A 57,671-nucleotide genomic window follows, 5' to 3' on the forward strand; every position below is an offset into this window, starting at 1 on the left:
AAGGACCGCCAGGGTATCCTGCGTTCCATCGACCGTTGCACCGTGAAGAAAGTGGTGCAGGCCGGGCCGGAATTCGTCATCGAAGAAGTGGACAACCTCGACGCCGATGCCCAGGCCTTGTTGATGCCCGGCAGCCCATCCGACGCGGGCACTTATATCGCGGGCAAGGACCTGCCGCTGGAGCAGACGATCGCCAATATGTCCGGGATCCTGGCCGGCCTGGGCATGAAGATCGAGATCGCCTCGTGGCGCAATATCGTGCCCAACGTCTGGTCCCTGCATATCCGTGATGCGCACTCGCCGATGTGCTTTACCAACGGCAAAGGCGCGACCAAGGAAGGCGCCCTGGCGTCGGCGTTGGGCGAGTTTATCGAGCGGCTCAACTGCAACTTCTTCTACAACGATCAGTTCTGGGGCGAGGAATTGGCCAACGCGCCGTTCGTGCATTACCCCGATGAGCGTTGGTTCCAGCCGGGGCGCAAGGATGAACTGCCGCCGGAAATCCTCGACGCCTACTGCCTGAAGATCTACAACCGCGACGGTGAGCTGCGCGGTTCCCACCTGTTCGACACCAATTCCGGTAACGAAGAACGTGGCATTGTCTCGCTGCCGTTTGTGCGCCAGTCCGATGGCGAGGTGGTGTATTTCCCGTCCAACCTGATCGAAAACCTCTACCTGAGCAATGGCATGAGTGCCGGCAATACCTTGGCCGAAGCCCAGGTGCAGTGCCTGTCGGAAATCTTCGAGCGCGCGGTCAAGCGTGAAATCATCGAAGGCGAGTTCGCGCTGCCGGACGTGCCGGCCGAGGTGCTGGCGAAGTACCCCGGTATCCTGGCCGGTATCGAAGGCCTGGAAGCCCAGGGCTTCCCGGTGCTGGTCAAGGATGCGTCGCTGGGCGGTGAGTTCCCGGTGATGTGCGTGACCTTGATGAACCCGCGTACCGGAGGCGTATTCGCCTCATTCGGCGCGCACCCGAGTATGGAAGTGGCCCTGGAGCGCAGCCTCACCGAACTGCTGCAAGGCCGCAGCTTCGAAGGCTTGAACGATTTGCCGCAGCCAACCTTTGAAGGCCATGCAGTCACCGAGCCGAACAACTTTGTCGAACACTTCATTGACTCCAGCGGTGTGGTGTCGTGGCGCTTCTTCAGTGCCCAGTCGGATTACGAATTCGTCGAGTGGGACTTCTCGGGCCAGGGTGAAAACTCCAACGCCGAAGAGGCCGCGACGCTGTTCGGCATCCTCGACAACATGGGCAAGGAGTCGTACATGGCGGTGTACGAGCACCTTGGCGCCACGGCCTGCCGCATCCTGGTGCCGGACTACTCGGAAATCTACCCGGTGGACGACCTGATCTGGGACAACACCAACAAGGCCCTGTTTTTCCGCGCCGACATCCTCAACCTGCACAGCCTCAGCGATGCCGAGCTCAAGGCCCTGGCCGAGCGCCTGGTGGAGAGCGAGCTGGACGACTACACCGATATCACCACCTTGATCGGCATCGAGTTCGACGACAACACCGCTTGGGGCCAGTTGACCATCCTGGAATTGAAGCTGCTGATCTACCTCGCGTTGCAGCAGTACGAAGACGCCAAGGAACTGGTGGAAATGTTCCTGCAGTACAACGACAACACCGTCGAGCGCGGCCTGTTCTACCAGGCGGTGAACGCGGTGCTGGAGATGGAACTGGACGAAGACCTGGAACTGGCGGACTACGAGGCCAACTTCCGACGGATGTTCGGTAACGAGCGGATGGACGCCGTGATCGGCTCGGTGAATGGCAGCGTGCGTTTCTATGGCTTGACGCCGACCAGCACCAAGCTGGAAGGGCTGGACCGGCATCTACGCTTGATCGAGAGCTACAAGAAACTGCACGGCGCGCGGGCCAATATCACCTCGGCCTGACGCGCTGACCTGTGTGGGAGGCGCCACTACCTCTTCGAGATAGTGTTATCGCGCATGCCTATGCCGTTCAGTTAAGTGCACATCGCCTTCTGTAGGAGCGAGCTTGCTCGCGAAAAACGTCAACGATAACGCGTGTTTCCTGAATCAACGCGGCGCCTGTGAGTTTTTCGCGAGCAAGCTCGCTCCTACAAAAAAAGCCTTAACTGAACGGCATTGGGGCTTGCCCCTCCCACCTGGGATTCATGGGGGCTGGAGGATTTATATCCGGGCCAAGGCTTGCGCCAGGTCCGCCCGCAGATCCTCGACATCCTCAACCCCCACCGACAACCGCACCAACCCATCGCCAATACCCAATTGCGCGCGCGTGGCGGCGGGGATGCTTGCGTGGGTCATGATTGCCGGGTGTTCGATCAGGCTTTCCACGCCCCCCAGGCTTTCGGCCAAAGCGAAGATTCTGACGTTTTCCAGGAAGCGCCGGGCGCCGGCCAGGTCGCTGTTCAAATCCAGCGAAATCATCCCGCCAAACCCGCGCATCTGTCGACGCGCCAGTGCATGCTGGGGATGGGACGCCAGGCCGGGATAGTGAACCCGCGACACTTGCGGTTGTTGTTCCAGCCAGGTCGCCAATTCCAGTGCATTGCTGCAATGGCGCTCCATGCGCAAGGCCAGGGTTTTCACGCCGCGCAGGGTCAGGAAGGCATCGAAGGGCCCGGCAATCGCGCCGACCGAGTTTTGCAGGAAGCCCAGGCGTTCGGCCAGTTCCGGGTTGTCGCCAACGATGGCGATGCCGCCGATCACGTCGGAGTGGCCATTGAGGTACTTGGTGGTGGAGTGCACCACGATGTCGAAACCCAGCTCCAGCGGGCGCTGGATCCACGGGCTGGCGAATGTGTTGTCGGCCACGCAGAGGATGCCGCGGTCACGGCAGATGTGCGCAATGGCGCTGAGGTCGGTCAGGCGCAGCAACGGGTTGCTCGGGGTTTCAACCCATACCATGCGCGTGTCGTCTTGCAACGACGCTTCAAACGCCGCGCCATCGCTCAGGTCGACAAAGCTGAAACGGTGCCCCGCACTGCGCTGGCGCACCTTGTCGAACAGACGAAATGTGCCGCCGTACAGGTCGTTGCCGGAGACGATATGGGCGCCTGCATCGAGTAATTCCAATACGGTGGAAATCGCCGCCAGCCCCGAGGCGAAGGCAAACGCCTGGCTGCCGCCTTCGAGGTCGGCCACGCAGCGTTCCAGGGCAAAGCGCGTGGGGTTATGGGAGCGGCCGTAGTCGAACCCCTTGTGTACGCCGGGGCTGTCTTGCAGGTAGGTGGAGTTGGCGTAGATCGGCGGCATCAGCGCGCCCGTGGTCGGGTCGGGTGATTGCCCGGCGTGGATCACACGGGTGGCAAACGCGCTTCTATCGGGCTGACTCATGCAAGGGACCTCCGTAGGTGATTGAGCAGGTCGACGCGGGTGATCAGGCCGTGGAAGCCCGAGGCGTCGGCGATGATGGCGACCAGGCCGCGATCCAGTTCCGCCTGCAATTCGGCCAGGCTGGCGCTGGGGGCCAGGGTTTGCACTTTATCGGTCATGGCGCTGGCGACGATCATCGAGAAATCCGCGGCGTCATGGTGCAGGCCCAGCAGGATGTCGGATTCGTCGATCACCCCCACCAATGTCTGTCCGTCCACCAGCACCGGCAGTTGCGAGACATCGGCCAGGCGCATGCGCTGGAAGGCGGTGAGCAAGGTGTCGTCGGGGCTCACGCTGATCACGCGGCCATCTTCGAAGCGGCGGGCGATCAGGTCGCGCAGGTCGCCGTAGTGCTTGTATTGCAGCAGGCCCGCATCCTTCATCCATTGGTCGTTGTAGACCTTTGACAGGTAGCGAGTGCCGGTGTCGCAGACGAACGTGACCACGCGCTTGGGTTCGGTCTGCGCACGGCAATAGCGCAGCGCGGCGGCGAACAGGGTACCGGTGGAGGAACCGCCGAGAATGCCCTCGGCCTTGAGCAGTTGGCGGGCGTGGTCGAAGCTTTCTTCATCGCTGATGGAATAGGCTTGGCGCACGCTGGAGAGGTCGGCGATCGACGGAATGAAATCCTCGCCAATGCCTTCCACCGCCCACGAGCCTGGCGTTTCCAGGCGGCCGCTGCGGCTGTATTCCGCCATTACCGAGCCCACCGGGTCGGCCAGCACCATGGCCAGGTCGGGTTGTACGCGCTTGAAAAAACGGGTCAGGCCGGTGAGGGTGCCGGCCGAGCCGACCCCCACCACAATCGCGTCCACGTCGTGCTGGGTTTGCGCCCAGATTTCCGGGGCAGTGCTGGTTTCGTGAGCCAGGGGGTTGGCCGGGTTGTTGAACTGGTCGGCGAAGAACGCGTCGGGAATGCCCTTGGCCAGGCGCGCGGCCACGTCCTGGTAATACTCGGGGTGGCCCTTGCCCACATCGGAGCGGGTGATATGCACTTCGGCGCCCATGGCCTTGAGGTGCAGCACTTTTTCCGTGGACATCTTGTCGGGCACCACCAGCACTACCCGGTAGCCCTTGGCCCGGCCCACCAGCGCCAGGCCCAGGCCGGTGTTGCCGGCGGTGGCTTCGATAATGGTGCCGCCAGGGCGCAGGCGGCCGTCGCGTTCGGCGGCGTCGATCATGGCCAGGCCGATGCGGTCCTTGATGGAACCACCGGGGTTTTGCGATTCGAGCTTGAGAAACAGGGTGCAGGGGCCGGTATCGAAACGGCTGACGCGTACCAACGGCGTGTTGCCGATCAGTTCGAGGACGGCGGGGCGGGAAGGCGTAGGCATGTCGTCACCTGGTTACGGGATGGGCGTAGGGTGGGGGACAGCAAAAGGCAAAGCATGGCTTGGAACATAGGCCGGTATCGGGCGGCTCGCAACCGAGCGGTCGGCTGAGTGTCTTTTTTTGGCGCATGGGCGACGCTCGGGTGCGCCATCAATGAGCAGGCCCGAGCACCTGGATGGGCAGGCAAGCCCGCTCATCAAGGCGTTTCGGCCTTTGGCCTGGGGTTTGCTTTAAGACAGGTCAACTTGGATACAAGATGGAAATCCCTATGCAGAGCGTTATCGGCTGGACCCTTGGCGAATGGCACGCGGCCTATTGCAGCGGGGCGATGACCCCCGACCGGTTGTTGAGCCTGGCGGCGCAATACAGCGCGGATGACAGCGCCTGGATTGCCCGCGCACAACCTGAGCAATTGGCCATGCAACTGGCGCAATTGAACGACAGGCTGGACGCGGTGGGCGGCGATATCGACAAGTTGCCGCTGTACGGCGTGCCATTCGCCATCAAGGACAACATTGACGCGGCGGGCTGGGACACCACGGCAGCCTGCCCGGAATTCGCCTACAGCCCAACGTCGGACGCGACCGTAGTCGCCAAACTGCGAGCGGCAGGTGCGATTCTGATGGGCAAGACCAACCTGGATCAATTCGCCACTGGCCTGGTGGGCACGCGCTCGCCGTATGGTGCGGTGGGTAACAGTTTCAATGCCGATTACGTCAGCGGCGGTTCCAGCTCCGGCTCGGCGTCGGTGGTTGCCCGCGGGCTGGTGGCGTTTGCGCTGGGCACCGACACCGCAGGCTCGGGCCGAGTACCGGCAGGGTTCAACAATATCGTCGGGTTGAAACCGACCAAGGGCCGGTTTTCGAATACCGGCCTGGTGTCGGCCTGTCGCACGTTGGATTGCATCTCGGTGTTTGCCCTGACCGTGGAGGATGCCGCCGCGGTGGCGCAGGTCGCACAGGGCTATGACGCCAGCGACGCATACTCGCGTAGCAACCCCAACACGGCGCCGGTGAGCGTGGGAGCCTCGATCAAGCTGGCGATACCGGCGAGCCTGGAGTTCTTCGGCGATACGCAGAACCAGGCGGTGTTCGAGCAGGCAGTCGAGCACTTCAAGGCGTTGGGCGCGGTGATCAGCGAGATGGATTTCAGTGCGTTCAAGGCCCTGGCCGACCAGTTGTATTCGGGGCCCTGGGTCGCAGAACGCACGGTGGCCCTGGAAGGCATGCTCGAACACCAGCCGCAGGCCATCAACCCGGTGGTGCGCGGCATTGTCGAAAATGGCCTCCAGTACAGCGCCTGCGATGCCTACAAGGCCGAATACCTGCGGGCCGAACTCAGTCGCCGCATCAACGACACCTTGGCGGGGTTCGACGCCTTGCTGGTGCCGACCTCGCCGACGATTCGCACGCGCGCCGACATGGTGCTGGAGCCGGTGCGCTACAACGCGCAATTCGGCTACTACACCAACTTCACCAACCTGGCGGACCTGTCGGCGCTGGCGCTGCCGGCGGGCCTGCGAGCGGACGGTCTACCGTGCGGCATTACCCTGCTCGCACCGGCCTGGCATGACAGCGCCCTGGCGCACCTGGGCCAGCGCTGGCAGGCCAGCCTTGAGTTGCCGCTCGGCGCAACCGAACGCCACCTGCCGGCACCCGCTGCTGCCCAACAGGCCCCCGGCACCGTGCGCGTGGCGGTGGTGGGCGCCCACCTGAGCGGCATGCCGTTGAACTTCCAACTGACCACACGCAACGCCGTGCTGGTGGAGCAAACCCTCACGGCCAGCACTTATCGTTTGTATGCGCTGCCCGGCACCGTGCCGCCCAAGCCGGGGCTGGCCAGGGCGGACGGTGGGCGATCGATCATCGTCGAGCTGTGGGACATGCCTATCGCCCGTTTTGGCGAGTTCGTCGCCGAAATTCCCGCACCGCTGGGGATCGGCACCCTGATGCTGGCGGATGGACGCAGCGTCAAAGGCTTTATCTGCGAACCCTGGGCCCTGGCGGATGCGCTGGATGTCACTGAGTTTGGCGGCTGGCGCGCCTATGTCACCAGCAAGGGGTAAGCATGCCGCTTTCAACGCTGAAAAAACCGCGCGAGCGCCCGGACAGCCTGGCCGAGCAGATCTATGCGCAACTCAAGGCGGATATCTTCGACTTTCGCCTGTTGCCTGGCGACCGTTTCAGCGAGGGCGAAGTGGCCGAGCGCATGAGTGTCAGCCGTACACCCGTGCGTCAGGCGCTGTACCGCCTGGAACGGGAAGGCTACCTGGCGGTGTACTTCCGCAGCGGCTGGCAGGTGAAGCCGTTCGACTTCACCTATTTCGAAGAGCTGTATGACGTGCGGATCGTGCTGGAACTGGCTGCTGTCAGCCGTTTATGCGCGATGGAGCAACCGAACCCGATCTTGCAAGGGCTGCAGGCGACCTGGCTGGTGGAGGAATGTGAGCGCCTGCAGGACAGTCAGGCGGTGTCGGCGCTGGATGAACACTTTCACTGCGCCCTGGTGCAAGCCACCGGCAACCGTGAGATGGCACACATGCACTACGCCCTTACGGAAAAGATCCGCATCATCCGGCGCCTCGACTTTACCCAGGCTTCACGCATTGCGGCGACGTACGAGGAGCATGGGCAAATACTCACCGCGATCCTGCAACGGCGTGTCGATCAGGCGCAGCACTTGCTCAAGCGGCATATCGAACTGAGCAAGCAGGCAGTGCGCGAGATCACCTTGCATCGGTTGCAGATGGCCAAGCCGCGCACGCCTTGAGCAAGCCCGTAGGCGCGAGCTTGCTCGCTCCTACACAGGCATCATTGTGCCAGGGCGGAGAGCGGCTGCACCCGTGCAATCAGCGCCGCGCTGGCCCGCTGCATGGGTGCGCGCAATTCGCTGCCGATCAAGCCCTGCAATGCCAACGCCGCTTTCACCGGGGCCGGGTTGGGCTCCATGAACAACGTCTGGATCAGCGGCAGCAGCTGGAAAAACGTCTGCCGCGCTTCGGCCAACTGGTTATCCCGCACCTGCTGCCACAGCGCCACAAACTGTTCGGTATGCACGTGGGCCGACGCCGCGATGGCACCGCTGGCACCCAGGCACAGCGCGTTGAAGAGCTGGATATCCTCGCCACACAGCACATCCACTTCGCCACTGGCCAGCAGTGCCAGGGTATTGCCGAGGTTGCCGCCACAGTCCTTGACCGCCTTGATGCGCTCATGGGCGACGATGTTCAGCAGGGTGGCCTGCTCGAAGGTCACGCCGGTGCGATAGGGGATGTCATAGAGAATGATCGGCACACTGGACGCATCAGCCACCGTACGAAAAAACGCTTCGAGGCCGGCCTGGGAAGGGCGGATATAGCTGGGCGCCGGCACCAGTAAACCGGCCACGGGGCGCTTGAGGACTTGGTCCTGGAACTGCAGCAATTCAATCTGGTTATTGCCCGCCAGGCCCATCACCACACGGTGCGCCGGCACCCACTGCAACACGGCATCGAGCACGGCCAGTTGTTCCTGGCGGCTCAGCGACGCGGCTTCACCGGTGGTGGTGCAGACCATGATCCCGGCCACGTGCTTTTCCAGCAAATGCTCAACCAAACGGCGCAGGCCGATAAAGTCGAGGGCGCCGTCGTGAAACGGCGTGACCACGGGAACCCAGATACCTTGAAACGCTGACATGCTCTTTCTCCTGATGGTTGACCGATTAAGTCACCGCCAGAAGGGCAGAGGGAATTGTGCAAGGGGAGGGTGTCCGTCGCGCTCAATGTCCTGTCAGCTCATCTGACGGGACAGCGCGCCCCGGTCACATGAGCGACTGTTTCTTCGATTTGAGGGCGTGTGCAGCGCAACCTTGCGCCTTGGCGATCAAGCCAATGACGGAAAAGTTAACCAGCAACGTTGCGCACATGAGCGGACACACCCTGAAGAAGGCCTCCATCTTCAGGGTGTGTGAGCAAATGTGTCAACCTGATTGAAGGTGTTTTTCACCTTGTGGACGGTTACTCGAATTTATCGATGCGTGTATCGGAGTAGAAAAACTCATTCTTGTCCGTGCTCGACTCCAGGAAGTACGCATAGTCCGTCAGGTAGAACAGGTGATTAACCCGGTTGTATTTGTCGTTGTCGTTGCGGCACGACAGGGCCTTGGCGCTGCCCAGCAGGTTGGGGTTGAGTTCACTGGCCGGCAATTGGCGCTCGACCACGCAGCGCGTGATGGTCTGTTTGTCGTAGTTGCCAATCACACTGTTGAGGGTCGAACGGGTGCTTTGGTAGACCAAGGTGTCGCCCACCGGCAGGGCTTTCCAGTTGCCGGTGAAACTCAGCTGGGTCGTCGTCGTGCTTTCGGCCATGCTGCCGCCGAAGGTGCTCTTGGACACCAGGTCGATCAGGTTTCGCCAGCTTACCGATTGGGACTCGTAGCCTTCGCCACGCAGGGCGATCGACAGCTGGCCGCTGGCGGCGTCGCGGCTGATGAACTGCTCACTGGTCGAGTTACTGGTCTTGCCTTTCATGGTCGACGTGCCCGTGAAGTGCACGTACTTCAGGCTGCGGGTCGGTTTGTCCTGGTCAAATTGCGCCAGTGCCGCCAGCACCGGTGGCTGTACCGAGCCCAAGGCGATGGTCGCCGGGGCCTTCAGGCGCGGCTTGAACAGTGGCAGCGCGGCGATCTTCTCGGGGGTGGCGCAGACGCTGTTGAACAGCAATTCATAGTCGGTATCGCTGCCGACAATGTTGCGTGGCGTCGGGAAACTGTCGACCCGGCCGTCACTGACTCGATTGCGTGCATCCAGGTCATAGCCGGCCAGTTCCTTGTAGGTGCCGTTAGCGCAGGACACGGCAAAGTGCTCGCGCTTTTGCGCGTAAGGCGCGTCGTAGGGCAGGTCGTTGAGCACCGTTGGGTTATCGAACGCCGCCCAGAAGCGGACTTCGCCCTCCACGGTCTTGATGCTCGCGGCGTCAATCAGTACCCAATTGCCACGTTCATCCGTCTTGACCAGGCGCCAGTCTGGCTTGGGGGTCTGGGCGCACGCGCGCACGAAGGTCGGGTTGGCGGCCAGCTTCGCGTGCAGGTCGGCTGACAATTTGCGGGCTTCGGTGTAGCGCCCGGCCTTGAGTGGGTAGACCCGCTGCGAACCGTCGAGGTACAGCAAGGACAGTTGCGGCGAAGAACACGCGGCCTCGAACTGCATGGTGCGGCGTGCACCCGGCGTCGACAGCGGCATCAGCAGCTCGAAACTGAGCAGATCGCCTTCGCGCACGATGCTGCTTTCCACCAGCGGCTGGGCGAGGGTGTCGGCGAGCATCTGGTCGACTTTGCTGGCCTGGGTGGCGCAGCCGGACAGGGTGGCAAGGCCGCCCACTAACAAAAGGGTAGAGAAAAAGCGCACAGGAGCCTCTTTGAGTCCATTCAGGGATGTAAGGATGACGGCAAGTGGCGCCGAATCTTTAGCGTGCAGGGTGTGGCGGGGGCAAAGTCTAGTCAGCGTGGCGCGCTCTGTACAACGCCTGTGCAGCGGCCTTTGGGCCGTAGAGTGCCCCAAGGCGCTGCCGGGTGTGTTCAGCGATTGGCGATCGCGGCCTCAATCGTGGCGATGTCGATCTTGGTCATGCTCATCATCGCCTCAAAGGCGCGCTTGGCCGTTGCCGGGTCCGAATGGGTCACGGCGGCCGACAGCACGCGCGGGGTGATCTGCCACGACAACCCCCACTTGTCCTTGCACCACCCGCAGGCACTCGGCTGGCCGCCGTTGTCGATAATGGCCTGCCACAGGCGATCGGTTTCGGCCTGGTCATCGGTGGCCACCTGAAACGAAAATGCCTCGGTGTGCGGGAACGCCGGGCCGCCGTTCAGGCCGATACACGGGATGCCCATGACGGTGAAATCGACGGTCAGGACGTCGCCCTGTTTACCCGCAGGGTAATCGCCAGGCGCGCGGTGGACGGCATTGACCCGGCTGTCCGGGAAGGTCTTGGCATAGAAATTCGCAGCCTCCTCGGCGGTGCCGTTGTACCAGAGGCAGAGGGTGTTTTTATGCGTCATCTCAGGGCTCCACGGTGGATGGGTGTGTGGAGTCTAGACAATGGGCTGAGGCGCGGCAGTCGCGCTTGTCGGCCCGGCACAGCCCTTACAGCTGGCGTTCGATCGCGGCCTTATCAATCACCGACCAGACGTGGGCGATCTTGCCGTCGACGTATTCATAAAAGACATTTTCGGAGAACGCGACCTTCCGACCGTTGATCGGCAAGCCGAAGAACTCACCCTTGGGCGTGACGTTGAAATTCAACCGGCTGGCGAGGGTGGGCGGGTCGGCGACCAGCAGCTGGATGTGGAAGACCAGGTCGGGAATTTCGCGAAAGTCCCGTTCGAGCATGGCGCGGTAACCGGCGACGCCCACGAGGCGGCCATTGTAGGTCACGTCCTGGTGCAGCAGATTGGGCAAGCGTTCCCAGTCCTGCTGGTTGAGGCAGTGGATGTATTCGCGATAAAGACTGGCCAGCGCATTTCTGTCCATCTCATTCATTTCGAACCCTCCGTCAAGCCCGTCGCGCCATCAACAACACCGTTGCCGCTGCCGACAACAACCCCGCACAGCAGCGATTGAAGACACGCTTGCCCCGCGGCTCGGCAAACCAGCGGCGCATATGCAGGCCCATATAGGCATAGACGCTGATCGCGATCCATTCCAGCGCCAGGAACAGCGCGCCCAGTACAGCGAACTGCGGCGTGATCGGCTGGCCCGGTACCACGAACTGGGGGAGGAAGGCGGTGAAGATCAGGATGGCTTTGGGGTTGCCTGCCGCCACCAGGAATTCCTGACGCGCCAGTGCCCACAGGCTGACCTTGGGAGTTGCTGACTCCGCGTGCGCCTGTGGATTCGCACCCCACAGTTGAAACGCCAGATAAAACAGATACGCCGCGCCCAGAATCTTGATCCCGTAGAACAACAACTCAGAAGTTTGCAACACTACCGCGAGGCCGGCTGAGGCAAGGGCGATCATACCGGCGAAGGCGAGCAAGCGGCCAATGCCTGCCAGGCAGGATGTGCGGTAGCCGTAGCGCGTGGAGTTGCTTACGGACAACAGGTTATTCGGGCCAGGCGCCATGTTCAGGGCGAAGCAGGCGGGGAGGAAGAGGGCGAGGGTGGCGAGGTCCATGGCGGCTCCGGGTTTGAGCGGACGGGGAGGGGCGAGGATAAGGGGATTGGGGGCGGTTGGACAATGTGTGTACGGCCAGCACGCCTGGCTTTTTTGCGGGATGGATCATCGGTCAGCCCCCCCTTCAAGCTCTGTAAAAAGCTTGGGCAATATTGGGGGGGGAAGACTTCAACAACATTTGACGTTAGCAAACACCTCGAGAAGAAAGCATGTTTGGAACGGAGCGGCCGGCTTTTCTTCAAGTCGTCTTGAATCCCGTCCGAGAGCATCGTGCCCTTTTTGAAGCATTGTCTGATGCCCAGGTAGAACAAAGTCCGCTATCGGTCTGCGGTGAATGGTTCGACGCAGCAGCCATCTGATCAGCTCGCACTGCGCTGATACGCAACTGTGGATGGGAAGACCGGTTCGCCTGGTCGATGGCACGACGATACCTGTGTACTGCGACTAACCAGGGGCCATTTCTCGCAGCAACGCGGCTCGCGATGAAATGGCAACAGACCCTAGAGCTGAAAGCGCGAGATGTTCTCTCGCAATGTCACGCTGGTGCGTGCTAGTCCTTCGCTTTCCTGCTGAGCGCTGCGGAAGGCGGCAGCGGATTGCTCGGCGCTTTCGCTGACGGTCACGATGCCCCGGCTGATCTGCTCGGCAACGGTACTCTGCTGCTCGGCGGCCGCGGCGATTTGGTGGTTCATGCCGTTGATCCGCTCGATCATGGTTACGATCGTGCTTACCGCGTCACCGGCCTCGGAAACGCCGGACACCGACTGCGCACTGGAGCGCTTGCAGCGTTGCATATGCTGCGAGGTCTCGTCGGCAATTTTCTGCAGACTGGCGATCAGCCCCTCAATCTCTGAGGTGGCCTTCTGGGTACGCTGTGCCAGGCTGCGGACCTCGTCGGCTACCACCGCGAAGCCGCGTCCAGCCTCGCCAGCACGTGCAGCTTCGATGGCTGCGTTGAGGGCCAGCAGGTTGGTCTGGTCGGCTACCGACTTGATCACCTCAAGCACGCCGCCGATATTGCCGGTTTCATTCTTCAGCCGGCCCATGGCAATGTTGGACTGTTCGATTGTCTCGGCCAGCTCGCCGATCATGTTGACGGCATCTTTGGCCTTCTGCTGGCTGTACAGGGCCGCGCTATCGGCATCGCTGGCGGCACTGGCGGCGGATTCGGCATTGCGCGCGACATCCTGCACGGTGGCGGCCATTTGGTGAACGGCGGTGACGATCTGCTCGACCTCGCACTGTGCCATGGCCACGCTTTCGGCGTTTCTCAGGCTCGATTGGCTAAGTTCCTGGCTGGATTCGGCCACGCTCTGTGAGGACAGGTTTATGCCCTTGGTCATGTCCCGCAGGTTCTCCTGCATGCTCAGCAGGGCGGCCATGATGCTGGCTTGTGGTGGCTCAATCGTGCGCTCGCTAGCGCGCAAATCGCCCTGGGCAACTCGTTGGGCGAGCTGGTTGAGTTCACTCGGTTCGGCACCCAGCGCGCGTAGCAGGTTGCGGCTGATGACGTAGCCCAGTACCGCTGCTAGTAAGACGGCCAGCGCAGTAATGGCGAGCAGCAGGTTGCGTTGTGACAGATAGTCTGCGTCATTTTCGCTGACCTGCAGGTCTGCCTTCTGGTTGGTGTAGCGCAGGAATTCGCCAATTGCCTGGGTCAGCTCGGCCAGTAAGGGTGTGCACTGCTCGCTGACCATGCGCAGGGCCTCGTCGTTTTCACCCTTGAACAGGTGTTCGGCAATGGTGTGTGCTACCGGTTTGTAGCGGCTCTCGACCTTCTCGATGGTTGAGAACAGTTCACGTGCCTTGGGCGACACATCATCATGGCTATCAATTGCCTGGCGTAGCGCGGCGAGGCTGCCGGCCACCATTTGTTCGTTGATGGCAATTGCGCCTCGCTGCTGTCCTCTCGCGGTGACATTGCTGTTCAAGGCGATGTTACGCAGGGCAATCGCGCGCTGGGCGGCGGCGTCGTTCAGTGTGTTGGCGAGGCGGGCGCGCGCATCAATGCCATTAACGTAGAGAAAAAAGTCCTTATTGCTGTTAGCCAGGGCGTACAGCGAGATAGCGGCGATCAGCAGCATAAACGCGAGCAGGCTGGCATAGCCGGCATAGAGACTGGTCCGTGTAGAGAGCCGGGGAGTGTGCGATGGCATGATGTACCTGCGTAGTGGGAGGAGCGGTTTAGGGACACCTGCAAGCGTATGTATTCGCCCTTGGTCCGCATCCTGCGCAGGTATTCTTTTGTCCGACGGCAACCAGTAGCGGTGTTATTTTCTGGCTAGTCGAAACTTGTACAGATTTTAGTGTTTGTACAAGTCTTGTACAACTATATTGGTGTGATGTCGTCATGGCATCACTCAATCCCGATGAACGGTCAGTAACCTCCGATTTCTGGCAGGCGCGGGAAGTAGAGGCCTGGCTATCGGGCTGATGACTGTTTGGCGGCGATACAGCCCAAGGCCATCTTTGGGTCGATAGAATCCTGCGAGCGCTGTAAAAATGCGTGGCGTAATTTCTGTACAGGTATTTTGTATGGGGATGAGCTAGGGCGCGCTAATTGTGAGCATGCGCTGCGCTAGGGGCTGTTGCTGTTTCATCGCGAGCCGCGTTGCTACGAGAAAGGGTTCCCGGTTATGGGGGCGAGTTCATTCTCGGATCTCCATGCGAGATGGCGGGGGAGGTTTGCCCAACGTGCGGCGAGGAGGTTATGCAAATGGCGAGCAATGGCGTTGACTGCCCCACTTGCGGGATATCCATGCCGGCTGGCCGAGCATGAGAGGGGCTGGCGGATTCATCGACATGAACGTCTGATTGGTCGATTTTGCCAGCGGGGTTTGAGCAGCGCCACAGCCGGCCATTTACAACAAAATAACGCCCGTCCGGGGTTGTAGGGTTCATGAGCCTAGCTCCAGGTGTGCGACCCTATTTTTCATCTTATACCTGTCGATATAGAGAGCAGCCGTTCAAGCTGTGGACACGTTTAGCCGCGTCCAACCCACCCTGTTTACAAATACCTGCTGACACGAAGGATCCTGTGCATGCTCCAATCCCTGCTCGACAAAATCTTCAGTCGTCCTCTGACTCAGGAAGGATTTGCCAAAAAATTTATCGAGTCAGCCCGCAAGGCTGGCTACAGCGAGGCCATGGACTTTCAGGCTAGCGAGTTTCGCATCCGTCATAACAATGGCTCGTACTTCAATCTTCATAACGCCTTTCGCGACTATCAAAATGGAGACAAGACCCAGAAGGCCGCAATTCTGAATGGGTACGTATCGACTCTGTTGGAGTCTGGCCAGAGAACCGGGACGGTCTTTGAAAACGTGAAAGCACAATTACGTCCGGTGATTCGAAATCTTGCCATGCTTGAGGAAGTTCGACTGGAGCACGCCAGAAATGGTGGCGACAAGCCGCACGATGTCGTTTATCAGTCCTTGGGCCGCGACTGTGTGATTATGCTTGCCGTCGACTCTCCCGAGTCCACCGCCACCCTTACGAGAGGCCCTGAAGCGCAGTGGGGTGTCACAATGGATGAGGCAGTGGCGATCTCCATTGAGAACTTGCGCGATGCTACGCACGAGGCCTTCGGTGAGATCATCCCTGGGCTCTACGCCGCGCAGTGGGCGGACGGATACGACAGCAGCAGAGTCTTGTTGCCAGATGTTCTACAGCGCGCACCCGTTAAAGGTCGACCGGTGTTCATGATCCCCAGCCGTGACGTCTTGATGGTCACGGGCGACAAGGACGAGCAAGGCATCCGTCAGATGGTCGAGCTTAGCTTCAAAGCGCTTGAGAGGGGCAGGGCAGTCTCCACCGACATTTATACCTATGACGGGCGCGATATCGTCCCATTTCACCCTGATGATGAAGGGGTCAATAACCGTCTGGCCACGCTGGAACATTTGCTGCTCCAGGGTAGCTACAGTAATCAGAAAGAGTTGCTCGATAAGGTCAATCTGGAAACGAGCGTCGATGTGTTTGTTGCCTCGTACCTTCTCTACGAGCTGTCTGACCAGAACGGCAAAACCGTATCGATGAGCGCTTGGACAAAAGGTGTGCCGACCCTATTGCCCAAGAGTGATCGCATCGTGTTGGTTGAACCCGTTGAGGGTGGGGAACCTACAGTCAAAACCGTTCTATGGAGCGAGTTTGAATCCGAGCTTGGCGATCTGCTGACTACAGAAGCTGGCTATCCACCTCGCTATCGGACACTAGGATTTCCTTCGGCAGAGCAGCTGAATCGCCTGACTGCCTTGTGATCGCGGCTCAACTAATCTGGCGCTGCGATGGAGGTATGAATGCCCGACACTTACAGCACGCATGATCATGCGAACCGCAATCAGACAGAAATCCTCGCCAGCAACCATTGCGCTTGCTTTGGTTGCTATGCGGTATTTCCTGCTTCTGATGTGACACGGTTTACTGAGACCACGGCATGGTGTCCAAAATGCGAGGCTTTCAGTACGGTCGTTGGCGATGCCTCCGAGCTGCCTTTGGATCGAGAGTTTCTGGAGGTAGTTCACGATCACTGGATCGGGCCTCAAGATTGGTTGGATGAGATAGCGGCGCAGACTCATGCGATCGCAACTGCTGTTTACAGGCAGACAAGCACAACGATGGATGAGGAACGAGTTCGTCCTTGGTGGAAGTTTTGGCGATGACACTCCCAATTATCCAGCGATTGCATGTGATCAGTAGGAGTGACCGCTTTTGGCCGATTTTTGCCTATGTCTAAGGGCAGCGGTCGGCCAGAAGCGGCCATTGCGACCATGCAGTACGATGCACTCCTACCGTTAGATCATTAGGGCTAATCCATGCAATTCCATGGTTTCGTGTTTGGGCATATCGAGGTCGAGATTCACGACCGTGCATACGATCTGCATAACTTCTATCAAGCCGGCGCCATCATTTACGAGATCGTGGATCGGTCGATTGTACTTAGCTTCACTCGACGGAGTGACTCATGGGTGCCGACTGAAGAAGCACGCAAGATTACTATCAGCTTCCATGAGGTTGACTACTTTTCAGCGAGTGGGCGGGATGAAAACCTGGCTGACAGTGACGGTAATGTTCTTCATTCGATTGGAGTGGTGGAGTCCGGTGCGGAGACACAAACCTTTTACCTCACAGATAACATCCAACCAGATCATCACCTTGTAATACGCTTCGAGTCTGGCCTGACATTACGAGTACAGGCCGCTAAAGCGCGGTGCGAAATCGTTTTCTGAGCGGCACATAACTATGGCCCTCGACGTCTGCTATGGGTCGAGCGGAGCCTGCTTGTCGATATCTGGTGCGAGGAAATGGGCAGGGCTTGATAAGCCCGCTATCGACCCACAGCTGCCGTCTAGATCAGTTGTGATCTTTGTTGGAGCGGGCTTACCCGCAAGGAGGCTGCTTGAGCAACGCACATACTCTTTGAGCGATGTCATCTGCGCCATCGGGAATGACCACTGAAATGCCTAAATAGTGTTCAAGGTGCAGGGTAAGCGTGTGTTCATCCACTAACAGATCCCAGTAGCGCTGGTCCGAGCCATCGAGCCTCTCTTTCCAGCAACCGCCCAGCCCTTGCTCAAGAACCCGGGCCACATACTCGAAAAGTTTCCAGTCAGCTTCTTCTGATACTTCAATTCTCACCATGCGTCACCTCACGACCAGCAGTCCCTCGATTCTGGTGGCTCCTGCGAATGGCCGCAATGGGTCGATTCTGTTGAAAAAGTCGGATTTTCAGTTCGCCTGAACTCAGGCACGGCTCCCCCCGGAGAACCTACTCACCACATTGAGTGGTTTCTCGGCCCTTCGTTGACCTTTGCTGCTCTGTTATTGGGTTAATTTGAGGTTTTTTGCTTCGTGCAGGCGCACCTATCCCGTGGCAGGTGGCCCTTGAGATGTGAGTTTGGCCAGTCGACGCAGGTTCTGTACCGCAGCCGCCAGCGTGAACTCATCGGTCGCGCCACTCATGCCACGTAGCCGCAAGCGATCCAATTTCAGGATGCGCTTGAGGTGGGCAAACAACATTTCGACCTTTTTACGTTCGTGGCGAGAGCGCTGATACGCCGGCGTTGCTGCAATGCGCCGAGCCACATCACGAGCGGCTTCATGGACGCTGCGAGCGATCTTGCGGAACGCCGTGTTCGGGCAGCACTTGGCTTTCATCGGACAGGAAACGCAGTCGGTCTGCCGGGATCGGAAGATGATGGTGTTGGCTTTGGTGACGTGCGAACGCTCATTCTTGAAGGCACGCCATTCGCTGCGCAAGGCATTGCCGGCTGGGCAGCGGTATTCCTCAGTCTCCTCATTCCAGTGGAAATCGTTGCTCGATAAACTGTCGTTCTTGCGCTCGGTTTTGTCCCATACCGGCACATGCGGCTCTATGTCTTTTTCCTCCACCATCCAGGCCAGCATCGGCGCGGTTCCGTAAGCGGTGTCGCCAATAAGGCGTTCCGGCTTGATGTCGAACTGCGCCTCGACCCGGTCGATCATGATCTTGGTGCTCTCGACCTCGGCCGTGCGATGAGCCGGTGTGGGTTCCACATCCACGATGACACCGTGCTCGGTATCGATCAGATAATTCGTGGAGTAAGCGTAGAACGCTGGGCCACCTGGAGCTGCGGTCCAGCGGGCTTGAGGATCAGTCAGCGATAGGCGCTTCGGTAGCGTTTCGGCCAGAGCCTCTTCATCGAGTGCCTCAAGATACTCACGCACGGCGCGGGTGCTCAGGGCCGGATCGCTCCAGTTGACCTGTTCATCGCCCGGTACACCGCGCTGCCGGCTGGCATCCGCTTTGATAATGCTGGCGTCCACGGCAAAGCCTTCGCCTTTGACCAACCCTGCATCCATGCAGCGACGCAGTACTTCATTGAACAACCAGCGGAACAGATCACTGTCCCGAAAACGGCCGTGTCGATTTTTGGAAAACGTCGAGTGATTGGGTACTTCATCTTCAAGGCTCAACCGGCAGAACCAGCGATACGCCAGGTTCAAATGGGCCTCTTCGCACAACCGCCGCTCGGAGCGGATGCCATAGCAGTAGCCCACGACCAGCATGCGGATCATCAGTTCAGGATCAATTGAAGGGCGCCCAATCGGGCTATAGAAATCAGCGAGGTAATGGCGCAGGTCGCTCAGATCGAGACACCGATCAATGCTGCGCAGAAGGTGATTGGCTGGGATGTGATCTTCAAGGTTGAAGGAGTAAAACAGTCGCTCCTGCCCACTCGATAACTGTCCCATCATGCTGTGTGATCCCCCTCCGGCCAATGAAGAGATTTTGCCGGAGGTCGGCCAGGGGAGCTACTTTTTCAACAGAATCGGTCGTTTTCTGCCTGTTGCGACCGACTCAAAACGGCCAGAAGCAGTCACTATTGGCCCTGTTAAAGTACCTCTCTGAACACAACTCACGGACGGCTTCATGGAACGACTCCATCCTCGTGGCATCGATGCAGACGGTTATATCCTCACCGTGCCCAACGTCGAGATACAGCCACAGTTTCAAGATTTACTGGTGGACGTTTGCATGACGCTCACTCGCTCGGAACCTCTGCTGGACGGGATTTATATTTATGGCAGCGTCGCTAGAGGCGACGCCGTGCTGGGGGTTTCTGACCTTGACCTAACCCTTGTTCTGCAGAGCACTCCCACGTCGCAGGATCTCGAAATGTTCGAGTCGAAAAGGCGCACGCTGGAAAATCGGCATACCGAAGTCATCAAGATCGATTTCGACATCGGTAGTCGTTCTGAAGTATTGGCGGCAGGCAACCGATTGAGCTGGGGGTATTGGCTCAAGCATCACTGCCGTTGCTTATGGGGGAATGATCTGAGCAAGCGCTTCGACCGGCTCAAGCCGTCGCGTGATATCGCCATTGCCGTGAATGGTGACTTTGAATCCGAATTGACCCGGTATGCCGATCTTATCGATCAGGCGACCACACCGACGCAATCGCTACGCTTGCAACGGGAAGCCTCGCGCAAACTCATCCGGTCAACTCAAGTACTTCGCTCTGAAAAGGACCTGATGTGGCCGCAAACACTCGAAGAACATGTCGAGCTGTTTGTTCAGCATTACCCGTGTATGAGCATGCAGATCTCTTTTTTCTTGTCCCAGGCAAGGAGCCCGTATGCTAAGCCAAAGGAGTTTACGGCTCAGCTCCATTTTTTTTTGACCTGGATGGCTACAGAAACCGGTTAGGTCCATTTTTACCTACAAAAAATCAGCAATTACAAGTGGTTTCTCTGTGGCAAATATTGACTCGTAAATTGCTTCGTAGGGTGCCTCACGAGCCAACCAAGCGCCGGCGCTGTAGGCTCGAGCCTTACAGAAAAACGATAGGTGCCTCTCATCTCCGCGCTCGAAAAGTCTGAAATACTGCACCTCCATTTCAGAACAAAGGTTGTCGAAAAGCACTGGATCTAGCTTTGACAGCGTGACCATAATTTCGGCTGGATCTAGCCCGGCGTCACTCGCCGCCCATAGGACAATACGAGTAGCCACGTCCAATTTTTTGCTTGGAATGATCGCGTCCAATGCATGTTGAATATTTGGGTAGCTGGATGCCAAACGTGAAGGCATGTCTTTTTCCTGACCCGCTTTAGAGGGAATGTGAAAGACCTGAGGTTGTTTGTCTAATGCTCTTTAGATTCATCGGCACTGTTCACACAACCTGGACCCCATAGCTGCCGGTGACAGCCGCCAGAAAACGGTCAGAGGAAGTGGCCGATAGATGCCACGAACCTTCTAGCCTGTGTCCTCGCAGGAGTGTGAGCTTGCCTTCGTCCATAAGTATGTCAGTAGTTTGGTACAGTCACCATGCATCATATAATCGGCTTATATGCATCGAAAAAAACAGAGCATTTGGGTCCGCTAGACCCAGAAGACCGAATTACTTTCAGGTCTGACTGCTTTCATACGTTTGGATATTTTTCCCTTATAGCACCTGCTTTTGAACGATATGCACAAAGAGATGCAGGGATAGGCATTGAATCAATGAATGTAACGTTCCGCTTGAGAAATGACGATCTAGCTGACGTACTGGCAATTTTGAACGATCTCGAAACACAGCTCTGTCAGCAACCAAAGAGTTGGCAGGAGTATCTCGGTGAAATCCAACATCCAGGGCAAGAAAAGCGGCCAATCAAACCGCTGTTATTCAGACGTCGAGCCGTTCGGATTGTCGAAAGATTGCGAGCGTTAATGCTTAAAGCCCAAGCCCACGATAAATGCTTGGTATATGGAAATGGTATTTTCTACCGAACACTGTGCGGTATAAAAATGCCACCCGGTACCGTGTACTCCTAGAGCCGAGCCTACGGTTCAAGCGTTCTCTTCACTTGTCGAGGACGGGATAAACCCTATCCGTTAATCAAACGAAAGGGTCCAGCCAAGTGGCAACCGCTGGCCGGTTTTCGACCGTACGAAAGCCTGAAAACAGCCAGGAGCAACCGTCTAGGATATTTCATATAGCCCACCACCAGGCTTGCCTGTCACCACCAGAAAGTCCTGACGCGCCAGTGCCCATAACCCCACAGGGCGAAGCCGGCGGGGAGGAGGGCGACGGTGGCGAGGTCCATGGCGGCTCCGGGGCGGGGTGTCGATCATGCAAGGACGCGGCGCTGAGCTTGACCGATCAGGGGGCTTAACCAAGCGCCTGTTGCTTGGCAATCTCTTGGTTGCGCAGAATGAACCGTTGCAACTTGCCACTTGGGGTCTTGGGCAGATGGTCGACAAACTCCATTTCCCGCGGATAAGCATGTGCGGCTAGACGCTGGCGTACATGCAGGCGCAGCTCCTCCGCCAACTCAGGGCTTGGCAGGTAGGGTGTGTTCAGCACGACAAACGCCTTTATCAACTCGGTGCGTTGCGGATCGGGTTTGCCGATCACGGCCGCCTCGACCACCGCTGGGTGTTCGATCAGCGCGCTTTCCACATCGAACGGTCCGACGCGGTAGCCGGACGTGGTAATCAGGTCATCATTGCGGCCGACGAAGCTGATACTGCCGTCGTCATTGAGCTCCACAATATCGCCGCTCAGGTAATAGCGCCCTGCAAAGGCCTGGGTGGGCATGCCGAGGTAGCCGTCGAACCAGCACAACGGCGAGCGCTCGCGATCAACGGCCAGTACGCCCGGCTGGCCGGCTGGCAATTCCCGGTGTGCCTTATCCAACACGACGATGCGGTATCCGGGCACCGCATAACCCGCTGAGCCTTCGCGGACCGGGTGACGCAAGCCGTGGTGATTGCACAGCACCATGCCGATTTCCGTTTGCCCGTAGTGGTCGTGAATCACCACGCCAAGCTGTTCGGCAAACCACCGCACGACTTGCGGGTTGAGCGGTTCTCCGGCGCTGCTGACGGCCCGCAGGCGCCCACGAACGGCGTCGGCGAACTCGGCCCCCGCGGCGATCAGGAAGCGGTAGGCGGTGGGCGAACCGGCCAGGTTGTTGATTGCGTACTTGGCAATGATGTGACGGGTACTTTCCACCGTGAAGGGGCCGTCGTAGAACAGCGTTGCGTACCCACAAGCCAGCGGGCCGGTCACCGCGTAATACAAACCATAGGCCCAACCCGGGTCAGCCAGGTTCCAGAAGTGGTCGTCCGCACGCAAGTCAATCGCATCACGCATATAGCCCTTGAAGGCCAGAATCGCGCTTAACGGCACCTCCAGCGGTTTGGCCGGCCCCGTGGTGCCAGAGGTACACATCAACAGGAACGGCGCACTGGCATCCAGCAGCACCGGCGCGCAATCGTCAGCCTGGCGGTTCAGTGCGCTCCAGAAGTGGTGATCAGCGGGGTTCTGTGGGGCGCCACCGGTCACAACGATGCTGGGGCAGTCAGTGACGTCGTCCAGCTTCGGACGGTTGTGCGGGTCGGTCACGATCCAGCGGGCGTTCGAGCAGTTCAAGCGTTGTTCGATGGCCTTGGGGCCGAAGGCCGTAAACAGCGGTTGGTAGACCGCGCCGATGCGCCAGGTGCCCAAAATGGCAATCAACAGTTCAACCGTGCGTGGCATCAGGCCGGCGACGCGATCGCCCGGCTTGACGCCTTGTTCACGCAAGAAATTGCCGAAGCGCGCCGCCTGGCGTTGCAGGTCGCGAAACCCGTAGCGCTCGGCATGGCCATCCTGCGCTTCGCAATACAACGCCACGGCCTCGCCGTGGGCATGCCGGTCGCAGCATTCGACGCAGGCGTTCAAAGCAGTAAGTTCGCCATGCAAATCCTGGGTGGCGCTCTGCAGATAATCGAAGGATTCAACAACGTGTTCATAATCGCGCATATCGACACCTGATTATTATTGTGGGGATCGGTCTTGCGAAAACCCCAGCAGCCTCTACATGCAGGCATGGCAACGGCTGGCTGTCGCCACCGGCTGGGGTGTGTTCATGGGGCTAGCCGTCCATCATGTCGGCTGCTTGCTGGGTGGCCTGGCTGGTTCGCGTGGCCAACTTGCGGACTTCATCGGCGACCACTGCGAAGCCGCGTCCGGCTTCGCCTGCGCGCGCCGCCTCAATGGCTGCGTTCAGCGCCAGGAGGTTGGTCTGGCTGGCGATGCCCTGGATGGTGGCGACAATCTGCGTCAGCTTGCTCAAGGTTTCCTGCATCATGCGGTGTTGCTGTTCCTGAGCCTCGCGCAGCGCACGCTCTTCATGGCTGGCATGGATATCCGTAATGGCGCCCACGACTCTTTGCGGGGAGCCATCGTCCGCGCGCCGGGTTTGGCCGCGGCCGCGAAACCAGCGGTAAGTGCCGTTGTTGTGCTTGAGTCGATAATCCACGTCAAACGGTGTTTTGCCGCTGCGGTCGTCGACATGGGCGACGAACGCAGCGATAGCCCGTTCGCTGTCGTCGGGGTGCAGGCGCGAGGTCCAGCTTTCCAATGTATTGGGAAACTCCTCGACCGTGGTGTACCCCAGCAGCCGACGCATTTGCGATGACCACCAGATGGTATTTTTCGGGTTCGCCGGGTCGCCGGCCACGACCTCGATATCCCAGAGCCCGTCATGCAGCATTTCCCGGGAGATGTCGAAGCGTGTCGCCGCCAGTTCCAGCACCTCGTCTTGCAGGTGTTGTTGGTGAATGTCCCGCAGGCTGCCACCCATCGCCACAGGCAGGCCTTGCGCATCGCGGCGTGAATCACCGCTGATCCTGCACCAGCGATAGTCGTCGCCCGCTGCGGGCTGTATTCGCACGTCCAACACAAACGGCGTACGCCCGCTGCGATCGGCCAGGTGCCTGGCAAGGGTATCCAAATGGCGTTGACGGTCGGCCGGATGGAGCTGTTCGTTCCAATGGCCAAGCTGATCAATGCCCGGAGCCAGGATCGACGCAGACCCCGTCCACCTCATTGCGCATGCCAGTGACGGTGCAGCGGTTCCATTCACCTCCAGTTCCCAGAACAGTTCACCTGCGCCGTGGCTGACCAGGGCCCAGCGAGCCTCCCATTGCCGCAAAAGCGCGTCACGGCAGGCCACGCGCTCGTCCAGTTGGGTGACTTCCTGTGTCAGCGCGCGTGCCTGTTCTTTCAGGGCGCTGCGCTCTTGCAGCAATTGCTCGACGCCGGTCAGGATGCGTCGCAGCAAAGGGTTGTTCGACGACAACGGCGTGCATGCCTGGTCAGGCTGGTCCAGTCTGTCGGCAAGCGGCGCCAAGACCCAGCGGGTGGTACGGCTAAAAAAGAGCATGGTGTACCTCTACCGGGTCAAGTCGGTTGAACCGCCATGGGGGGGCGTGGGGCGTGCCGATAAGGCCTCGGTGTCAAAGGCCGTCGCCGCCGGCAGTGCCTGCCAGGCCAGTGGGCCGGCGGCTATTTCCTGGGCACTCAGCAAACAATGGTCGAGTTCGCGCTGCAAGACGCGGGTGTCGAGCCCCTGGCCGATGAAGACCAGCTCCTGTCGGCAGTCGCCGACAACGCTGTCCCACTTGGCCATGATGCCCTGCAACCGATATTCGTCCCGCGGCCATTGCGATGGCTCGATGAAGTTCCACCAGCGCCCGACATAATCCCACTGGAACTGCTTGCCGCTTTGCGCCAGCAGGCCGATTTCCAGGTGGCGGCTGGCGAGCCAGAAGTAACCTTTGCTGCGTAACAAGCGACCGTTGTGCCAGGGCTTCTGTAGAAACTCGAGCAAGCGCTGGGGGTGAAAAGGCGCGCGCTCCCGGTAGACCCAGGATGTCACGCCATAGGTATCCGACTCCGAGGCCGGCGTATCGGTAGCTTCCATTTTACGCATCCAGCCCGGCGAGGCTGCGAGGCTGGGTAAATCAAACAGATGGGTGTCGAGGAGGCTGGACAGCGCGACGTTCCCGTGAGCCATCGGCATGATCCGCGCGCTCGGGTTGAGGCCAGCGAGGATCGCATGCACTGCCTGGTAGCCGGGCTCGTCGATCAGGTCCCGCTTGTTGACCAGAATGACGTTGGCGTACTCCACCTGTTCGATCAGAAGATCCGCCAGGTGACGCGTGGACGTGTGCGCCTCGGTGTCGGCGCGGGCAACGGTATCCGTCGATTCCAGCAGCGCCTGAAATTGGCTGCCATCGACCACCGTCACCAGTGTATCAAGGCGTGCCAGCTCGCTGAGGCTGAAGCCTTCGGTGTCGAGGAAGGCGAAGGTCTCCGCGACCGGCATCGGTTCGGAGATCCCCGTGGATTCGATAAGCAGGTAATCGAAGCGCTGCTGACGTGCCAGGTCACTGATCTGTTCCAGCAGGTCGGCGCGCAGGGTGCAGCAAATGCAGCCATTGCTCATCTCGATCAACTCATCGCGGCCACGGTGCAGCGAGACGTCGCGCTGCACCGATTCGGCATCGAGGTTGACTTCGCTCATGTCGTTGACGATGACCGCGACCCGCAGTCCTTGGCGATTGCGCAGGATAGCGTTGAGCAGGGTGGTTTTGCCGGCGCCGAGGAAGCCGGAAAGGACCGTCACCGGCAGTCGGCCCGCCTGGGCGCCTTCAATCATGCGTTCACCGCTTGGGCACCGGGGGCCTTATCCAAGTAGCTTTCGAAAAGATCGACCACGACGTAACCGTCATCTGCCGCGTCACCCCATAGATCTTTCACGCGAAACTCGACGTGGTAGGTAGGCTGATGGGCTGCGCTCAAGTCGCCGTGGCCAATGGCGTCGGGGAAGGGCCACTGCTCTGAGGTGCGGTGCAGGACCACGCCTTCCTTACCGCGCACGTAGGCCGGCATGCGGATATGCCCCGCCACATATTCGTCTCGAACCACAACCCGATCGCCCACTTCGAAGGGCGGCCTGCCGGTGATCGCCGGGCGACCTGTCGCATGGGCGGGGCTCGCCAGCTTGAAGTGGGAACCCAATGCCTGATCGAGCTCCGCCTGGGTGATAACGCCCGTTTCCACCAGCAGCGTGGCGGTCGCGATGATGTAGCGTTCGTAGTACTGGGTGCCGACATGCTGGCGAACGTCCAGGCGTTCGACGGCATGACGCACTTCGTCCACGCTGAACTTTTTCAATTGGTCAACGCCGACAAACATCAAGCTATAGGCCAGGTGTTCCCAGTCCTGCTTGAAAACCTGTTTGTAGCTGAGGCTGTTGATGGTGTGCGGCACTTTGCCAAAGCCTTGGAAACCGCCGAGATCGTGAAAGCCATCCATAATGAAAACTCCGCAAGTTGAACGATGATGAGTTGTTTTTTCTCAGCCAACGCGTGGCAGGGCGACGCCAATCAGCACGTCTTTGGTCACCAGCTGTTGAAGCTGTTCTTCACTCATGTGCTCAGAGCCTTCAGGCCTTTGCGGCAACACCAGGTAACGGCTTTCGGCGCTGGTATCCCAGACTTTGATGACCGTGTCGCTCGGCAACTCCGTCCCCAGCTCGCGCAGTACGGTGCGCCCCTCCCGGACCAGGCGCGCACGAAACTCAAAGCCCTTGTACCACTCGGGCGGCAGGCCGAGGACCGGCCAGTTGGTGCAGGAGCACAGGCTGCAGACAATGACGTTCTTCACCCCCGGTGTATCTTCCAGGGCGACGATGTATTCGCCTTGTGGGCCGGTGTAGCCGAACTGCGCGCAAGCGGCTGTTCCGTCCTTGAGCAGCAGCGCCCGGAACTGCGGATCGACCCATGCCTTGGCGACCACGCGAGCGCCGTTCTCCGGGCTCCAGTCGTGGGCCATCAATTGAGTGAGCTGCTCGACATAGCCCTCTGGGATGAGTTCCTTGCTCTTGAGCACTTGAAACAAGGCCCATGCTCTCTCACCGGGTGTCGAAGGTGTCGCGGTCGTGGAAATCGATGTACTCATGGGGTAACTCCTATCAGTCAACGCGGTTGAAAAGTCATTGCAACTTGCCGGTCTTTCTTATCGTTCTTCAGGGGGTGGCAGCGCCTGTAAAAGGCTCAGAGCGTGCGCCAGTCCACCGAGGCTTCAAACGCCGCCGCCGCTTGGTAAATCGTGCCCTCGGCGTAGTGTTTTGCGACCAGCATCAGCCCAACGGGCAGGCCGTCCAGCAGGCCACACGGAATCGACATGGCCGGATGCCCGGTGATGTCCTGTGGCGCGGTATTGCCGATCATTTCCAACGCGCGAGCCACGTACTCCGTGATCGAGCAGTTCGCTGGCGGGTGGGGTTGGGCCGTGATGGGCGTGGTCGGCATCACCAGCAGGTCATAGGTTTGCAGCGCTTTGTCGTATCCCTGCCGGGCAAAGCGTGCAAGGTTCTGGGCCTTGGCGTAGTAGCGTCCGTTGTAGCGCGACAGGCCGTATTGGCCGACGAACATGCAGAGCTTGAGCGACGCGGATAATTGGTCTGCGTGCTCGCGCCAGCTGGCTTGTTTGTCCAGCAGGCCGACATCGTAAAGTCCTTTCCAGTTAAAGCCTGCGCCGTTGCCATGCATCATCTGCATGGTCAAGCCTTCGCAACCGATGGGGTGCCACAACAACCCTGCCAGGTTGTGCTCGGGAATGGAGACCGGCTCGACATGAGCGCCCAACGCCTCGAGTCGGGCGATGGCGTCGCGCACTTTGTCCGCCACGCGAGGGTCCTGGTTGGCAAGCGCGAATCCCTCTTGCAACACCCCGATTCTGAGTCCGCTCACGCCTTTTTCCAGGTAACTGCAATAGTCATCGACCTGAGGCGCCGCCTGGCGCGGGTCGAGTCCGTCTGCACCGGCCATTGCCTGCAGCATCAGCGCGTTGTCGCGCACGTTACCGGTGATGGGGCCGACATGATCGATCGTGGCTTCAATCGCCATGACGCCGGTGTAGGGCACCAGGCCGTGGGTGGGCTTCATGCCGTAGGTACCGCAGAAGGCCGACGGGATCCGAATGGAGCCGCCTTGATCGCCGCCCACGGCGATGTCCACCTCACCGGCCGCAACCAATGCCGCGCTGCCTGATGAGGAACCGCCAGAGGCATAACCGTGGCGATGTGGGTTGTGCACCGGGGCTGGATCGGAGGTGTGGCTGCCTCCTGAAAGGCAGTAGTGCTCGCAGGTGGCTTTGCCGAGAATGGTCGCCCCCGCATCGAGCAAGCGGGTGACCACCGTGGCATCGAACCCCGGGACGAAGCCTTTCAACGGCGCTGCGCCGTTCATCATGGGGACGCCTGCCAGGGAGATATTATCTTTGAGCGCGACGGTTTTGCCCGCCAGCAGGCCTTCGCGGGCACCATTCACTTCTGTTCGGTAGTACCAGGCGTTCAGAGGGTTTTCCTTGGCCGATGGGCGATAGCCTGAACTGCGGTCGTAGCGTATTGGCGGAACGAAATCAGCCAGTTCGTCGACCAGGTCGTAAGCGTCGAAACTCGGTTGCATCAGTTCCAGGTAGGACGCTGCCTGTTCGTGCGTCAGTTGCATGTGCAACTGGGTCGCGATGTCTAAAACCTGGTCGAGGGTAGGGCGAGTAATGGCCATGATTTTCCTGTCTTTTGATCGATGATCGACACACCGGCTCGGGATTGTTCGACAACCGTTTCGAGCCCGTGGGACCCACTGAGTCCGGGTCGCAATGGAGATAAAATTAGGCCGCTATGGCCGTATTTGCATGGTTGAGCAGGACACTCATTTGGTTGAAAAAGACATCTGCACTCAGAAGATAAAGATCAGATCGCTGCGCGTGCCGATAATAAAAAAAGCGAGGCATTGGCCCCTGCGCGCAACGGTTCGAAACCTCCCGGCAACATTCCCAGCACCAGCACACTTCGATTCGGTTTCATGATCAAATCCCTGCCAAAAAGTGGCCCCCACCCCATGCGCTAGAGATGAGGGACCAAAAAATAATGGGGTGAACCCGGCGTCAGGCTGGAGGGAGGAGCGACGCCCTCCAGGACAGATGGGTCAGCGTTGAGTGTCAGGTGGGCGCGACAACGGCATCCCGCAACATGCCGGTGTGCGGATGACAGTTGATGTACTCGAATACCTGGCTTTTGGCGTCCGAGACCGATACCTCGTGGTACAGCCGCAACTTTTTCAACCCCGCGGCCACCCGAAAGAACGTCACGAAAATACGCAGGTGGGTAGGGTGCGATTCCGCCCAGCGTTCGAGTTTCTCGAGCGAACGCCAGTGACCGATGTTGTAGCTCACGTCGAGGAAGTTGCCGTCCAGGTCGATATTGCGCACGAACCGGTTGCTGTAGCAGCCCAGGGGCTGGCCGTTGTCGCGCAGGAAGTCCATGCCGTCCTGCAAGGTCGGCAGGATCTCGTCGAGGTACAGGGAGCGCTCCTCAGCTTCGGCATCCGCCCAGTCCTGGCCTGAACGAATCAAGGCGATGTTGTCATGCCCCATGATCACCACCCGACCACCTTTGGCAGGGTCACCGGCGACCACTTGCAGCTCGTTCGTGGGCTTCATCCAGTCTGTCTGGGATATCGGGAAACGGTCGCGCATCGATCCCCAGTAACCGTGCTCCTCGATTTCGCCACTGGTGCTGTCCATGACTGCGCCGACACCGGGCAGGTTGTCCTGGAAGGCGTAGAGGGTCTCAAACTGCTCGGCCCGCGGCGCGCTGATCTCACGAAAATAACCAAGGCCTTCACCGAGGCGGTCCTGCGAGGTCCACCAATCGTTGACCTCGGCCGAACGCAACCAGCGGCAGTGGGCGGCCGGGTCTTTCCAGTAACCCACGACCATCAAATTATCGAAGCCGCTGCTGTCGGTGTGGTGGGTCAGGTCGTGGGTCTGCGGGCCATCCGGCAGGCTGAAGCTGCTCACAATATGCCGCATGGCCTGCAGCGCGGCCTCGCGTTGTGCCTCGCCGCGATACTGCACGCCGAGATAACCCATCACCACTTGCTGCAGTTGTTCGTCAGCGCGTGCGACCCACATTGGGAAGGGTGGCTGATACTCTTCGGGCACGCGACGAGACAGGGTGCGTGGGCATTTGAGATGCGTGTCGATCGCAGATTCCATCTTGGGCTCCTCGTTATTTTCATTCAGGCATGCGGGTAGGATTCAACGCCCCGGTGGCAGGGTGGGTCTCCCGCTGTCGGTGCAGCAGCTTCATGGCCCCCCATTCGATCAACCAGTACACCGACTCTTCAGGCACGAGGTCGCGCGTGTGCAAAGGCCAGGAAGCGTCCGGCAAGGGGTGTGAACGTTGTCGATGCATGGGGTGCCTCATCAGTGCGGGGATGAGCTGCTGTGAGGTGAAAACTAGGCGGAACGGCGATGGGTCGCTTTGTTCGTCAGGACAACCGTTTGGTTGGAAAAGACAACGCTGGCACTGCCGGGCCATGATCGGGGTTGGTGCACCCGGGCCGAAAATGTGAGGCCCTGTGCCTCTGAATGGGGATGGCGGGCGCTTCAATCTCCACCCCGGGCTGGCGCCACCTCGATGCAAACCTCGTCGTAAAGCCCTTGGGATGTCCCTGCGTGTGCTTGGCCTGTTAATTGCTAACGGTGACAAACAGTTACACATCATCGAGCTCTTTTGCATTGCCGTACCGAGGTCAGTGCCATGAACCCAAGCACTCAGTATTCGACCCTTGCCGTTGCCGCACCCCGTCGCTTTGAATATTGGAAGGAAGTGGTTTGCCGCCATTGTCTGACGGCCGATAGCAAACCCTTGTCCCAGAGCAGTTTCGATGGTGCGCTCGCCGTCAATACCTTAGGCGATCTGGACATCTGTTCATTGTCATCGCCCCTGCATTATTGGGAGCGTTCCGAGCGCCACCTGCGCAGCGGTCCGGCCGAAGAACTGTGGTTGGGTTTCTCTCGAAATGGCCATGGTCAAATTGAACAGGGCGGCCGGAAAGCCAATCTGGCGTCGGGCAATTTGTTTCTTTATGACGCAACTCAGGCGTTTCGATTCAGCTTCGGTGGTACCGAAAACCACCTGGTCCGTATTCCTCGGAACTTGCTCGTCGAACGTCTGCCGCGCATCGCGGACTACACCGCAATGGTCCTCGACGATCGGCGCCCTGGCGTAATCCCATTGCGGGAAATGTTACGTCAGGCCGCAAGTACGCCGGCATCGTTGCAGGACGAGGCCATCTCGAACCGTTATTCCAGTGCTTTGCTCGACCTTCTCGTCATCAGCCTGGAAGTGCAGGACTTGAAGACCACCCATGAAGAACTGGATCTCTACGGTCGCATCATGAAGTACATTCAACGGCACCTGACCGAGCCGGACCTGTCGATTGAAGTCATCGCGCAGGCCCACAACGTGTCCACCAGAACCGTTACACGCGCCTTCGCACGCTATCAGAAGACTCCCGTGGCCGAGATTTGGAAGGAGCGCCTCAACGCCAGCCGCGAAGCGATTGAACGCGGCCAGGTGCGCAGTGTTTCCCAGGCGGCACTGGATTTCGGGTTTTCTGATTTTTCCCATTTCAGCCATGCGTTCCGCAAGGCATTCGGCGTTGCGCCCAATACGCTGCTGCATCGAAATTGAGAGGGGGCGAGCGATCGAGCCAGGACCGCGCTTCAATCAGTCAGAGGCTGGCCTTTATCCGCGAGGCCGGCTCGTACCGACATGTGCGCGCGCAATACGTCAGTCGAACTTGACCAGGTCCTTGAAGATCAGCGGCCCCCAGCTGTTTCCGCGCGCCTGGACCAGCAGGCCACCTTCCGAAAGCCCGCCCAGTCGCAGCGGCGAGAAACCGAGATTGTTCGCAAGCGCAGCAACCTCTTCCGCGGCGCTGTCATCGTCGCTCGCCAGGAACACGACTCGCCTGCCGCCCTGGACCGCTGGATCCTGGTCAAGGACGGCAGCGACCAGATGGTTGAAACCCTTAACCAGTCTGGCCCCCGTGAAGGCCTGCGCGATGAGCTCGGAAGAGGGCTGTCCTCCCAGTGTTTCTGGGGGCACGCCGTAAGCATTGGTCACGTCGATGATGATCTTTCCCGTCCAGGTCGGCAGCGCCTGTGCAACATCCCCGTGCGACTCGTACCGGACCGCCAAAAAGAGGATGTCCGCCTTGACGGCCTCCGCCAGCGTTGTGGCCGTGATCTGGGGGCCGATCGCGGCAGCCAGGGATGCAAAGCTTTCCGGAGCGCGAGTGGTCGCAACGGATACGTCGATGCCGCTTCGGGCAAAGGCCTTGGCAAGCGCTTGGCCGAGCTTGCCGAAGCCGATAATTGCGTAGCTCATAGCGTTTCTCCTCAGGTTTACCACGCCCAGCCGCTGCGAATATCGAATCGAGTGAGCGGCCGGGCGTAGCGAGTCAGATTTGGGCCAGGCCGCCGTCGACGGCGACCTCGCTGGCGGTCATGAAGCTGCTGTCGTGCGATGCGAGAAAGGCAGCCACCGCGCCGATCTCCACTGGATCGGCCATGCGCTGGAGCGGATTCATCGAGGCGAAGACCTTCATGCCTTCCTCACCTAGCGCTGCCTTCGCGAGTTCGGTGGCCGTTGGCCCAGGCGACAGCACGTTGACTCGGATGCCGGTGTCCTTCAGGTCTTGCGCCCAGCTGCGCGCGAGGTTGCGTACGGCCGCCTTGCTCGCGCTGTAGGCGCTGAATGCCGGGGCGCCGGTGGTGCCGGCGCTCGATCCGGTGAGGATGATCGAACCGCCCTGGCCCATCAGCGGCAGCGCCTTCTGCACCGTGAAGATCAAGCCCTTCACGTTGGTGTCGAAGACTTCGTCAATGTGCTCGGCGGTGATTGTACCGAGCGCAAGCGGGCTTCCCGCCCCGGCATTGGCGAAGACGATGTCGAGGGTTCCACGCTCGGCCTTCACCGCTGCGTAGAGCCGGTCGAGGTCGGCCTGATCAGAGACCGAGCCTTTCACCGCACGGGCGTTGGGGCCTAGCTCGGCCACGGCGGCGTCGAGCGCTTGTTGCCGGCGGCCGAAGATGAAGACGAACGCGCCTTCCTCGATGAAGCGTTTTGCCGCGGCGAGGCCGATGCCGGTAGCGCCGCCGGTGATCACGGCGGTCTTTCCATTCAATCTGGTCATGACGTGCATCCTTCGTTGGAGTTGTACCCAAGCAGGAAATCGCTTGCTTGAGACGAGGATGCGGTGCTAATAACCTAAGGACAAGTATGCACCTTTTGGTAAGTATCAAAAAATGACCAGAAACTCTGAAATCTGCGGTACCGGTTGCGGGCTCAACGCCACGCTGCGCATCATCTCGGGCAAGTGGAAACCGCTGGTCTTGTTTTTCCTACGCGACGGCCCGAAGCGCTACGGCGAGCTCAAGCGTTTGATCCCAGGCGTCAGCGACAAGGTGCTGATCCAGCAATTGAAGGATCTGGAAGCCGACCACGTGCTGGCGCGGACCGATTACAAAGAAGTGCCGCCGCGCGTGGACTACACGCTGACGCCGCTGGGTCGCAGCCTGGCTGAGGCGATCGTGCCGCTGTGTACCTGGGGCACTGAGAACGCGGCGGAAATGGCAGGCATCTTCGCCAAGCGCGACGCTTTGCCCGAGGTTAAAGACTGAGCGCCTATCACGCCCTTTCACGTGACTGACGGCGGGCGCTTCAGTCCGTCGAGCGTGCTCAATACCCGCCGGACTCGATCTGCCACAGACATATCCCCCTCCAGCATCAATACCGTACAGGGCAGGGCAGACAGCCACTGCTGATGCCTGGCCAAGCTACGTCCAGGGGCGTCTCCCTCGTCATACTGAGCCGCCCACGCCAGAAACTCGGGCCTTGCTTGTCCGAAACGCTTGGCTTCTCGATGTTCCAATCGCGCCAACCTGAGTTCGGCAGGAAGATAAAGAAACACCACAAGGTCAAACTCACTTTCAAGCGGCTGGCCCCAGCCCATGATGGATCCGGCCACCACGGTGCGGCCATGCGCGTGCATTGCTTGTCGCAAGCGCGCGCCTCGCTGCGTTTTGTCTGCCAGGTGCTGATAGGGCGGGTCACTGGGTAGCCACAAATAGTCATCGGCTTCCAGGTGCGTCGCGCTCAACGCCTTGCCTAACGCATCGGCTAAGGTCGTGGTGCCGGTACCTGCCGCGCCGGTGATCAAGATGTGACGTGCTGTCTCTTTTGTCATTTCGCGTTCCGCCACCCGAGGACGAGTTTGCTCGCTGCGATAAGTGAACCGTGCGCCGCTGATGAGCGGGAGGCGTCGAGGGCGGCTTTAATATCTCGCCCGCTGGCTGACCACCTCACCGGTCGCGGCATCTTCCAACCAGACTTTGATTCGATTCAGCCCAATGTACTCCGAGCGGGCGATGATCTTCTGGCCGGGTTTACCCTCAAAATCCAGTTCTGCAAACATGAAGTACCGAGGCAAGCGGTATTCCAGCTGGATCTTGTATTTGCCGGGTATAAGGATGGCGCGCTGGGGCGAGTCGTTCCTGTAGTAGTACGTGGAGAAGGGGATGTTCCCGACCTTCTTATCGTTGACCCTGATGATGTTCAGGTCGGCTTGGTCATCCAGCAGGTGCCGTTGAGGCCGCCCCGCATAAGTGTCGGTTTCGACGACGGTATAGCGCGACTCATCGCTCGCGTCGCTGGCGGTGACATTCGAGTAGGCGGGCATTTCGGCACAGCCGTGCAGGCACAGCAACAGCAGCAAAAACGGGAGGGCAATCTTGCGCATTTACACAGCCTGCATTTATCTGATGGAGAAAAGTCGGTGTTCAACGGATGACGACGCGACTCCCTTGTACGGGAATGTCGCGCGCATCCAAGCGGGGATTTATGGCTGAGCGGTCCAGACGGCCAGTTCATAGCCGTCGAGATCCGTGAAGTGGAACCTGCTGCCGCCTGGGAACGAGAAGGTCGCACGGGTGATGACGGCGCCCACGGCTTCAAGCCGTCGCTGGGTGTCATCGAGGTCATCGGCGTACAAAATGATCAAGGGGCCACCCGGGCGAACGGGCTCGCCGGTGGTGAAACCGCCCGTCAAGCGGCCATCGCTGAATTCGGTGTACGTCGGGCCGTAGTCGACGAAGGTCCAGCCGAACGCTTCGCCGTAGAACGCTTTGCTGCGGGCAATGTTGGCCACATTGAATTCGATATTGTCGATCTGTCGATCGTGACCGCGAACGCTCATGGTTGCCTCCCTGGCGGATGTTTAAGGCGGCGAGTGTAACGTATCTGATACCGAGGTAAATATTCCTGCAGCTTGATCTGTTCGCCGATTTCAACTTCGTGGTCGAAACCGGCGCCCAGTGCATTTAGAACGTGTACTTGGCTGTCAGGCCGAAGCTGCGGGGGTTACCGTAGGTGTCGGTGGAACCCCAGATAGGGCTGGTGCCGATGGCGGAGTAGTAGGTGCGGTCAAAGAGGTTGTTGACGTTCACTTGCAGGTCCAGGTGCCGGGTCACCTGGTAGCCAGCCATGACGTCTGCGACGGCATAGCTGCCTTGTTCCAGGCGGTAGCGACTGCTGTCAGCGAGGACGACGTCGTTGTACATGCGACTCTGCCAGTAGACGTTGCCGCCGATGCGCAGTTTTTCCAGTGGGCCCTGGAAGCGGTACGACGTCGTGAGCTTGAACATCCGTTCTGGGGTGTCCGTGTCGAAGCGCTGGTTTTTGTTGGCGGCGTTGGTGTCCTTGATGTAATGCACGCGGGTGTAGGTGAAACCGCCGCCGACCTGCCAGTTCTCGGTGAGTGCGCCTTGCAGTTCCAGGTCGATACCCTGGCTGCGCACCAGCCCGGAGGCGTCGTAGCAGGTGAGCTGAGGGCAACCGAGCTGGGTCGCGGCTTGGGTGGCGCGGTTCTTCTGGTCGATCTGGAACACCGCCACGCTGGCGTTGAGGGCACCATTGAAGTACTCGCCTTTGAGGCCCACCTCGTAGTTCTCGCCAACAATCGGCTCCAGCACTTTGCCCGAGAGGTCCTTGCTGCTTTGCGGGGTGAAGATATCGGTGTAGCTGGCGTAGACCGAGTGATGCTCGTCCAGGTCATAGATCACACCGGCGTAACGCGTCAGGTTGCGGGTGACTTTGTAGTCGCCGTTACCCTGGCGATCGTCGTAGTCATACCAGTCCAGGCGCCCTCCGAGAATCACTTTGAGCGGGTCGGCCAGGTTCAGGCGGGTGGTCAGGTAGACGCCGTCCTGGCTGGTGATGGCATGGCCTTTGCCATTGCGCACGAAGTCCGGTTTTGCACCATTGAGGGGATAGTTGGTGTCATAGGGGCTGTATTCCTTGGAGGTGGCGTCGAGGATGCGCTTGCTGGTCCCGACCACTACTTCGTGGGTGCGACCGAAGGCTTCGACCGGGCCGCTGGCGAAGGTGTCGAAGGCGTACTGTTTGTCGTCCTGATGCGACTGGTAGGCGGTTCTCGCCAGTGTGGTCCGGTAGCGCGACTGGTAGGTGCCGGTGAACACGCCGTCCAGTTGCGAGGCGGAGCCGGCGAGGTTGAGTTTCCAGCCATTGTCGAAGCGATGCTGCACATCGCCGAACACCGTATGGATCGTCAGTTTCTTGTTTTCCCAGTCGCTGCCGGGGTTGGTGGAGCGGGGCAGGTTCAGGTGATGGCCGTCGGCACCCAGGGGCAGGCCGCCCCAGAAGTAGTTGGTCTGGTCTTCCTGTTGCGAGAACCCCAGGGTGGCGATGGTGTTTTCGCTGAGGTCGGCCTCACCAATGGCGTAGAACAGGCCGTGGTCGCTGGTTTCCTTGTCGCGGAAACTATTGGCATCGCGGTATGAGCCAACCACCCGGCCGCGCAGGGTGCCGCTGTCGTTCAAGGCGCTGGAAGCATCGAGTTCCCCGCGGTAGTCATCCCAACTGCCGGCCGCGCCGGTAATCGACACCTGAGGGGTAAGGGTTGGGCGCTTGCGCACGAAGTTGATTGCCGCCGAGGGGTTGCCGGCACCGGTAACCAGGCCGGTGGCGCCGCGGATCACCTCCACGCGGTCGAACATCGCCAGGTTAGGTTGCACACTGTTGGCGTAGCCGGAATAGGCGCTGGGCAGGCCGTCGAACATCATGTTGTCGATGTCGAAACCGCGCGATTTGTAGGTTTGCCGGCCCGGCCCGCTGGCTTGGCTGAGGAACAGCCCCGGCGTGTTCTTGACCACGTCGTTGACGCTGGTCATGGCCTGGTCGTCCATGCGCTGACGGGTGATGACCGTCACGGCTTGGGGCGTTTCGCGCATGCTCAGGGGCAGTTTGGTGGCGGTGGCCATCTCACCGGTGGTGTAGGACTGCGTGCCTTCGGTGGTGTCGCCAAGCTGTTGGCCGGAGATTTCGGTAGCCCCCAGTTCCAGCGGTGCTGGTTTTTCAGTGTCGGCTGCGAAGGTCGCCTGGGACGTTGCCAGGCACATCGCCATCGCCATAAAACTGGGTGAAAAAACCTTGCCGCCTGGGTGTTGAACAGACATGAACCTGAGTCTCCCTGAATACCATTCCTGGCAAATAGTAAAGCTGTTGATAATTGTTCTCATCAGCTTGACAGATCAAAGCGGCCAAAAAAAGCCTTGGGGCAGAGAGGGTTGACAAGTTTTTCATATGGCAGGGGCGCGGCTTTTGCCCATGAGCCCGTCGCAGGCCGCCTATCCGGGCGGTCTGACGGCGCGCTCAACTGGATTTACGAGCGGGGTATCACCCAGGCATCAGGCCTGTTCTGATCAGCCGTAGAGCCCTGCTGATGCCCAGGTCCAATCCAGGCTGCAGGCGATCACTTCGGCGAACATATGCAGCAGGATCGGTACCCGCAGGCCACCGCTGGCGATGCGTGCAAGGGCAAGGATGCACCCAACGGCGAATATCAGCGCCAGGGTTGGCCAGTTGCCGTATTGAGTATGCAGGCTGGTGAACAGGGCGGAGGTGGCAAGAACCGAAACCCATTTCCACAGGTGGCTGCGTTCATAGGGAAACAGACGCAGTGCGTAGTGGCGCATCATCAGTTCTTCGGTGATAGGCGCCAGGATCATCAACGAAGCCAGCTTGATCAGCGTTTGCCAGGTGGTCAGGCCGGCAAACAGCTCAGCCATGAACGCTTCCCGTGGCAGCCCCAGCACCGCAACCAACAGGCCACAAAGCATATAGACGGCGAAAACGCTGATGGCGCCGACACGCAGCGGTCTGCGCAAGTCGTTGCCGCGAAACGTAGCGCCCAGATCGGCCCGATGTTGCCAGGCGAACAATGCACATAGCAGCAGCGCGACAGGACCGAGGGTGGTGATGAATGCCCCGTAAGCCTGGGTGGCGGGGGGCGCCAGCAACAATCCGGGAATCGTGCCGAAGATGAAAATGAATGCCGCCAGCACGAACATCCCGAGGCGCTTGAAGAACGGAAAATTCGCGGGGACGCCAGCGGTGAGGTGGGTGTGGGAAGGGGTGAAAACGTGGGTCACGGTCGCTCCATGCGTACGATAAAGAGTGAGGCATAATGCCATCATTCGACTGTAGGAGCATACAAAGTCGAAATGGCAGTGATCAAAACGGCGCAGATGATCCTGGGGGCGATGGGGGCCGGACAGTGTTCGGCCCCCATCGCCAGGGCACCGGCCGCGTGAAGGCGGTGTCGCAGTCTTCGCGCTCACGTCACAGATGGTCTGCATCCACCACCGCCTGGGCAAACGCCTCGGGTGCTTGCAGCGACGAGTCTGCGGCGTGTGCATGGTGAGCCTCCTACGGCTTGGTGTGCGTATGGCTCACAGTTGATCGTGCTGCTGTATCCGGACTGTTTCAGCACCGACGCCGGGTTAAACCCTATGTATCGCAGTGGCTGCCGTACACACTGCGATACACAGGCGAGGTCAGAATTTCATTCTCATGCCGGCGGCGCCTTGGCGACCGTCAAAGGCGTTGCTGTCCAGGTTGCTGTTGTAGCCCAATTCGCCGTACACGCTGAAGTCCTTGGTCACTTGTAGCGTGGCGCCGACACTGAGGCCCAGGGTGGTGGACTTCTGCTCGGTGTCGATATCGGTCACCCCGTTGAAGGTGACGGTGTTCTGCCCGGCGGAGGTATGCCAGATATTGGCCCGTGCATAGGGCAGCAAGGGCATTCCACGGACCTGGTAGTCGCCGCGCAGGCGTACACCCAGGCGCGTGGTGAGGCTGGTGTCGGCGTTGTAGGACACGTCGGAAATTCCGTCATTCTGGCTGTCCAGGTGGGTTTTGCCGACGATCGCTTGGGCCTGGGGTTCCAACACCCAGTTGCGCGTCAACGGGAACGGCCAGCCCACTTCGGCCGAGGCCGTGACGTTGTGGCCGCGGGTCTTCATCTTCACGCCACGGTCCGACTCGTTGTTGCCGTCGAAACGGGTGCCCATCAGGACCAGGTCGAGGTAGGCCTGGTTGGCGCCGATCAACGTCCAGTAAACCCCCAGGCTGTCCCCGCGCAAGGTGGTGTTGCCAGCGTCCTTGTCCTGCCAGCCGAGGTTGAAGCCCTTGATATCGCCTTTGAGCCTGCTGTGGCCGACGAAGAACCCGGCGTGCTGCACCTGGCCGTTGTCATGGGTGTGGGTATACACATCGCTGCCCACCTGGAAGCCCGTCACCGAGCTGTTCAGCGTCGGGCTCACGGCACCGGCGAAACTCTGGCGGCCGCTGTTGCCATAGACCCGGCCCCAACCGGCCGTCGACGCATCGAGTTGCTGCGGGCGCTGGTCGCCCATGCGTTCGTGGAAGGTCGACAGCATGGCCTGGACGACTTGTTGCGTAGCGGGGAAGAGCGCTGCATAAATCGGCACTTCCGGACGGTAGATCGGGATGGGGGTGATACCTGGGTTGGTCGGCAGGTCCGGGGTGTCTTCCACCGGATTAGGCAAAGGCGTCACCGGGCCTTCGGGCTGCGGTTCCGGGGTCACCGGTATCGTGGAGCGCAGGTAATAGTTTTCCGCCGTGCCCGCCGTGACGCCGCCCTTGAACAGGAAGTATTCATAGGCTCCCGCCGATACCGGGGCGGCCAGGGAGAAACTGCTGGTGGTACCGGTTGCACCGTTGAGCGCCTGAACCACCTGGATACCGTCCTGCAAGGTCTCGGCGCCGGCTCCGCCGAGGTTGCTGACGCTGATGGCGGTGGAGCCCAGGATCGCTCCCTGGCTGATCACCAGCTTGTCAGCGGCCGAGCCATCACTGCCCAACTGACTTTGCAGCGCGAGCCGGCCGCCGGTGCTGTTGTAGTTGCCGTGGACTGTCAGGGTGTCGGTGGCACTGGTGCTGCCGGTGGTCATGTCGATCAGGCCGCTGTTGTTCAGGTTCGCCAGTTGGCCGGCGGCGGAAGGCGATATGGCCCCAGCGGTGGCTGACAGCGTGCTGGTAGGATCGATATTCAGGGTCCCGGTCAGGGTCAGCAGGTCACCGAGGACCAGTTCGCCAGCACCCAGGTTCAACTGCGAGGCGTTGGTGAGATTAACGTTCTCCCATTGGACGTAACGCGACAGAGTGGCTGATTGCGTTGCAACGAAATTGAGCGTGTCGTTACCTGGCCCACCGTCGATCTGCGGGGTAGGGGACAGCGTTGTTTCCGTAAGGGCCGTCAGTACCACTTTGTCGTCACCGGCGGACATCCGTATTGGACTGTGGATGATTCCGGCGCGGGTCCAGAGCAGGGTGTCATCGCCGTTACCCATGCGAATCTCCGAACCGGCATTTGCACCCACCTCGCCACCTGAAACCTCGATCAAATCATCGCCGTCGCCCAGGCTGATCGTGCCACCGATGGAACCGCCACGGACGTAAATGCGGTCCAGGCCAAAGCCCGTCGTCAGGTTGTTGACGATCCTGCCGCCGTGCATATCAAACACGTTATTGTCCAGCCGCATGTTGACCGACCCGATCAGCCCGTCGGTCATCAGCGCGTCGTCGCCGTCATCGAAGATCCCGATAATGGTGCCGCCACTCATGGTAAAGCGGTCATGGCCGTCACCCTGGGACACGGAATCAACGGTCCCACCGCTTTGGGCGTAGCTGTCGATCCCGCCCCCCTGGCTGATCGCACCGGCCTTGCCACCGCTGATCTGTATGACATCCGTGCCTGAGCCCTGGGTTACGGAACCGACAGTTCCCAGGTTAAGCCGAAAGATATTGCTCCCGTCGCCCTGATTCAGTGCGCCGTCGATTCCTGCCGTCGCCCCATTCACATCCACGAGATCGTTACCCGCACCGAAGGTGACGTTGCCGGTGATCCTTCCGCTGTCACGGATGTCGAGGGTGTTGTTGCCCGCGTTGTCGGTGAAGCCCGGCGCGGTGCCGCTGTCGCAGGTGGAGGTGTCGTCGCCGGAGGTGATGTTGATCGTACACGCCGCCTGGGAGAGAAGCGGCCAGGTCGTCAGAACCATCAATGACAGGATGCCCGCGTACAGCCAAGCAGGAGTGGGTGTGCGCATGATTCGTCCTCGCAGCAGAGGCATGTTGTTCACGCACCTGGTATCCAGGTGCGGTCCGAACCATGGCAACAACGAACGCGATACGGATCAGGGACTGCGGCTTACCTGCATCTGAAAACACCGGCCAATGCAAAGGGTTGGCATGGCTTTCTCGACTGCACCTCAACCAGTGCAGGGCTTTTTGCACCTTAGACGCACATTGCGTAGGCCGCTACTGTCAGAAATAACAGGTATGGACGAGTGGAAGGCTAGATCAACACGATCTCATAAGGATCGCGTATACGCTCCAGCAGCACCTGGGCCAGGATTGGCGCCAGGCCAATGGCCGGGTCACCGACCAACTGGCTGGCGAAGGCATGGACGGCGTGCAATTTACGCGCGACGCTCCAGGTGTCGAGGCGCACCTTGCGTGCGCGCTGCCAGGGGATCATCGCGCTTTCCCGCGCCGGCCAGTGCCACGCCCAGATCGGCAGCTCATACAGGCACGCGCCGACCAGGCTGCACGCCTTGGCGCTGGCGCGGCCGACGGCATCGTGGTCGTCATTGCCATCGTTGCGCCAGGTGGTGAACAGCACATCACCGGGTTGCAGGTAGCGCGCAATAAATTGGCTCATCGCTTGTTCGTGAGCGGCCAGGCCAGTGTCGCGGAACCCGCCCCGAATCCACTTCAGGCTGTGCAGCGGCATGCCCAGGCGTCGTAACGCTTCGACGCTTTCCTGGGGCCGCACCACGCTCAAGCGGCTGGCGGGCCACACATGGGAACCCGGATGGCTGGCGCTGCCGTCGGTGATGGAGATCAATTGCAGGGGGTGTCCGAGGGTGCTCAGGCGTTGCAGCAAACCGCCGCAGCCCAGCACTTCATCGCCAGGGTGGGGCGCGACAATCACCACGCGCGCGCCGGCCGGCACCAATGAGTTGAGTTGAATCGCGGGGATCTGCGCCAGCTGGGGCGCGCTGTTCCAGATTTGCGCGGGACCGCGACGGATTTCGCTCAGGGAAGCGGGCTTCATGGGTGTCACATCCTTGTCGGTTGGTGCGGGTCGTGCCCGTTGTCGGTACGACTCTCGTTATTCGCCGCAGGCTCCGCCGCGACGATTGCTCGGCCCTCCAACCCTGGAGTGCCGGCAAGGCTTCCTCAGCATAGTCAAGGATCGATGGTTTTCACATCGAGTCACCCCGTTTTTTAACGCAGCCCCTCCAGGGTCGCCACCGAATGGCCTTCACGGCTCCACAGGTCGAGCAGGAAATCCTCTTCGTGGTGTTGAACCACAGAGCGCATCGCCAGGCGTTCATGGAGCAGGGCATGTACCTGTTCGGCGGTCTGCGGGCAACCCTCGATCCGCGGGCGCCAGTGGCAGGCGAGCAACTGGCCGTCGTCGGTAAGGCTGGCGAGGGCGCGCTCGATCAGGCGGCCCAGGTCGTCGGCATCGAGGTAATAGCACAGTTCGCTCAGCACAATCAGCTCGAAGCGGCCGCCGGGCCATTGCTCCGGCAGGCGGCTTTGCTCGACGTGGGCGTGGGCAAAGCCCATCAGGCGGGTCTTGGCCAGTGCCACGGCGGCGCTGGCGGTATCGCAGCACACCAGGCGATCGCAACGCGGCGCCAGTTCGGCACTCAATTCGCCATTGGCGCAGCCGGGTTCAAAGATCGAGGCGTAACGTGGGCGGGTCAACACGGCCAGGGTCAGCGCGCGTTTGCGCCGTTCATACCAGCGCTGTCGGAAGGCCCATGGGTCATCGTTGTCGGCAAATAACTGATCGAAATACGGCGTAGCCACGCTCATACAAACACCACTTCAAAGGGTTGCAGCAAACGTTCCACCACATAGGGCGCCAACACCGGTGGCAGGCCGATATGTGGGTCGCCCTCCAGTTGGCTGGCAAACGCATGGATAGCATGGCGCTTGCGCGCCACCACCTCGGGCGCCAGGGGCAGTTTGCGCGCACGGTGCCAGGGCACCTGGCTGTCTTCGGGGGTTGCCCAGTGCCAGGTCCACACGGGCAGTTCGAACAGGCTCGCCCCCACGGCCAAGGCGGCCTTGGCGCTGGCGCGGCCGACCGCTTCATGGTCGCAATGGCCGTCCTCGCGCCAGGTGGTGAACACCACATCGTTGGGCTTGAGATAGCGCTGGATGAACGCGGCGAGCGCGGCTTCCTGTGCGGCGACCCGGCTGTCGTCAAAGCCCGCGCGCAACCATTTCAAGCGGTGCAGCGGCACGCCAAGGCGGTGCAGGGCCTGGGCCGATTCCTGCGGGCGCACCACGCTCAGCCGTTCCGCCGGCCAGCGTCGCGAGCCAGGGTGACTGGCACGGCCATCGGTGACTGAGATCAGTTGGATCGGCCGGCCCAGCGCGGCCAGGCCCTGCAGCAGGCCTCCGCAGCCGAGCACCTCATCGTCCGGGTGCGGCGCAATGATCACGGCGCGATGGCCCTCGGGCACCAGTTGCTCAACGCTGATCAGGGGCAACTGCGCCATATGGGGCGAGGCCTGCCACTGATGCAGCGGGGTGCCTTGGCCCACAATGGGATTGGGTTTCATAACTGCCACCTCCCTGGGGCGCCGCCCGCCACCTGCTCGCCGAGGGCGGCCAGGTCGCGTTCGGCATGACTTTGACGCACAAACACCGGTAAATCCGCCATCAGCTGGGCGAAGTGCGGGTCCTTGCAATAGGGCCCGGCACCGGTCGCGCGACCGACGTGGCGCATCACCTGCTCAACCGTATCCTCGAGGGCGGCGCGCACTTGCTGGGCCAGTTGTCGGGCGTCGGCCTGCGGTTGCCGGTCGATCTGTGCGGCGCTGGCCCGCAGTACGCAGGCTGCGCTGTTCAACGCGCTGTCGACCGCACCCAGGTGGGCCAGGGCATGGGGCTCTGGGCGTTTGCTGCACTGCGCGCGCAGCACTTCGGCCAGGCGCTGTGCGGCGCCATACCAGCACGCGGCAATACCGATGCCACCGTGCCAAAAACCCGGGCGCGCCAGGTAGTCGCCCGGTGCGCCGACGGCGATGCCCAGGGCATTGTCGAAAAGGATCTCGACACTGCCCGTGGCCGCCATCCCCACGGCGTTCCAGCCCTCATCAGTCACGGTGATGCCTGGCTGATGCATCTGCACCGCGACCAACTGCTGGCGATCCTGTTCATTCCAAGCGGTGAGCAGCCCATGGCTGACCACCGCCGCGCCGGAGCACCAGGCTTTACGCCCCTCAAGGATCAAGCGCGAGCCATCGCGGCGCACGCGGACCTTGGCCGTCGGCGGTTCGGCTGCCCACATGCCCCAAGTACTGCCCAAGGGCGGCAAGGGGCTGCGCAGTTCAGCGATAATTGCCAGGGCATCGGTATGGCCTTCGAACAACTTGCACAGGCGCAAGTCATGCCCGGCTACCTGCGCCAGGCCGCTGAGGCGCTCCAGGGTCTGGCCGCTGCCGGGCAACGGCAACTGATCCAGGCCTTCTGCCTGAAGCGCCTTCAGGGCGGCGCCGAGGGCCTGCGTGTCCGCATAGCCTGGGTAGCCTTGAAGGAATCCATGCAAGGCCATGTCACACCTCGTCGTCACGCTGCAATTCAAACAGCAACAGCGAACGGCCGGTGACCGCGTATTCATGTTCGAACTCAAAGCGCTCCTGGCCGCGTACCGCTGGCTGGTTGGTATCCAGCATGCAGGTCCAGAACTCACCTTGCGGCACCGGCGGCAGGCGGAAATTGACCATGTCGTGATGGGCATTGACCACCAGCAACAAGGTGGCATCGGCGCCCGCGCGGCGAATCCCGGTTTCCTGGGCGCGACCATCCATCAACATGCCCAGGCAGCGACCATGGCTGTCTTCCCATTGCTCGGTCGTCATCTCGTTGCCATCCGGTGACAGCCAGGTGACGTCCTTCACGCCGATATCTTCGTTGTAGTCGCCCACCAGGAAGCGACCCCGACGCAGGATCGGATAAGCCATTCGCAGCTTGATCAGGCGTTTGACGAACTTGAGCAGCGCCTTGCCGTCGTCGTCCAGGTCCCAGTTGACCCAGCCGATTTCGCTGTCCTGGCAATAGGCGTTGTTATTGCCGTGCTGGGTGCGGGCGAACTCGTCCCCGGCCACCAGCATCGGCGTGCCTTGGGCCAGCAGCAGCGTGGCGAAGAAGTTGCGCATCTGGCGCAGGCGCAGTGCGTTGATTTCAGGGTCGTCGGTGGGGCCTTCGACGCCGTGGTTCCAGGACAGGTTGTTGCTGGTGCCGTCCTGGTTGTTTTCGTCGTTGTCTTCGTTGTGCTTGTCGTTGTAGGAGACCAGGTCGTGCAAGGTGAAACCGTCATGGGCGGTGATGAAGTTCACCGAGCTGTACGGGCGACGGCCGCGATGGTTGAACATCTCGCCGGAGGCGGTCATGCGCCCGGCAAAATCTGCAAGCTGGCCGTCGTCACCTTTCCAGAAGGCACGCACAGTGTCGCGGAAACGGTCGTTCCATTCCACCCAGCCTGGCGGGAAGTTACCCACCTGGTAGCCGCCGGGGCCGCAGTCCCAGGGTTCGGCGATAAGTTTCAACTGGCGCAGGACCGGGTCCTGGCGACAGGCGACGAGGAAACTGTGGCGCTCGTCGAAGCCGTCACGGTAGCGGCCGAGGATGGTCGCCAGGTCGAAGCGGAAACCGTCGACGTGCATTTCGTTGGCCCAATAACGCAGCGAGTCGGTCACCATCTGCAGGACGCACGGGTGGCTCAGGTCGAGGGTGTTGCCCGTGCCGGAGTCGTTGATATAGAAGCGCTTGTCGTCGGGCATCAGGCGATAGTAAGAGGCGTTGTCGATGCCGCGCATGGACAGGGTCGGGCCGCGCTCATTGCCTTCGGCGGTGTGGTTGTAGACCACGTCGAGGATCACTTCCAGCTTGGCTTCGTGCAGGTGCGCGACCATCTCCTTGAACTCGGCGATCTTGCCGCTGGCCAAGTAGCGTGGGTCGGGGGCGAAGAACGCGATGCTGTTGTAGCCCCAGTAGTTGGTCATGCCTTTTTCCAGCAAGTGCTGGTCGTTGACAAAGGCGTGCACGGGCAGCAGCTCGACCGAGGAAATGCCCAACTGACGGATATGCTTGAGCACGTCATCTTCCATCAGGCCGGCGCAGGTACCGCGCACCGACTCGCCCACCGATGGGTGGCGCATGCTGATGCCACGCAGGTGGGTTTCATAAATGATCGTACGGTCCCAGGGCACACGCACAGGCTGGTCGTTGCCCCAGGTGTGCGCCGGGTCGATGACTTTGCATTTGGGCACGAAGGGGGCGCTGTCGCGTTCGTCGAAACTGAGGTCGTCGTCCGGGTGGCCGATGGTGTAGCCGAACAGCGCCTCGGACCATTTGAGTTCGCCCACCAGCTGTTTGGCATAGGGGTCGATCAGCAATTTGTGGTGGTTGAAACGATGGCCGTTGGCCGGGTCATACGCACCGTACACACGGTAGCCGTAAATCAGCCCGGGGTGGGCGTCGGGCAGATAGCCGTGGAAGATTTCGTCGGTGTATTCAGGCAGTTCGATGCGTTCGATTTCGACTTCGCCGGTATCGTCGAACAGGCACAGCTCGACTTTGGTGGCGTTGGCCGAGAACAGGGCAAAGTTGACACCCAGGCCGTCCCAGGTCGCGCCCAGGGGGAAGGGCAAACCTTCGCGGATCCGCGATGGCTCGTGGGCCGGGGCCGCTTGGTGGTTATCGGCTTTGCTCATTGTGTTGCTCCTGCAAGGGTCTTTTTTCGGGCCGAACGCGGCCGTGCTGACATGGTTCAGCTGACAATCGGGAAAGTGAAATGACCACCTGCCGACCGTATCGGCAGGTGGCTCATGAGGTCACGAGGCTTAAGGCTTGGGCTTTTTTGGCGCCGCCGGCTTTTTTGCCGCCGGGGGTGCCGGTTTGCTTGGGGCCGCTGCCGCAGGCTTGGCTTTCGCCGCTGGCTTGGGCGCGGTCTTGGGCTTGGCGGCCGGCTTGGGTTTGCTCGGCGTCAGCGCTTCGGCCTCTGCCAGCTTGCGCGCCATCTCCCAGTGGCGTGCATCTTGACCGTGGGGCTTGCCCTCGGACTCCCAGATTTGATGCGCCAATTCGCGAATGCGTTTGTCTTCAGTACTCATCACAATGCTCCTCACAGAAAATTTTCAGCTTTCTTGATCATCAGGATTGATAAAGACATTGACCGGGAAATCCCCCAGCGCAGTGCTGATCAACAGCTCCTTGTCTGGTGTGACTGCGACTGTATGAAAAAGTCCCTTCCAGTTTTCGGTTGGCGCGGCGAACGGTAATTTCACCCGTGTATCGCCCCAAACCCGCGCATTGATCTGGGGGTGCACACCCTTTTCAAGCAGGCGATGGGGCCAGCGTGGCACCACCACCAGCACGCGTTTGCCCTGGTGCTCGCGGCAAAATGCAACCACGTGTTCGGCGTGTTGGCCCACCACATCCAGGGGCGTGTAGCGGCCCTGATGAAACACCTCGGGGTGGGCCTTGCGCAAGGCCAGCGCCTGGGCGATCACCGCCTGTTTGACCCGCCCGTCACGCCAGTTGAACAGCAACTCGCCGAGGTCGAGTGGTGCATTCAGCGCACGTTGCCGCGCGTTGAAATCCACCGGGCGACGGTTGTCCGGGTCCACCAGGCTGAAGTCCCAGAACTCATCACCCTGGTACAGGTCCGGTACCCCAGGCACGGTAAGGCGAAGCAAGGATTGCGCCAGCCCATTGACCGCGCCGGCAGGTGCGATGGCCTGGGCGGCACTGGCGATGGCGGTGCGCAGGGGCAGGCCGTCGTCGCTGAGCAGCAGGCGCGAAAGGAACGCTTCTACCCCTTGTTCGTAGGTGTCGTTGGGGGCGCTCCAACTGCTTTGCAGCTTGGCTTCGCGCAAGGCTTTCTGTTGCCACTGCCACAGGCGCTGTTGATAGGCCTGGAGCGCTTCACGGTCGTCCAGATGCAGGTCCAAAGGCCAACTGCCGAGCAACACTTGATAGAGGATCAGCTCATCACCGGCCGACGGGCTACTGGTGTCATTGCGCAACGGCGCCGCGAGGGTGCGCCAGTGCTCCACCTGTCCGGCATACCACGGTGCGCATTCGCTCAGTACCGCGAGGCGTGCGCGGCTGTCTTCACCGCGCTTGTGGTCGTGGGTGGCAGTGGCCAGCAGGTTGTCGGGGAACGTCTGCAGCCGCTGTTGGTTGACGCGGTGGAAGTCTGTCACGGGGGCGCTGAACTGCTCGGTACTGAAGCCCACATCGTTGCGCGACAACAATACCGCCGAGCGATAGAACGCGGTGTCTTCCACGGCCTTGGCGGCCGCCGGCGAGGTCAGTTGCTGGAAGCGCACGCAGGCGTGCTTGAGTATCTTGCGCTCGCGACCGACGGGGCGGTCGCGCCAGGGTTGCCCGCCCAGCCATTTTTCCAGGTGATCGAGCACCGGCCAGTCGCCCTCGCTCAAGGTGCTGCGCGCACCGGCCAGGGCCTGCTGGAAAAAGACGTCGTCGCGCTCGCTGCGGCCTCGGGCGCTGATATAGGTGCGGTACACCGGGAAGTGCACGATCAGCTCCTGCAAGGCGCGGCGAATGGCGCCCAGGGTCAGGTCGCGGGTCATCACATCGTCACGGGCCACTTGCAACAGGGCCTGGGCCACGCTTTCAAAGTCGCCGCCCAGGGAGCCATTGAGAATCTGCTGACGCGCCAGCCGAGCCTCTTCGATAAAGGCTGAGGGCCGTTCGCTGTGTCGGGTCCACAGCTCGGCCAGCGGTTCGAAGCCCTGCGGGTCGTGTTGCAGCAGCGACAGTTGGTTCATGAATTCGTAGCCGGTGGTGCCGTCCACCTGCCAGTCTTCGCGCAGGGTTTCGCCTTCGCCGAGGATTTTTTCCACGAAGATCGGCAGATGGCGCTGTGGCGACAGTGAATCGACACGCCGGCGCAATTTGCGGCAATACCCGCGCGGATCGGCCAGGCCGTCGATATGGTCGATGCGCAGGCCGTCCACCAGGCCCTCGCTGATCAGCTCGAAGATCTTGCCGTGGGTGGCTTCGAACACCGCGCTGCGTTCCACGCGCAGGCCGCCCAGTTCGTTGACGTCGAAGAAACGCCGCCAGTTGATATCGTCGGCCGCGGTGCGCCAGCTGGCCAGGCGGTAGGCTTGTTGTTCGAGCAGGTGATGCAGGCGCTGGAAACCGTCGGGTTGGCGCCCATCGAATTCGCCCAGGCGGTGTTCGATGGCCTCGCGTACGGCGCCGTGGGTAGCACGCTCGACCAGTGCCTGCTTGAGCCAGGCGGCTTCGGCGTAGGCGTCGTCCTGATAGGCGAGGGCGCTGAAGCGGTCGGCGAGGGGCTTGAGCAGTTCATCAGTGCCGAGGATCGCCGCGTAATCCCGTGGGCAGACCGGAAAGCGATGCTCGTAGTGTTCGACGTAGAACGTGCCATGGGCGGCGTCAAAATGCAGGGTCAGGGTGCCGGTTTGCAGGGCTTCGCCGTAGTCGCTGCCAAGAAACGGCATGAGCAATTGGCCCTTGAGCAGCGGGTCGGGGGAGTGCCACTGGATGTCGAAGAACTCGCTGTAGGGGCTCAGGCGGCCCCATTCCAGCAGGTCGAGCCACCACGGGTTGTCGGCGCCACCGACGGCCATGTGGTTGGAGACGATGTCGAGGATCAGCCCCATCTTATGTTCACGCAGTGCGGCGACCAGCCGGCGCAATGCCGCTTCGCCGCCCAGTTCCGGGTTGACGCGGGTGGGGTCGACCACGTCATAGCCGTGCATCGAGCCGGCGCGGGCGGCGAGCAGCGGCGAGGCGTACAGGTGGCTGATACCCAATTGGGCAAAATACGGCACCAGTGGCACCGCGTCGTCCAGGGTGAAACCTTTATGGAATTGCAGGCGCTGGGTTGCGCGCAGGGGCAGTACGTTCATCGGTCACGCTCATAGGCTTGGTTGCGCGCGACGGCCAGCAGTTCGAGGCGGCGGGCGGCGCCGGCATTGTCGAGCAGGCTGGAGGCTTCGCCGGGCAAGCGACGGCGCCAATTCGGGTGGGTATCGGTGGTGCCGGGCAGGTTGGCTTGTTCTTCAAGGCCCAGCGCATCTTCCAGCGGCAGCAACACCAGCGGTGCGCGGGTATGCCCCAGGTAGCGCACACTGGCGTCGATCATGTGGTCGGTCTCATTGCGGATTTCATCGATGAAATTCTGCGGGTCCTGGCTCAGGGCCTGGCGCAACGCCTGGCGCTCACGCAGGCGGTGCTCGCGCCATTGCTCCACAGTGGGGGCGTCGATCAGGCCCAGTTGGACGTTCCAGTCGATATCGCGGCTGTGCCACCAGCCATTGAGGGTCGGCAAGTCGTGGGTGCTGGTGGTGGCCAGCGCGTTGTCCGGCCAGTCGAGGATCGGCTTGAACTGGCCATCGTGGCCTTGTTCGAACAACAGCACGCGCATGCCCAGGATCGAACGGCCAATGAGTTTTTCACGCAGGCCGTCGGGCACGGTGCCGAGGTCCTCACCGAGCACGATGGCCTGGTGGCGGTGGGATTCCAGGGCGAGCAAGCGCAGCAGGTCGTCCACCGGGTAATACAGGTAGGCGCCTTCGCGAGGCGAGGCGTCCATGGGAATCACCCACAGGCGTTGCAGGCCCATCACATGGTCGATGCGCAAGCCGCCGGCATGCGCAAAGTTGGCCCGCAGCATTTCGATAAAGGCCCGGAAGCCGTTGCGCTTGAGGCCTTCGGGGGAAAATGCGGAAATCCCCCAGCCTTGCCCGGCGCGGTTGAGAATGTCGGGCGGCGCACCCACGGTAAGGTCGGCGAGCAACTCATCCTGGCGACTCCAGGCCTGGCTGCCACCGCCGTCGGCGCCTACGGCCAGGTCGGCGATCAACCCGACACCCATGCCGCTGCCACGTGCCGCCTGTTGCGCGCGCTCCAGGCAACGGGCGATCAGCCATTGGCTGAACGCATAAAAGCCGATATCGGCCGCGTGCTCTTCAGCGAAATGCACCAGTGCCGGGCTCTGTGGCGAACGCCATTCCTGCGGCCAGTGGCGCCAGTCGAGTGATTCGCCCGCGGCCGCGCGTACGGCCTGCACCGCTTCGAAGCGGCAATGGTTTTCCAGGGCTTCACCGCCAGCCTGGCGGAAGCTCAGGAAGTCGGCGTGTTGCGGGTGGTGGCCGTGGCGGAAGTCTTCATACAAGGCACGCAACAGGCGCTGCTTGGCCTTGGCGGCGGCCGGCCAATCGATCAGGGTGTGTTGTTCCAGGGCGTGCAGTTCCTCCGCCAGGCCGCAGGCCTCAATGGCGTTACGGACTTCACGTTCGCCGAGGACGCAGCCAGGCGATGCATACAGGCTGTTGAGAAATAACCGGCTCGAGGGCGAGTACGGGCTATAGCGCTCGGGGTCGGCACTGAACATCGCATGCATCGGGCTGATGGCCAAGGCATCGGCGCCGCGTTCGGCGGCCGAACGGGCCAGGTGTTCCAGGGCCAGGGTGTCGCCAAAGCCACCGTCGCCGAGGCGGCGCAAAGAATACAATTGGGCACTCAGGCCCCAGGCGCGGGCGGTGGCGGTGTCGACTGCTTCGGCGACGCTGTAGCAGTGAGTGGGGGCCACCGCGAGGGTGAAGGTCTGGTCGTCGATATGCACCTGGTGATAGCCGAGGGCGATCACGCCGGGCAACACGGCGTGGCTGTCCAGGCGCAGTTGCAGGGTTTCGCCGTCTTCCAGGTGGACGCGGCAGGGGGTGTCGGGCGCAAAGAAATGCCCGAGGTCCAAGCCATCGCCGCTGTCGACGGTCATCAGGGGTGGCAAGTGTTTGTCTTGTTGCACCTGCTCCAATTCAAGCAGGCTGGCATCGACCTGGGCATCGTTGTCGGCCGGGTGACCCAGGCCTTTTAATACCGCGCGCAAGGCGTCGGCTGTCACGCGTTGCGGGCGGCCGTTGGCGTCGATCCAATCGACGGCCAACCCCGCTCGGCTGGCGAGTATTTCCAGGTTCGCTTCACTCAAAGGTGCTCTCCAACAGGGGATAAGGTGACGCGCGCGCTGAAGGGCGCCAGGTGCGGGCCTTCATGGGCGGGCGTTTGGAACAGAAGCTGCGGCGGCGCGGGGCAATCGAGGGGCGCACGGCTCAGGTTCAGATCGATCTGTAACAGGCTGCCATTGCCCAGGCGCCAGCGCGCGCTGACGGCGCCGTCTGCCAGCACGTGCGCGCCCAAGGCCACGCTGCCCGGCAGGTGCGGCACGATATGCCGGTGGCGCAGGCTCAGCAGCTGGCGGTAGAAGTGGGCGTGTTCGTTTTCCACCAGGTTCGGCGCCGATTGCACAAAGGTGGGCAGCGCGTTGGGATCTGGGATGTGTTCGCGCCGTTCGGGGTCCTTGAACGCGGCGAAATCGGCGAATTCATTGCGCCGGCCCTCACGCACCGCTTCGGCCAGTTCGCCATGGTGGTCGGTGAAAAACAGGAACGGCTCGCTCGCGTTGACTTCATCGCCCATGAACATCAGCGGGATCATCGGTGACATCAGCAACAAGGTCGTGGCGGCCTGCAACGCCTGCGGCGAGCACAGTTGATGCAAGCGTTCGCCCAAGGCGCGATTGCCGATCTGGTCATGGTTCTGCAAGAACGCCACGAAGGCCGTGGGTGGCAAGTCGCCACTGGGTTCGCCGCGCTCATGGCCGTGGCGGGTGGTGTGGCCTTGGTAGATAAAGCCTTCGCTGAGACAACGCGCCAGTTTGGCGGTGGGCTCCTGGGCAAAGTCGCTGTAATAGGCGTCGGTTTCGCCGGTCAGCAACACATGCAACACATTATGAAAGTCATCATTCCATTGCGCGTCGAAATCGTGCTTCAACAGGTGGGCCTGGTTGAGCTCGTTTTCCAGCACCATCCACACATGCCGGCCGGTGTCCACCTGTTGGCGCACGCGGTGGGCCAGCTCCTGCAGGAAACCGGGGTTGTCGATGGCGTGTACCGCGTCCAGGCGCAGGCCGTCGAAGCGGTATTCGAGCAGCCACATCAGCGCGTTATCGAGGAAAAAATCCCGCACTTCGCGGCGATTGAAATCGATACCCGCGCCCCAAGGTGTGTGCACATCCTGCTGGAAGAAGCCCTTGGCGTACTGGCCCAGGTAATTGCCGTCAGGGCCGAAGTGGTTGTAAACCACGTCGAGGATCACCGCCAGGCCATGTTCATGGGCGCTGTCGATCAGGTGCTTGAGCTGTTCGGGGGAGCCGTAGGCGGCGTGCGGCGCATACGGCAGCACCCCGTCATAGCCCCAATTGCGCTCGCCGGGAAATTGCGCCAGAGGCATCAATTCGATTGCGGTGACGCCCAGCTCGGCCAGGCGTGGCAGGTGTTTCTCGACACCGGCGTACCCACCCATCGCGCCGACGTGCAGTTCGTAGATCACCGCTTCATGCCAGGGGCGGCCTTGCCACTGGCTGTGTCGCCATGGGTAGGCGAGCGGGTCGACCACCAGGCTCCAACCGTGCACGTCCGAGGCTTGCGCCCTGGACGCAGGGTCGGGAACATCCATTTCGCCATCGATGTTGTAGCGGTAGCGCGTGCCCGCCGGGCACTGGATCTCTATCTCGAACCAGCCCTCTGCCTGAGGCAACATGGCGAGGGACCGGCCGTCTTCCAATTCAATGCTGACATAAAACGCGTCTGGCGCCCACAAGGCAAAACGCGTGTGTTGCGCGTCCAACATGATTGCGCCGTGGGGCCAGGTTTCCAAAGTCCGTAACGGCATCTATGAAGACCTCCCTTGATTATTTAGTGGTTTTCCCCAGAGCCTTGGCCACCAGTTGTTCGTAGAGTTCGGCGTAGGGTTCTACCGCCTGGCACCAGTTGAAGGGTTGGGTCATGGCGCGGCTGCGCATGGCATTGAGCAGGCCTTTGTTGGCGAACACCCTGAACGCACGGCTCAGCGCTTCCTCATAGCTTTGCACCGTGGACTCATTGAACAGGAACCCGGTGACGCCATTCTCGATGGTGTCCGCCAGGCCGCCGGTATTGCGTGCCACCGGCAGCGAGCCGAAGCGTTGGGCGTACATCTGGCTGAGGCCGCAAGGCTCATAGCGTGAAGGCATCAGCAGGAAATCGCTGCCGGCGAACATGCGGCGCGCATCGGTCTCGTTGAAGCCGATACGCACGCCGACTTGGCCAGGGAAGCGCAGCGCCAGCTCACGCATGGCTTGTTCTTCCTCCGGCTCCCCGCGCCCGATAATCGCGATCTGGCCGCCGTGCTCGACGATAAAGCTGGCCACTGCTTCGGTGAGGTCCAGACCTTTCTGGTAGACCAGGCGCGAGACCACGGCAAAGAGCGGGCCGGTGGAGTCATGCAGGCCGAACAGCTCACGCACGTGGGCAGCGTTGATTGCCTTGCCTTCCCAGTCACCGATATTGAAGTTGTGGGTCAGGTGCGTGTCGGTGGAGGTTTCCCAGCTTTCATCGATGCCGTTGGGAATACCACTGAGCAAGCCTTGCTGGGTCTTGGCGGCGAGGAAGCCGTCGAGGCCGCAGCCAAATTCCGGGGTGGTGATTTCCTGGGCGTAGGTGGCGCTCACCGTGGTGATATGGCTGGAGTACGCCATGCCGGCCTTGAGGAACGACATCTTGCCGTAGAACTCCATGCCTTCCTGTTGCAGGGCATGGGGGGGAATGCCCAGTTCCGGGGTCGAGGCCAGGCTGACCACGCCTTGATAGGCCAGGTTATGAATGGTGAACAGCGTTGGCGTGCGTGACCCACGCCAGTGCATATAGGCCGGGGCCAGGCCAGCTGGCCAGTCGTGGGCGTGCACCAGGTCCGGGCACCAGTGGATCTGGGCGAGGTTGGCGGCCATGTCGGCGGCGGCCAGGCCCAGGCGGGCAAAGCGGATATGGTTGTCGGGCCAGTCACGGCCGTTGTTGGCGCCGTAGGGCGTGCCTTCGCGCTCGTAGAGCTCGGGGCAGATCAGCACGTAGATGACGAGGCCATCCTTGAGGTCCATGCGCCCGATCTTGCACGGCGGCAACGCGGCGTGGCCGCCGAGTTCGCCGATGATATGGATCGGGTTGTCGCTTTCCATCACCTGCGGGTAGCCCGGGATCAGCACCCGTACATCGTGCAGGTGCGCCATGGCGCGGGGCAGGGCGGCGGAAACGTCGCCCAGGCCTCCGGTTTTGACCAGGTCGGCGAATTCAGAGGTGACGAACAAGACTTTCTTTCGGTTCGGGTTCTGACTCACGATCGGCCGCACAGTGTTGGGCAGGTCGGCCAACGAGGTGGGCCCCCCTGCCGGCTTACTAAAACGCTCTCCCTGAGTCTCTACAGCGGCACTGATCATAATTCTCTCCCACGTGTTGGTCGGCTAATGGCCCGCTGCCACTAGCTCCGAAGACCGCATCCTGCGGCCAGGCGCACAAGCGTTATACAAACTGGCAAGGCTTATGCCAGATGCACGGTCAGCTGAAATAGATTGGATGGACGGGCATCGGCTGTGAACTGCGTGCGCTCGCGCCACCTTAAAACTGGACCTACGGCAGAGTTGTAAAGTTTCGATTTTTTGCGGGGTTTTTGTTTTGGAACGGACCCATCAGTCATGAGTCTAGGACAGATCCCAGAGCCTGTAGGGTTTATGTGGGAATTTTGTAGGACAAAAACTTGTAACGAGGGTTGTGGCGAGCAGGCTTGCCCTGCGCTGGCGTGCGAAGCGCTCCCAAACGGTTTTGGCGGCTTGCACCCCGTTGCCAGTTTTCAGGGCCGTTTCGCGCCCCACCGCGGGGCAAGCCTGCTCTTCACAGAGAGGGTATTCCCATCATGAGTGCAGGCCGCCCCTTATTGGTGCGTCAGCCGAGTAGGCGAATGGGCGCTCCGTCAGCCCAAGCCTGGATGCTTTCGATCATCTGCTGATAAAACTGCCGGTAGTTCTGCTCACTCACATACCCCACGTGGGGCGTGGCCAATACGTTGGGCAAGTGGCGGAACGGGTGATCGACCGGCAACGGCTCTTCGGCATACACATCCAGCGCAGCGCCTGCCAGGCGACCAGCGGTCAAGGCCTGCACCAGCGCCTGCTCATCCACGATAGGCCCGCGCGCGGTGTTCACCAGCCGTGCGCTTGGTTTCATCCAGCCCAGCGCCTGCGCATCCACCAACCCGCGACTGCGTTCGCTGAGCACCAGGTGAATGGTCAGGATGTCGGCCTGTTCGAACAGTTCGCGCTTGCTGACCCAGGTCACCCCGGCTTCGGCGGCGCGCTGCGGCGTAAGGTTTTCACTCCAGGCGATCACCCGCATGCCGAACACCTTGGCGAACTGTGCGACTTTCTGGCCGATGCTGCCCAGGCCGAGGATACCCAGGGTCTTGCCGTACAGGTCGCCGCCCAGGCCCACTTGCCAGTGGCCGGCGCGCAGGGCATTGGCTTCCGCGAGCAGGTTGCGGGTGGAGGCCATGATCAGCGCCCAGGTCAGTTCCGGCGCGGCGTGCTTGTAGCTGTCGGTGCCACATACCTGGATGCCCAGGGCCTTCGCGGCCGCAATGTCGATGGCGGCATTGCGCATGCCGCCGGTCACCAGCAGCTTGAGGTTCGGCAGGCCTTGCAGCAGGGGTTGATCGAAGGTCGAGCGTTCGCGCATTACGCAAATCACCTCGAAGCCTTTCAGGCGCTCGATCATCGTGGTGGTTTGCGCCGGATAATCGTGCAGGAAGTGCACCTGGCCGACGGTGTCCAGGACCGACCAGTCCACCACGCCTTGGGCCACATTCTGCCAATCATCAATGACTGCAATCTGTACCGACATTCACGAGTGCCTCGAAAAAGGTTGGATTAAAGGGCGCTCAGGCCCTGCAACAGTGCGGTGTGAAACTGGGCCGGTTCTTGCGTTTTCGGTGCATGGCCTAACCCCGGGAATTCCACCAGGGTTGCATGGGGAATACCGGCGGCCCGAGGTCTTTGCCGATGGCGGTGGTGGCGGACGTGCCGATCAGCAGCAGGGTTGCCATCCGCAGGTTCTTGAACGCGTAATACACTGGCCGGGTGAGGATCATGTCGCAAATCGACGCCGAGTTCCATGCCACCAGCATATGGCAGGGGCGGTCGCTCAGGCCGGCATATCACGCTCGTCCCGTTTGGCCGCACGTCATGGCTGCAGACACCAGGCCCATGTGTATGTATTTCTGTTGATACACCGCACGATATCCGGCCTCATGGAATCCCAAAACACGCCCGTGAGGAAG

48 protein-coding genes and 1 pseudogene (2 of these 49 cut by a window edge) are annotated in these 57,671 nt (G+C 60.9%); 9 read left to right on the top strand and 40 right to left on the bottom strand.

What is annotated here, in order from left to right:
- On the top strand, window positions 1-1,902 hold the 3' portion of the coding sequence (locus P2T68_RS16470) for an OsmC domain/YcaO domain-containing protein (RefSeq protein WP_069076254.1). Its footprint begins 297 nt before the window's first position; 1,902 of the gene's 2,199 nt are visible here — the last part of the coding sequence; the start codon falls outside the window, past its left edge; it ends in the stop codon at window positions 1,900-1,902.
- 258 nt (window positions 1,903-2,160) lie between these two features.
- Here P2T68_RS16470 and P2T68_RS16475 read toward each other — a convergent pair whose 3' ends face one another.
- Window positions 2,161-3,327 (bottom strand): cystathionine gamma-synthase, encoded by a 1,167-nt coding sequence (locus tag P2T68_RS16475; RefSeq protein ID WP_277379601.1) that lies wholly within the window; start codon window positions 3,325-3,327, stop codon window positions 2,161-2,163.
- On the bottom strand, window positions 3,324-4,700 hold the full coding sequence (locus P2T68_RS16480; RefSeq protein ID WP_024075783.1) for a cystathionine beta-synthase: 1,377 nt from the start codon (window positions 4,698-4,700) through the stop codon (window positions 3,324-3,326). The genes P2T68_RS16475 and P2T68_RS16480 overlap by 4 nt, the downstream gene beginning before the upstream one ends.
- A 266-nt stretch (window positions 4,701-4,966) precedes the next feature.
- On the opposite strand from P2T68_RS16480, the gene atzF reads away from it, so the two are divergent.
- Both atzF and P2T68_RS16490 read left to right on the top strand, forming a co-directional pair.
- Complete coding sequence (gene atzF, locus P2T68_RS16485; RefSeq protein WP_277379602.1) at window positions 4,967-6,763, top strand: allophanate hydrolase; 1,797 nt, start codon at window positions 4,967-4,969, stop codon at window positions 6,761-6,763.
- A gap of 2 nt (window positions 6,764-6,765) precedes the next feature.
- Entirely contained in the window at window positions 6,766-7,467 is a 702-nt protein-coding gene (locus tag P2T68_RS16490; protein WP_024075781.1) for a GntR family transcriptional regulator, read from the top strand.
- Between the two features lie 41 nt (window positions 7,468-7,508).
- Here P2T68_RS16490 and dapA read toward each other — a convergent pair whose 3' ends face one another.
- The 6 genes from dapA to P2T68_RS16520 form a co-directional block, all read right to left on the bottom strand.
- A complete protein-coding gene (gene dapA, locus P2T68_RS16495; protein ID WP_024075780.1) occupies window positions 7,509-8,372 on the bottom strand; it encodes a 4-hydroxy-tetrahydrodipicolinate synthase in 864 nt (287 codons plus the stop codon).
- Window positions 8,373-8,692: 320 nt separating this feature from the next.
- A complete protein-coding gene (locus P2T68_RS16500; RefSeq protein ID WP_277379603.1) occupies window positions 8,693-10,081 on the bottom strand; it encodes a hypothetical protein in 1,389 nt (462 codons plus the stop codon).
- 170 nt (window positions 10,082-10,251) lie between these two features.
- Window positions 10,252-10,734 carry a VOC family protein gene (locus P2T68_RS16505; RefSeq protein ID WP_102623472.1) on the bottom strand — a complete coding sequence of 161 codons (483 nt, stop codon included), beginning with the start codon at window positions 10,732-10,734 and terminating at the stop codon, window positions 10,252-10,254.
- Window positions 10,735-10,819: 85 nt separating this feature from the next.
- Entirely contained in the window at window positions 10,820-11,206 is a 387-nt protein-coding gene (locus tag P2T68_RS16510) for an ester cyclase (RefSeq protein ID WP_093235662.1), read from the bottom strand.
- A 22-nt stretch (window positions 11,207-11,228) separates the two neighbouring features.
- Entirely contained in the window at window positions 11,229-11,849 is a 621-nt protein-coding gene (locus P2T68_RS16515) for a LysE family translocator (RefSeq protein WP_024075776.1), read from the bottom strand.
- Between the two features lie 500 nt (window positions 11,850-12,349).
- Window positions 12,350-14,005 (bottom strand): methyl-accepting chemotaxis protein, encoded by a 1,656-nt coding sequence (locus P2T68_RS16520; protein WP_277379605.1) that lies wholly within the window; start codon window positions 14,003-14,005, stop codon window positions 12,350-12,352.
- Window positions 14,006-14,890: 885 nt separating this feature from the next.
- Here P2T68_RS16520 and P2T68_RS16525 point away from each other — a divergent pair.
- The 3 genes from P2T68_RS16525 to P2T68_RS16535 all read left to right on the top strand — a co-directional run bounded on the left by P2T68_RS16525 (window position 14,891) and on the right by P2T68_RS16535 (window position 17,077).
- Window positions 14,891-16,108 carry a DUF1444 family protein gene (locus P2T68_RS16525; protein ID WP_069076260.1) on the top strand — a complete coding sequence of 406 codons (1,218 nt, stop codon included), beginning with the start codon at window positions 14,891-14,893 and terminating at the stop codon, window positions 16,106-16,108.
- Between the two features lie 39 nt (window positions 16,109-16,147).
- Window positions 16,148-16,510, top strand: a complete 363-nt coding sequence (locus tag P2T68_RS16530) for a hypothetical protein (protein ID WP_155766407.1) — start codon at window positions 16,148-16,150, stop codon at window positions 16,508-16,510.
- A gap of 153 nt (window positions 16,511-16,663) precedes the next feature.
- Entirely contained in the window at window positions 16,664-17,077 is a 414-nt protein-coding gene (locus tag P2T68_RS16535) for a hypothetical protein (protein ID WP_277379606.1), read from the top strand.
- Between the two features lie 151 nt (window positions 17,078-17,228).
- Here the strand turns inward: P2T68_RS16535 and P2T68_RS16540 are convergent, their stop codons facing one another.
- The gene (locus P2T68_RS16540; protein WP_102623480.1) at window positions 17,229-17,489 is read right to left on the bottom strand and encodes a DUF3630 family protein; all 261 of its coding nucleotides are present in this window, start codon (window positions 17,487-17,489) and stop codon (window positions 17,229-17,231) included.
- A gap of 222 nt (window positions 17,490-17,711) precedes the next feature.
- Window positions 17,712-19,085: an IS1182 family transposase gene (locus P2T68_RS16545; protein ID WP_042910153.1), complete on the bottom strand. Its 1,374-nt coding sequence runs from the start codon at window positions 19,083-19,085 to the stop codon at window positions 17,712-17,714.
- Window positions 19,086-19,260: 175 nt separating this feature from the next.
- Here P2T68_RS16545 and P2T68_RS16550 point away from each other — a divergent pair, with 175 nt between their 5' ends.
- Window positions 19,261-20,037, top strand: coding sequence for a nucleotidyltransferase domain-containing protein (locus tag P2T68_RS16550; protein ID WP_277379607.1), 777 nt, complete (start codon window positions 19,261-19,263; stop codon window positions 20,035-20,037).
- Between the two features lie 12 nt (window positions 20,038-20,049).
- Here P2T68_RS16550 and P2T68_RS16555 read toward each other — a convergent pair whose 3' ends face one another.
- From P2T68_RS16555 to P2T68_RS16595, 9 genes are all read right to left on the bottom strand, one after another.
- On the bottom strand, window positions 20,050-20,418 hold the full coding sequence (locus P2T68_RS16555; protein ID WP_024075768.1) for a hypothetical protein: 369 nt from the start codon (window positions 20,416-20,418) through the stop codon (window positions 20,050-20,052).
- A gap of 1,063 nt (window positions 20,419-21,481) precedes the next feature.
- Complete coding sequence (locus P2T68_RS16560) at window positions 21,482-23,119, bottom strand: AMP-binding protein (protein ID WP_277379608.1); 1,638 nt, start codon at window positions 23,117-23,119, stop codon at window positions 21,482-21,484.
- Window positions 23,120-23,231: 112 nt separating this feature from the next.
- Complete coding sequence (locus P2T68_RS16565; RefSeq protein ID WP_277379609.1) at window positions 23,232-24,524, bottom strand: PAS domain-containing protein; 1,293 nt, start codon at window positions 24,522-24,524, stop codon at window positions 23,232-23,234.
- Window positions 24,525-24,533: 9 nt separating this feature from the next.
- Window positions 24,534-25,802: a GTP-binding protein gene (locus P2T68_RS16570; RefSeq protein ID WP_277379610.1), complete on the bottom strand. Its 1,269-nt coding sequence runs from the start codon at window positions 25,800-25,802 to the stop codon at window positions 24,534-24,536.
- Window positions 25,799-26,461 (bottom strand): nitrile hydratase subunit beta, encoded by a 663-nt coding sequence (gene nthB / locus P2T68_RS16575; protein WP_277379611.1) that lies wholly within the window; start codon window positions 26,459-26,461, stop codon window positions 25,799-25,801. Before nthB ends, P2T68_RS16570 begins: the two co-directional genes overlap by 4 nt.
- A gap of 42 nt (window positions 26,462-26,503) precedes the next feature.
- A complete protein-coding gene (gene nthA / locus P2T68_RS16580; protein WP_024075762.1) occupies window positions 26,504-27,106 on the bottom strand; it encodes a nitrile hydratase subunit alpha in 603 nt (200 codons plus the stop codon).
- Window positions 27,107-27,201: 95 nt separating this feature from the next.
- Entirely contained in the window at window positions 27,202-28,716 is a 1,515-nt protein-coding gene (locus tag P2T68_RS16585; protein WP_277379612.1) for an amidase, read from the bottom strand.
- A 436-nt stretch (window positions 28,717-29,152) separates the two neighbouring features.
- Complete coding sequence (locus P2T68_RS16590; RefSeq protein ID WP_024075760.1) at window positions 29,153-30,211, bottom strand: phenylacetaldoxime dehydratase family protein; 1,059 nt, start codon at window positions 30,209-30,211, stop codon at window positions 29,153-29,155.
- Window positions 30,212-30,230: 19 nt separating this feature from the next.
- On the bottom strand, window positions 30,231-30,410 hold the full coding sequence (locus P2T68_RS16595; protein ID WP_081329218.1) for a hypothetical protein: 180 nt from the start codon (window positions 30,408-30,410) through the stop codon (window positions 30,231-30,233).
- 348 nt (window positions 30,411-30,758) lie between these two features.
- Here P2T68_RS16595 and P2T68_RS16600 point away from each other — a divergent pair, with 348 nt between their 5' ends.
- Window positions 30,759-31,694 (top strand): helix-turn-helix domain-containing protein, encoded by a 936-nt coding sequence (locus tag P2T68_RS16600; RefSeq protein WP_150055454.1) that lies wholly within the window; start codon window positions 30,759-30,761, stop codon window positions 31,692-31,694.
- A 99-nt stretch (window positions 31,695-31,793) separates the two neighbouring features.
- On the opposite strand, the gene P2T68_RS16605 is transcribed toward P2T68_RS16600, so the two are convergent.
- Together P2T68_RS16605 and P2T68_RS16610 are read right to left on the bottom strand one after the other, a co-directional pair.
- Complete coding sequence (locus tag P2T68_RS16605) at window positions 31,794-32,393, bottom strand: NADPH-dependent F420 reductase (RefSeq protein WP_277379613.1); 600 nt, start codon at window positions 32,391-32,393, stop codon at window positions 31,794-31,796.
- 73 nt (window positions 32,394-32,466) lie between these two features.
- On the bottom strand, window positions 32,467-33,201 hold the full coding sequence (locus tag P2T68_RS16610) for an SDR family oxidoreductase (RefSeq protein WP_024075757.1): 735 nt from the start codon (window positions 33,199-33,201) through the stop codon (window positions 32,467-32,469).
- Window positions 33,202-33,313: 112 nt separating this feature from the next.
- Here P2T68_RS16610 and P2T68_RS16615 point away from each other — a divergent pair, with 112 nt between their 5' ends.
- Window positions 33,314-33,688: a helix-turn-helix domain-containing protein gene (locus P2T68_RS16615; protein WP_024075756.1), complete on the top strand. Its 375-nt coding sequence runs from the start codon at window positions 33,314-33,316 to the stop codon at window positions 33,686-33,688.
- Between the two features lie 17 nt (window positions 33,689-33,705).
- Here P2T68_RS16615 and P2T68_RS16620 read toward each other — a convergent pair whose 3' ends face one another.
- From P2T68_RS16620 to P2T68_RS16710, 19 genes and pseudogenes are all read right to left on the bottom strand, one after another.
- On the bottom strand, window positions 33,706-34,254 hold the full coding sequence (locus P2T68_RS16620; protein WP_069076273.1) for an AAA family ATPase: 549 nt from the start codon (window positions 34,252-34,254) through the stop codon (window positions 33,706-33,708).
- Window positions 34,255-34,341: 87 nt separating this feature from the next.
- A complete protein-coding gene (locus P2T68_RS16625; RefSeq protein WP_277379614.1) occupies window positions 34,342-34,806 on the bottom strand; it encodes a hypothetical protein in 465 nt (154 codons plus the stop codon).
- Window positions 34,807-34,905: 99 nt separating this feature from the next.
- Window positions 34,906-35,262: a VOC family protein gene (locus P2T68_RS16630; RefSeq protein WP_024075753.1), complete on the bottom strand. Its 357-nt coding sequence runs from the start codon at window positions 35,260-35,262 to the stop codon at window positions 34,906-34,908.
- A 124-nt stretch (window positions 35,263-35,386) separates the two neighbouring features.
- The gene (locus P2T68_RS16635) at window positions 35,387-37,540 is read right to left on the bottom strand and encodes a TonB-dependent siderophore receptor (protein WP_277379615.1); all 2,154 of its coding nucleotides are present in this window, start codon (window positions 37,538-37,540) and stop codon (window positions 35,387-35,389) included.
- A 246-nt stretch (window positions 37,541-37,786) separates the two neighbouring features.
- Window positions 37,787-38,515, bottom strand: coding sequence for a type II CAAX endopeptidase family protein (locus P2T68_RS16640; RefSeq protein WP_277379616.1), 729 nt, complete (start codon window positions 38,513-38,515; stop codon window positions 37,787-37,789).
- 405 nt (window positions 38,516-38,920) lie between these two features.
- Window positions 38,921-41,494: an autotransporter outer membrane beta-barrel domain-containing protein gene (locus P2T68_RS16645; RefSeq protein WP_277379617.1), complete on the bottom strand. Its 2,574-nt coding sequence runs from the start codon at window positions 41,492-41,494 to the stop codon at window positions 38,921-38,923.
- A gap of 248 nt (window positions 41,495-41,742) precedes the next feature.
- Entirely contained in the window at window positions 41,743-42,504 is a 762-nt protein-coding gene (locus P2T68_RS16650; RefSeq protein ID WP_024075749.1) for a PIG-L family deacetylase, read from the bottom strand.
- 173 nt (window positions 42,505-42,677) lie between these two features.
- On the bottom strand, window positions 42,678-43,277 hold the full coding sequence (locus P2T68_RS16655; RefSeq protein ID WP_069076278.1) for an SAM-dependent methyltransferase: 600 nt from the start codon (window positions 43,275-43,277) through the stop codon (window positions 42,678-42,680).
- Window positions 43,274-44,032: a PIG-L family deacetylase gene (locus P2T68_RS16660; protein ID WP_024075747.1), complete on the bottom strand. Its 759-nt coding sequence runs from the start codon at window positions 44,030-44,032 to the stop codon at window positions 43,274-43,276. Before P2T68_RS16660 ends, P2T68_RS16655 begins: the two co-directional genes overlap by 4 nt.
- Window positions 44,029-45,027: an acyl-CoA dehydrogenase family protein gene (locus tag P2T68_RS16665; RefSeq protein ID WP_069076279.1), complete on the bottom strand. Its 999-nt coding sequence runs from the start codon at window positions 45,025-45,027 to the stop codon at window positions 44,029-44,031. Before P2T68_RS16665 ends, P2T68_RS16660 begins: the two co-directional genes overlap by 4 nt.
- A 1-nt stretch (window position 45,028) precedes the next feature.
- Window positions 45,029-47,188 carry a glycogen debranching protein GlgX gene (gene glgX, locus P2T68_RS16670; protein WP_024075745.1) on the bottom strand — a complete coding sequence of 720 codons (2,160 nt, stop codon included), beginning with the start codon at window positions 47,186-47,188 and terminating at the stop codon, window positions 45,029-45,031.
- Between the two features lie 129 nt (window positions 47,189-47,317).
- On the bottom strand, window positions 47,318-47,587 hold the full coding sequence (locus P2T68_RS16675; RefSeq protein ID WP_024075744.1) for a DUF2934 domain-containing protein: 270 nt from the start codon (window positions 47,585-47,587) through the stop codon (window positions 47,318-47,320).
- Window positions 47,588-47,611: 24 nt separating this feature from the next.
- On the bottom strand, window positions 47,612-50,380 hold the full coding sequence (locus P2T68_RS16680) for a malto-oligosyltrehalose synthase (protein WP_277379618.1): 2,769 nt from the start codon (window positions 50,378-50,380) through the stop codon (window positions 47,612-47,614).
- Window positions 50,377-52,461 (bottom strand): 4-alpha-glucanotransferase, encoded by a 2,085-nt coding sequence (gene malQ / locus P2T68_RS16685; protein ID WP_069076281.1) that lies wholly within the window; start codon window positions 52,459-52,461, stop codon window positions 50,377-50,379. The genes P2T68_RS16680 and malQ overlap by 4 nt, the downstream gene beginning before the upstream one ends.
- Window positions 52,458-54,203, bottom strand: coding sequence for a malto-oligosyltrehalose trehalohydrolase (gene treZ, locus P2T68_RS16690; protein WP_277379619.1), 1,746 nt, complete (start codon window positions 54,201-54,203; stop codon window positions 52,458-52,460). Before treZ ends, malQ begins: the two co-directional genes overlap by 4 nt.
- 19 nt (window positions 54,204-54,222) lie before the next feature.
- Window positions 54,223-55,779, bottom strand: coding sequence for a glycogen synthase GlgA (glgA, locus tag P2T68_RS16695; RefSeq protein WP_024075740.1), 1,557 nt, complete (start codon window positions 55,777-55,779; stop codon window positions 54,223-54,225).
- Between the two features lie 502 nt (window positions 55,780-56,281).
- A complete protein-coding gene (locus P2T68_RS16700; protein ID WP_024075739.1) occupies window positions 56,282-57,235 on the bottom strand; it encodes a D-2-hydroxyacid dehydrogenase family protein in 954 nt (317 codons plus the stop codon).
- 26 nt (window positions 57,236-57,261) lie between these two features.
- Window positions 57,262-57,545, bottom strand: a pseudogene (locus P2T68_RS16705) (alpha/beta hydrolase); the annotation flags it as partial.
- A gap of 29 nt (window positions 57,546-57,574) precedes the next feature.
- Window positions 57,575-57,671 carry the 3' portion of a hypothetical protein gene (locus P2T68_RS16710; protein ID WP_277379620.1) on the bottom strand. The gene runs 2,978 nt beyond the window's last position, so only the last 97 of its 3,075 coding nucleotides appear in the window; the start codon falls outside the window, past its right edge; it ends in the stop codon at window positions 57,575-57,577.

The organism is Pseudomonas sp. G11, from assembly GCF_029457515.1.
Classification (GTDB): domain Bacteria; phylum Pseudomonadota; class Gammaproteobacteria; order Pseudomonadales; family Pseudomonadaceae; genus Aquipseudomonas; species Aquipseudomonas gorinensis.

What these genes read in the sequence shown, in the direction of transcription:
- P2T68_RS16510 (WP_093235662.1), bottom strand. Translation starts at nt 11,206, where the DNA reads ATGGACAGAAATGCGCTGGCCAGTCTTTATCGCGAATACATCCACTGC.
- atzF (WP_277379602.1), top strand. Translation starts at nt 4,967, where the DNA reads ATGCAGAGCGTTATCGGCTGGACCCTTGGCGAATGGCACGCGGCCTAT.
- glgA (WP_024075740.1), bottom strand. Translation starts at nt 55,779, where the DNA reads ATGATCAGTGCCGCTGTAGAGACTCAGGGAGAGCGTTTTAGTAAGCCG.
- P2T68_RS16680 (WP_277379618.1), bottom strand. Translation starts at nt 50,380, where the DNA reads ATGAACGTACTGCCCCTGCGCGCAACCCAGCGCCTGCAATTCCATAAA.
- P2T68_RS16480 (WP_024075783.1), bottom strand. Translation starts at nt 4,700, where the DNA reads ATGCCTACGCCTTCCCGCCCCGCCGTCCTCGAACTGATCGGCAACACG.
- P2T68_RS16560 (WP_277379608.1), bottom strand. Translation starts at nt 23,119, where the DNA reads ATGCGCGATTATGAACACGTTGTTGAATCCTTCGATTATCTGCAGAGC.
- P2T68_RS16645 (WP_277379617.1), bottom strand. Translation starts at nt 41,494, where the DNA reads ATGCGCACACCCACTCCTGCTTGGCTGTACGCGGGCATCCTGTCATTG.
- P2T68_RS16475 (WP_277379601.1), bottom strand. Translation starts at nt 3,327, where the DNA reads ATGAGTCAGCCCGATAGAAGCGCGTTTGCCACCCGTGTGATCCACGCC.
- P2T68_RS16550 (WP_277379607.1), top strand. Translation starts at nt 19,261, where the DNA reads ATGGAACGACTCCATCCTCGTGGCATCGATGCAGACGGTTATATCCTC.
- nthB (WP_277379611.1), bottom strand. Translation starts at nt 26,461, where the DNA reads ATGGATGGCTTTCACGATCTCGGCGGTTTCCAAGGCTTTGGCAAAGTG.
- P2T68_RS16630 (WP_024075753.1), bottom strand. Translation starts at nt 35,262, where the DNA reads ATGAGCGTTCGCGGTCACGATCGACAGATCGACAATATCGAATTCAAT.
- P2T68_RS16700 (WP_024075739.1), bottom strand. Translation starts at nt 57,235, where the DNA reads ATGTCGGTACAGATTGCAGTCATTGATGATTGGCAGAATGTGGCCCAA.
- P2T68_RS16565 (WP_277379609.1), bottom strand. Translation starts at nt 24,524, where the DNA reads ATGCTCTTTTTTAGCCGTACCACCCGCTGGGTCTTGGCGCCGCTTGCC.
- P2T68_RS16540 (WP_102623480.1), bottom strand. Translation starts at nt 17,489, where the DNA reads ATGGTGAGAATTGAAGTATCAGAAGAAGCTGACTGGAAACTTTTCGAG.
- P2T68_RS16525 (WP_069076260.1), top strand. Translation starts at nt 14,891, where the DNA reads ATGCTCCAATCCCTGCTCGACAAAATCTTCAGTCGTCCTCTGACTCAG.
- P2T68_RS16490 (WP_024075781.1), top strand. Translation starts at nt 6,766, where the DNA reads ATGCCGCTTTCAACGCTGAAAAAACCGCGCGAGCGCCCGGACAGCCTG.
- P2T68_RS16570 (WP_277379610.1), bottom strand. Translation starts at nt 25,802, where the DNA reads ATGATTGAAGGCGCCCAGGCGGGCCGACTGCCGGTGACGGTCCTTTCC.
- P2T68_RS16660 (WP_024075747.1), bottom strand. Translation starts at nt 44,032, where the DNA reads ATGAAACCCAATCCCATTGTGGGCCAAGGCACCCCGCTGCATCAGTGG.
- P2T68_RS16635 (WP_277379615.1), bottom strand. Translation starts at nt 37,540, where the DNA reads ATGTCTGTTCAACACCCAGGCGGCAAGGTTTTTTCACCCAGTTTTATG.
- P2T68_RS16610 (WP_024075757.1), bottom strand. Translation starts at nt 33,201, where the DNA reads ATGACCAGATTGAATGGAAAGACCGCCGTGATCACCGGCGGCGCTACC.
- P2T68_RS16625 (WP_277379614.1), bottom strand. Translation starts at nt 34,806, where the DNA reads ATGCGCAAGATTGCCCTCCCGTTTTTGCTGCTGTTGCTGTGCCTGCAC.
- P2T68_RS16530 (WP_155766407.1), top strand. Translation starts at nt 16,148, where the DNA reads ATGCCCGACACTTACAGCACGCATGATCATGCGAACCGCAATCAGACA.
- P2T68_RS16520 (WP_277379605.1), bottom strand. Translation starts at nt 14,005, where the DNA reads ATGCCATCGCACACTCCCCGGCTCTCTACACGGACCAGTCTCTATGCC.
- P2T68_RS16620 (WP_069076273.1), bottom strand. Translation starts at nt 34,254, where the DNA reads ATGACAAAAGAGACAGCACGTCACATCTTGATCACCGGCGCGGCAGGT.
- P2T68_RS16665 (WP_069076279.1), bottom strand. Translation starts at nt 45,027, where the DNA reads ATGGCCTTGCATGGATTCCTTCAAGGCTACCCAGGCTATGCGGACACG.
- dapA (WP_024075780.1), bottom strand. Translation starts at nt 8,372, where the DNA reads ATGTCAGCGTTTCAAGGTATCTGGGTTCCCGTGGTCACGCCGTTTCAC.
- P2T68_RS16605 (WP_277379613.1), bottom strand. Translation starts at nt 32,393, where the DNA reads ATGAGCTACGCAATTATCGGCTTCGGCAAGCTCGGCCAAGCGCTTGCC.
- nthA (WP_024075762.1), bottom strand. Translation starts at nt 27,106, where the DNA reads ATGAGTACATCGATTTCCACGACCGCGACACCTTCGACACCCGGTGAG.
- P2T68_RS16515 (WP_024075776.1), bottom strand. Translation starts at nt 11,849, where the DNA reads ATGGACCTCGCCACCCTCGCCCTCTTCCTCCCCGCCTGCTTCGCCCTG.
- P2T68_RS16555 (WP_024075768.1), bottom strand. Translation starts at nt 20,418, where the DNA reads ATGCCTTCACGTTTGGCATCCAGCTACCCAAATATTCAACATGCATTG.
- P2T68_RS16655 (WP_069076278.1), bottom strand. Translation starts at nt 43,277, where the DNA reads ATGAGCGTGGCTACGCCGTATTTCGATCAGTTATTTGCCGACAACGAT.
- treZ (WP_277379619.1), bottom strand. Translation starts at nt 54,203, where the DNA reads ATGCCGTTACGGACTTTGGAAACCTGGCCCCACGGCGCAATCATGTTG.
- P2T68_RS16600 (WP_150055454.1), top strand. Translation starts at nt 30,759, where the DNA reads ATGAACCCAAGCACTCAGTATTCGACCCTTGCCGTTGCCGCACCCCGT.
- P2T68_RS16535 (WP_277379606.1), top strand. Translation starts at nt 16,664, where the DNA reads ATGCAATTCCATGGTTTCGTGTTTGGGCATATCGAGGTCGAGATTCAC.
- P2T68_RS16505 (WP_102623472.1), bottom strand. Translation starts at nt 10,734, where the DNA reads ATGACGCATAAAAACACCCTCTGCCTCTGGTACAACGGCACCGCCGAG.
- P2T68_RS16585 (WP_277379612.1), bottom strand. Translation starts at nt 28,716, where the DNA reads ATGGCCATTACTCGCCCTACCCTCGACCAGGTTTTAGACATCGCGACC.
- P2T68_RS16615 (WP_024075756.1), top strand. Translation starts at nt 33,314, where the DNA reads ATGACCAGAAACTCTGAAATCTGCGGTACCGGTTGCGGGCTCAACGCC.
- P2T68_RS16545 (WP_042910153.1), bottom strand. Translation starts at nt 19,085, where the DNA reads ATGATGGGACAGTTATCGAGTGGGCAGGAGCGACTGTTTTACTCCTTC.
- P2T68_RS16595 (WP_081329218.1), bottom strand. Translation starts at nt 30,410, where the DNA reads ATGCATCGACAACGTTCACACCCCTTGCCGGACGCTTCCTGGCCTTTG.
- glgX (WP_024075745.1), bottom strand. Translation starts at nt 47,188, where the DNA reads ATGAGCAAAGCCGATAACCACCAAGCGGCCCCGGCCCACGAGCCATCG.
- P2T68_RS16590 (WP_024075760.1), bottom strand. Translation starts at nt 30,211, where the DNA reads ATGGAATCTGCGATCGACACGCATCTCAAATGCCCACGCACCCTGTCT.
- P2T68_RS16650 (WP_024075749.1), bottom strand. Translation starts at nt 42,504, where the DNA reads ATGAAGCCCGCTTCCCTGAGCGAAATCCGTCGCGGTCCCGCGCAAATC.
- P2T68_RS16675 (WP_024075744.1), bottom strand. Translation starts at nt 47,587, where the DNA reads ATGAGTACTGAAGACAAACGCATTCGCGAATTGGCGCATCAAATCTGG.